The sequence below is a fragment of the Thermus aquaticus genome (assembly GCF_001280255.1).
GTDB lineage: Bacteria > Deinococcota > Deinococci > Deinococcales > Thermaceae > Thermus > Thermus aquaticus.
The window spans coordinates 605,244-650,736 of record NZ_LHCI01000106.1 but is presented as its reverse complement, the minus strand read 5'-3'; the positions used below and the strand labels follow the sequence as shown (position 1 = coordinate 650,736).

The window sequence follows — 45,493 nt, the reverse complement described above, 5'->3', positions numbered from 1 at the left end:
GTTTTGCTGGGGCTGGCGGTGTTCCTTTGGGAAGTTGAGCGGTTGGGGGATCCGTTCAAGGGGTTTCTTTTGCAGCTCGGGGGCAAGCTGGGGCTGCCCAGCGAGAGGGATGGTCCGTACCTGCTCCTGAGGGGCCTGGTTCGCCTGCTCAACTATGAAGTCACCCAAGAACTCTTGAAGCAGGCTAAGGGAGGGCGAGGAAGGAGTTTTGGGTAAAGCCCTGCTTCAGCGCTTGACAACAAGGCCCCTAGAGTGATAAAAACCCCTTGGGTTCCAAAACCCATCTGGCCGAAAGGAGGCAAGCTATGCTTAGAAACCCTAAGGCTTCAAAGGAGGAAGGGTTATGAGAAAAGCCTTTATCCTGGCTCTACTAGCCCTAGGCGCTGTCCTAACCGCATGCTCCAGGCCCCCCGACTTCACCATCTCCCTCAACCCCACGAGCCTCACGGTCCAGCAGGGGTCTAGCGGCACCACCCGGCTGACCATCACCCCCCAGAACGGCTTCGCCGGGACGGTGAACCTGGAGCTGGTGGGCGCTCCCAGCGGTGTAACCCTCTCCCCCAGCAGCGTCAGCGTGACCGGGTCGGGCCCCGTGACCCAGACCCTCACCGTTGACGTGGATAGCACGGTAAACGCCGGTGATTACGACCTGCAGATCAAGGCCACCTCGGGGAACCTGAACAAGACCGCGTCTTTGAGCCTCAAGGTAACTGGCCCGACGGGCACGGAAACCCTCTCCGGAATGGTGGTCAGCGAGAACGCCGGCGGCCCCGTTGCCGGGAGCCAGGTCCGGCTCATGCGGGGCGGCACCCTGGTGGCCACCACCACCACGGACGCCCAAGGGGCGTTCACCTTCGCCAATATCCCCGCGGACACCTACCGCCTCGAGGTCCAGAAGCCGGGCATGGCGGGGAGCTTTGTAGAAGGGGTCCGGGTGCCGGAGATGGGCTTTGTGCGCATCATCCAAAAGCCCGCCTTTGATGCTAGCGCCAGCACCACCCCGCCCACCCTGGTCATCACCCAGGACGGCAGCCAGCCTTTGGAAGGCGGCACCTTCACCAACACCATCCCCTTCCGGGTCCAGGTGGACGCCACAAGGGACTTCGTGAGGCCCATGCGCTTCATCTACGTGGCCTTGGGCCGGACCCCGGGATCCGCCTTCCTCTCTAACACGGCCACCTCTTCGCGGCGCATCTTCAGTGAGGTGGAGGACACGGGTAACCAAACCCTTTCCGGCACCGCCGTAGCCGGGCTGGGTAGCGCCAGCGGCGAGCGGGTGTTCCTGGAAGTGGTAGCCTACGACTTCAACAACAACCGGAGCCACTACATCGTGCCCATAACCTTCGTGAACACCTCCCCCACCCAGAACAACACCGTCTCCGCCCCCACAGGAGTGGCTGCTATGGCCATAACCCTAACCGAGGCCGTGGGCTTCTTCCGGGCAGAGACCCCCCTCAACCTGACCGTGCCTTTGGGTAAGGGCCAGGTGGGGGATATGCCCTTGGACCTCAGCGCCGTGCCCGAGGGCAGCAACCTCTACGTGGAGGTGCGCTGGTGCTACACGGCGACGGCCACTCCTTTTGCCTTTGACATTGAGCGCTCCGAAGACGGGCAGAACTGGACTCGGGTGGGCACGGTGGGCGGCGCCCGCAGCACCAGCTGCCCCACCAACCCCTTTGACCGGCCCTTCTTCTTCCGCGACGCCTCCCCCGACCTCACCCCCGGCCAGACCTACTATTACCGGGTGGTGGCCCGAGGGGCCAACCGGGCCGAAAGCGCGCCTAGCTCCACTACGCCCCTGCCTCCCTTCTTCGCACCCCTCCTGAGCCCTGCCGACGAGACCACGGGCGTCCCCAGAACCCCAGACTTCACCATCGGCCATCCCCAGCTGGCTGCCGGGGCTGATGGAGCCGCCTACAACCTGGTTCTCTGGGACACCCTGACCGGCACTCGGGACCCCTGGGTAGGGGTGGCCTGGCAAACCCTCGGCGGCTTCCTCCTCTTTGTGGAGTTCGGCACCGGGCCTCAGGGGAATGGGGTGCCGCAGGGAGAGGCCTTGGTCTACGGTTTTCCTAACAACACCTTTACCGTGTACACCGACACAGCAGGCCTGATAAATCCCGCCAAGCCCAACGCAGTGCCAGTTGACCTCACCCGGAACACCTTCACCTTGCCCTACAACTTTGACGGCCAGGCGCTCCTTCCCCAGCTCCAAAGCTTCCGCACTTACGCCTGGCAGCTTTGGGTGAGCTACGCCTACAAGTACAACCCCGCCGAGGGTTACCGAGTTTCGGCCTACAGCGTCCAGACCTGGCCCAGCTCCACCTCCTTTATTCGCATAACCCGCCCTGGGACCCAGGTCTTTGACTTCACCACGGGGGAGTGAGATGAGGAAGCTTTGGACCCTTGCTCTTCTAGGCCTTTTGGCGGCGTGCAACCAAAACGCCATCCGGCCTCCCCAAAACCCCAACCCTACCCTGGCTTCGGGCGAGAACCTCACCTACGTCCAAAACGAGGTGGTGGTGGCCTACCAGGACGAGGCCGCCCTGCAGGAGGCCATCCGCAAGCTAGGCGCCACGGAGATCGCCCGCATCCCCGAGCTTCGCGCTGCCCTCCTCCGGGTGCCCGGGGATGCTTTGAAGGCCAGCAAAGCCTTGAAGGGGCTTCCGGGCCTGCGGTACGCCGAGCCCCACCTGGCCATGGCCCTGGCCCCTAAGGACGACCCAGTGGTGCAGAGGCGGGCTGGCGGAGGGGGGCTTGCGCCCCTGGGCAACCCTCCCGACCAGATCTTTGACCAGCTGCCCCAATACGCCCTGGACCCCCGCCACCTGAACGCCAGACCTGCTTGGGACCGCGGCTTCTTTGGGGAAGGGGTGACCGTGGCTATCATTGACGATCCCGCTGACGTTACCCACCCCGACCTAGCCGCCAACTGGGCGGGGCTGGCCTACGACCCAGTCACCAACACCACCTATACCCAGGCCTCCACCTGGACAGCCTTCATCCAAGGGCTTGGCGCAAGCAACATCTCCCACGGCACCTTCGTGGCCTCCACGGTGAGCGCCGCCAAGGACGGCCAGGGCATCGTGGGCCTCGCGCCCAGGACCAAATTCCTCCCGGTAGCCATTTTCCAGCCGAACTACGTGGGGGACTTCTACACCGCCCGGGGCATCGTCTGGGCGGTCAACCGCGGGGCCCAGATCCTCAACAACTCCTGGGGCGGTCTGGGATACGGGAACCTCGTGAAGGAAGCCTTTGACTACGCCCTGGCCAACGGCGTGGTGGTGGTGGCCAGCGCCGGGAACTCCTACAAGGACGAGGTGCGCACCCCGGCGGGCTATCCGGGCATTATCGCCTCTGCGGCCGCCGACGGCAACCGCAACAAGACCAACTTCTCCACTTACGGTCGCCACATCTCCAGCGCTGCCCCCGGCCTGGATGTCCTTCTGGCCAACCCCACTTGGCTCGGCGGCGGATACGGCCTCATCTCCGGCACCTCCTTCTCCGGCCCCTATACCGCCGCCGCCGCCGCTTTAGTGAAAGGGGCCTGCCCAGGCGCCACCCCCTACCAGGTGCGCCGAGCCCTGGAGACCACCACCTGGGAACAGACCTTCACCCGGGAAAAGGGTTGGGGCCACCTGAACGTCGGCAACCTGGCCAACCTCCTGGCCCAAGGGTGCTCCGCCCTACCTCAGAAGGGCTCGGTGGTCAGGATCAAGGTGGAGTACCAGAACGAGCGGGGCGTCTTCACTGGCGTCCTAGCGGACGTAATCCTGCGGGGCCAGGGGCTCCGCCCTGGGGACCCCACCGACCCCACCCCCATCTACTGGGCCAAGACCGATCAAAACGGCGAGGCCTGGTTCTATGAGATCGCCCCGGGCACCTACGAGATCTACGTGGCCGGGCCAGACCTGGCCGTGACCGGGAGCATGCCGGAGGACCGGGGCACCCGCGTAGGCACCATAGTGGCCAGGCCAGGCTCCAGCGCAGGCCAACCCGACTTCATGTACGTACGCCTCCTTGCCCGAGAACCCTAGAGGGAGAGCCGCCACTAGCTGTCCCCCCGGGGTAACCCCGGGGGGAGTTCTTTGGTTAAAAGTGGATGGGCTTCTCCCACGCCGCCAAGGCGGCCTCCTTGAGGATCTCCGAGAGGGAGGGGTGGGCGTGGGGGGCGCGGCCCACGTCCTCGGCGCTGGCCTTGAAGAAGATGGCCAAGGCCGCCTCGGCCAGGACGTCCCCCACCCGGGCCCCGATCCCGTGGACCCCCAGGATGCGGTCGGTCTTGGCGTGGGCCAGGACCTTGATAAACCCTTCCGTATCCCCCATGGCCCGGGCGCGGCCGCTGGCAGAGTAGGGGAACCTCCCCACCTTGTAGGGGATGCCCTTTTCCTTCAGCTCCTCCTCCGTATACCCCACGCCGGCCACCTCGGGGTGGGTGTAGACCACGCTGGGGATGGCCTGGTAGTCCACGTGGCCAAAGCCCTTCGCCATGTGCTCCACCGCGGCGATGCCCTCCTCGCTAGCCTTGTGGGCCAGCATGGGACCCCGGATCACGTCCCCAATGGCGTAGATGTGGGGAAGCTTGGTCCTTAGGTGCTCGTCCACGGGGATCCGGCCCCTTTCGTCGGTGAAAAGCCCGGCGTTTTCCAGGCCAAGCCCCTCGGTGTAGGGCCTCCGGCCCACGGCCAAAAGCACCCGGTCCGCCTCCAGAACCTCCCCGCCTTCCAGCTCCACCCGGGCCCCCTTAGCCTGGGGCAGCACGGCGGTGACCCGCACCCCCGTGCGGATGGTGAGGCCCTCCTTTCTAAAGACCTTTTCCGCCGCCCGGGAAAGCTCGGCGTCCATGGTGGGCAGGATCCGGTCCATGTACTCCAGGACCACCACCTCGGCCCCCAGGCGGTGCCAGACCACGCCGAGCTCGAGGCCGATGACCCCACCCCCCACCACGATGAGCCTCTCCGGCACCTCGGGGAAGGAAAGGGCCTCGGTGGAGGTCACCACCCTTTCCCCGTCCACCTGGGCCCAGGGGGGAATGAGGGGAGCCGAACCGGTGGCGATGAGGAAAAAGCGGGCCGAGAGCTCCTCCCCCGTCTCCTCCACCAGGACCTTCCTCTCGGAGAGGAAGCGGGCCGTGCCCAGGTGGCGGGCGATGCCGTTTTTCTTGAAGAGGAACTCAATCCCCTGGGTGTTGGCCTGGACCACCTTGTCCTTGTGGGCCATGAGGGCCTTCAGGTCCACCTCGAGGCCCTGGACCCTGGCCCCAAGGAGGCCCTTTTTCACCTCGTAGATGCGCTCGGTGGTCTCCAGAAGCGCCTTGGAGGGGATGCACCCCACCCTGAGGCAGGTCCCCCCCAGGGCCTTCTCCTTCTCCACCACCCCCACCCGCATCCCCAGCTGGGCCGCCCGGATGGCGGCCACGTACCCGCCGGGCCCGGCCCCGATCACCAGGAGGTCGTACACGCTACACCTCCAGAAGGAGCCGGGCGGGGTTTTCTATGAGCTCCTTCACCCGGCGCAGGAAGGTGACCGCCTCCCTCCCGTCCACGATGCGGTGGTCGTAGGAGAGGGCCAGGTACATCATGGGGCGGATGACCACCTGGCCCTCCCGGGCCACGGGCCTTTCCTGGATGGCGTGCATGCCCAGAATCCCCACCTGGGGCGGGTTGAGGAGGGGGGTGGAGTTTAAGGAGCCGTAGATCCCCCCGTTGGTGATGGTGAAGGTGCCCCCCATGAGCTCCTCGGGCTTGAGCTTCCTGGCCCTTGCCCGTTCGGCGAAGTCGGCGATCTGCCTCTCTATCTCGGCGAAGGAGAGGCGGTCGGCGTCCCTCAGGACGGGCACCACCAGCCCCTCCCCGCCCCCCACGGCGATGCCGATGTCGTAGTAGCGGTGGTAGACGATGGTATTGTCGCGGATCTCGGCGTTCAGCTCGGGGATCTCCTTCAGGGCCTGGACCACGGCCTTGACGAAGAAGCTCATGAAGCCCAGCTTGACCCCGTGCTTCTTCTGGAAGGCCTCCCCCAGCTCCCGCCTCAGGGCGATGACCGCCGACATGTCGGCCTCGTTGAAGGTGGTCAGCATGGCCGTGGTCTGGCGGGCCTGGAGGAGCCTCTCGGCGATGCGGCGGCGGAGGGGGGTCATGGGCACGGCCTCGTCCACCCGCCAGGGCTTATCGGCGGGGGCCTGAGGGGAAGGGGGCGGCGCAGGCTCGGCGGGCATGGGAGGGGCTTTCCGCGCCTCCAGGTGGCGCTCCACGTCCTCCTTGAGGATGCGGCCGCCCAGGCCGGTGCCCACCACCTCCTTGGGGGAGACCCCCGCCTCCCGCATGAGCCGCTCGGCGGCAGGCATGGCCAGGGGCTCCGGGGAAGCCTCCTCAGGAGCCTGGGTGGGCGCCTGGACCTGCGCCTCCACCTTCCCCTCCTCCAGGAGGGCGATGGCCTCCCCCACCCGGGCCGTCTCGCCCTGGGCCTTCAGGATCTTCTTCAGGGTCCCGGCGAAGGGGGCGGGGAGCTCCAGGGTGGCCTTGTCGGTGATGAGCTCCACCAAGGGCTCGTCGGCCTGGAAGGCCTCGCCCTCCTTCTTCAGCCAGGCGCCGATCTCCACTTCCACGATGGACTCGCCCACAGAGGGGACTTTCAGCTCCTGCACCTTGGACCTCCTTACTTAAAAGCTTCCTCAAGAAGCTCTTCCTGCTCCAGCCTGTGCACCTTGGAGGAGCCCACGGCCGGGCTTGGGGACTCGGGCCGGGCCACCACGCTGAAGGGGTGGCCGTAGATCTCCCCGCAGAAGCGGGCCGAGAGGTACCACCAGGCCCCCTGGTTGATGGGCTCTTCCTGGACGAAGACCACCGGGGTCTTCCTGGGGTAGAAGCCCAGGGCCTCCTTGAGCTCCTCCTCGGGGAAGGGGTAGAGGAGCTCCAGCCGGATGAGGGCCACGTCCTCCGCCGCAAGCTCCCGCCTTTTGGCCAAAAGGTCGTAGTAGACCTTGCCCGAGGTGAGGAGGACCTTCCTGGCCCCCTTGATGCGCTCGGGGATGACCTTCTGGAAGCGGCCCTGGGCCAGCTCCTCCAGGGCGGAGACCACCTCGGGGTGGCGGAGGAGGCTCTTGGGGGTCATGACGACGAGGGGCTTGCGGATTTTGCGCTTCACCTGGCGGCGCAGGAGGTGGAAGAACTGGGCCGGGGTGGTGGGGTAGGCCACCTGGAGGTTGTCCCGGGCCCCAAGCTGCAAAAAGCGCTCCAGCCTGGCGGAGGAGTGCTCGGGGCCCTGGCCCTCGAGGCCGTGGGGCAGGAGGAGCACCAGCCCCGAAAGCCGGTTCCACTTGGCCTCAGCGCTGGCCAGGAACTGGTCAATGTAGACCTGGGCCACGTTGACGAAGTCCCCGAACTGGGCCTCCCAGAGGATGAGGCCCTCGGGGTAGTCCAGGCTGTAGCCGTACTCAAAGCCCAGGACCCCGGCCTCGGAGAGGGGGGAGTTGTAGATCTCCACCTCGGCCTGCCCCTCGGCCAGGTGCTGGAGGGGGATGTAGGGCCTGCCGGTGGCGTAGTCGTAGAGGGCGGCGTGGCGCTGGGTGAAGGTACCCCTTAGGGCATCCTGGCCCGTGAGGCGCACCCTATGCCCCTCCACCGCCAAGGAGGCGAAGGCCAGGGCCTCGGCGGCGGCCCAGTCCAGGGGGCGTTTTTCCTCGGCCATCTCCCGGCGGGCCTCCAGGAAGCGCTTCAGCTTGGGGTGGACCTGGAAGCCCTCGGGAACCGAGGCCAGGCGCAGGAGGAGGTTCCTTAGGGCCTCCTTGGGCACCCCGGTGTCCACCTCCGGCACCAGGCGGTCCTCGCCGCCCACGTACCCCTGCCAGATGCCGGAAAGCCCGTGGAGGACCACCGGGCCCGGCTCGGCCTTGACCCGGGCGAACTCGCTTTCCAGCCGCTCCAGGTAGGCCTCCTGCCAGGCCCCGATCTCCTCCTGGGAGATGGCCCCCTCGGCCAGAAGGCGCTCGGCGTAGACCTTCCAGGGCTCGGGGCGCCGGGCGATCTCGGCGTACATGGTGGGCTGGGTGAAGGAGGGCTCGTCGGTCTCGTTGTGGCCCCGGCGGCGGTAGCCCACCAGGTCTATGACCACGTCCTTGCCGTAGCGCTGGCGGTAGGCCAGGGCCAGCCTCAGGACGAACCAGAGCTCGTCCAAGGCCTCGGCGTTCACGTGGAAGATGGGCGCCCCCAGCATCTTGGCGATATCCGTGGGGTAGCGGCAGGAGGTGTACTCCGAGGGCAGGGTGGTGAAGCCCAGCTGGTTGTTGGCCACCACGTGGAGGGTGCCCCCCACCCCGTAGCCGGGGAGCTGGGACAGGTTCAGGGTCTCCTGGACGATCCCCTCCCCGATGAAGGCCGAGTCCCCGTGGACCAAAACCGCCAGGCCCCGCCGCCTCTCCCGGTCCCCGAAGCGGTCCTGCTTGGCCCGAAGCCGGCCCAAGGTCACGGGGTTCACGAACTCCAGGTGGCTGGGGTTGAAGTTCAAGGAGACGTGGATGGGCCCATAGGCGGTCAGGCGGTCGCTGGAGAAGCCCAGGTGGTACTTGACGTCCCCGGAGTAGCCCTCGGGGAAGATCTCCTCAAACTCGCGGAAGATGCGCTCAAAGGGCTTGCCCACCACGTGGGCCAGGACGTTCAGACGCCCCCGGTGGGCCATGCCCAGGACCACCTCCCGCACCCCGTGCCGGGCCGCCTCCTCCAGGGTCTCCTGGAGAAGGGGGATGAGGCTTTCCAGGCCCTCCACGCTGAAGGTCTTGGCCCCCAGGTACTTCTTCTGCAGGAAGGCCTCAAAGAGGCTGGCCTCCATGAGGCCCCGGAGAAGCCGCTTCCTGGCCTCGAGGGGGGGCTTGGGCCAGGGGGCCTCCACCTGGGCCAGGAGCCAGGCCCGCTCCTCGGGCTCCACGTGGGCGAGCTCAAAGCCCACCGGGCCTAAATAGGTGGCCTTTAGGCGCTCCAGAAGGGCCTCGAGGGTGGGGGCCCCAAAGACGGGGGGAAGGGGTTTTTTGAGGTCCTCGGGGGCGAGGCCATGGGCCTCCAGGGTGAGCGCCTTGGGCCAGGGGCGCTTTCGGCCCAGGGGGTCTATCTGGGCCGCCAGGTGGCCCAGCTCCCGGTAGGCCTGGGCCAGCCTCTCCACCTTCAGGGGAAAGGCCGGGTCAAAGGCCTCGGCCAAAGGCGGGGCCTTGGCCAAGGGTTCTCGTCGGCCGTCCTCCAGGGCCAAAGCGGAGAAGTAGCGCCGCCACTCCTCGGGCAAGGAAAAGGGGTCCTCCAGGTAAGCCCGGTACAGGGCCTCCAGGTAGCCTTGGCTTTCCAGCGTGAGCTCCATCCTACCTCCCGGGGCGGTATACCCCCTTCACTACGCTACACCAAAAAGCGGTGTAGGTGCTCTGGGGCTTTACAATGGGGCCATGATCCTGACGGAGCGCCAGGGAAGCGTCCTGGTCCTGACCCTGAACCGGCCCGAAAGGCTCAACGCCATCACGGGCGAGCTTCTGGAAGCCCTCTTTCAGGCCCTCCAAGCCGCCAACGAGGATAAGGAGGTCCGCGCCCTCCTCCTCACGGGGGCGGGAAAGGCCTTCTCCGCCGGCCAGGACCTCACGGAGTTCGGCGAGGCCAAGCCCGACTACGAGGCCCATCTCCGCCGCTACAACCGGGTGGTGGAGGCCATCAGCGCCCTAGAAAAGCCCCTGGTGGTGGCCGTGAACGGCCCAGCGGCGGGGGCGGGGATGAGCCTGGCCCTCTGGGGGGACTACCGCCTGGCGGCGGCGGGGGCCAGCTTCACCACGGCCTTCGCCCGCATCGGCCTGGTGCCCGACACGGGGATGAGCTTCCTCCTGCCCCGCCTGGTGGGCCTGGCCAAGGCCCAGGAGCTCCTCTACCTCTCCCCCCGCCTCTCGGCGGAGGAGGCGCTGGCGCTAGGCCTGGTGCACCGGGTGGTGCCCGCCGAGCGCCTCATGGAGGAGGCCATGGGGAAGGCCCAGGAGCTGGCCCAGGGCTCCACCCGCGCCCTGGCCCTCACCAAAAAGCTCCTCCTGGAGACCTACCGCCTCTCCCTCACCGAGGCTTTGGCCCTCGAGGCCATCCTCCAGGGGGAGGCGGGGCGCACCCTGGACCACGAGGAGGGGGTCAGGGCCTTCCGGGAGAAGCGCCCGCCCCGCTTCCAAGGGCGATGATGCCACCCCATGCTGGCCCAAGCCAGCATGGGGCCCCGGCAATAGGCCGACGGAAAGGGGAAACAAGGGTATGATTCGCTACTTGAAGGGCGTGGTGGCCAGGAAGGAGGAGGGGAGCTTCCTCCTCCTGGTGGGCGGGGTGGGCTTCCAGGTCCAGGCCCCAAGCCCCTTCCTCCAGGGCCTGAGGGAGGGGGAGGAGGTGGGGGTCCACACCCACCTGGCCCTTCGGGAGGAAGGCCTTTTCCTCTTCGGCTTCCCCGAGGAGGAAAGCCTCAAGCTCTTTGAGCTCCTCCTCTCCGTGAGCGGGGTGGGGCCCAAGGTGGCCCTGGCCCTCCTCTCCGCCCTCCCCCCGAGGCTTCTGGCCCAGGCCCTGGCCGAGGGGGACCTGAGGCTCCTCACCTCGGCCAGCGGGGTGGGCAAGCGCCTGGCCGAGCGCCTGGTCCTGGAGCTCAAGGGCAAGGTGCCCAAGGAACTCCTCACCGGGGAGAAAGTGGAAAGCGGGGAGGCGGAGGAAGCCATCCTGGCCCTGGCCGCCCTGGGCTTCAAGGAGGGGCAGGCCCGGAGCGTGGTCCTGGACCTCCTGGCTAAAAACCCGGGGGCCAGGGCCCAGGAGCTCATCAAGGAGGCCCTGAGGCGCCTCCGCTAAGTACCCCACCGCGGCTTTTGCCGCGGTGGGGGCCCCAGAAAACCCTTTAGCCCCGGCTTGGGCACCCCATGTTGCGAAACCAAAGTGCGGGCGCTCAGCCCAGGTCGTCCAAGGCTTCCCGGAAGCCCCGGGGGAGGGCCAAATACCCCCCCTCCGCCACCGCCAGGGGGAAGAGGAGGGCAAGGGGCCCCTCCAGGAGGACCACCTGCCGCCCCCGGAGGACCTTCGCCCCCTGAGGAGGGGCGCCTTCCAGCCCGTAGGGGAAGAGGGCCACGGGGTCTTCCCCCGGCTCCCCCTCCCCCCGGTCTAGGAAGAGGGCCACGGGCTCCAGGTAGCCCATGAACCGGGTCCGGTTGGCCTCCCGCCGAAGGGCCTGGAAGGCCTTGGGGTCCTCCGCCCCCTGGAAGAGGAGGAGGTCGGCCTCGGCGGAGAGGCCCACCAGGCTGTAGGCCCTGAGGGAGCCCCCCCGCTCGGCATAGCGGCGGAGAAGGAGGGCGAACTCCTCCTTCAGGTGCTCCTGGGCCTCGGCCTCGAGGCGGCGAAACGCCGGGAGGAGCCTAAAAAGCCCCAGGGAAAAGTAGCGCTCCATGCCCCTATCCTACGTCCAGGAGGCGGGCCAGGGCCTTTTCGTCCAGATAGCGGCCCACGTAGAAGGGCCCGAACTCCCCGAAGCGGGCGGAGACCTCGTCAAAGCGCATCTCGTAGACGATCTTCTTGAACTGGATGGGGTCCTCGCTGAAGAGGTCCACCCCCCACTCCCAGTCGTCCAGGCCCTGGGCCCCGCTGATGACCTGGAGGACCTTGCCCTGGTACTTCCGGCCCGTCTCCCCGTGGGCCCGCATGAGGTGGGCCCGCTCCTTGGCGGGGAGCATGTACCAGTTGTCCCCCCCTTCCCGCCTTTTGTTCATGGGGTAAAAGCAGACGTAGCCCCCCTTAGGTACCCTGGGGGTGAGGCGGGGCTTGACGTAGGGGGACTCGGGGTCTAGAGGCTTCTCCTGGCTTCCCAGCTCCACCACGGAGTAAAAGCCGTAGGCGGGCAAAAGGTACTCGGCGAAGAGGCTCTTGTTCAAGGCGCTTTCCAGTTCCAAAAGCTCGTCCAGAGTCTCCCTAAGGTTCAGGAAGAGGAGGTCCGCCTTCTGGGTGATGACCTGGTAGACCCCAAAAGACCCCCGCCCCTCCTCCTCCACCCGCCGCCAGAGGGCGAGGAGGCCCAAAAGCTCCTCCCAGGCCGCCTGCCTCTCCAGGGGGGAGGCCTTGCGCCACCGGGGGAAGTCCAGGCGGCGGAAGTCGTGGAGGATGTGCCAGCCCTCGAGGGTGTGGGTGGGTTCGGGCACGTGGCCTTCCATGCCCCCCACTATAAGGCCCCGGGGCTTGGGTATAGTGGCCCCATGGCACCCTGGCTGGACCTGGCCCTGACCCTCCTTGTGGCCTGGCTCTTGGGCCGCTACGGGGCCCGGGCCCTGAACGCCCTGAGCCGCCTCACCCCCACCAAGGGGGACGACCGCTTCTTCCAGCTTCTGGGCCTCCTCTGGTGGGGGGTGGTGGGCCTCTTGGCCTTCAGCCGCCTGGCCCACGCCCTGGACCTCCCCCTGGAGCCCTGGCGCACCTGGGGCCGGGAGCTCACCCGGTGGCTGGGGAGGCAAGGGGTTTCCGCCCTGGCCGTCCTGGCCCTCACCTTCCTGGGCTACCGCCTGGTTCCCCTTCTGCTGAGGGGCCTCCCCGAACCCGAGGAAGGCCTGAGCCGGGAGGCGGTGCGGCGAAGGACCCTGAGGCGGGCCTCCGAGTCGGCGCTGAAGGCGGTGGTTCTGGTCCTGGGGGGGCTTCTTTTCCTCTCCAACCTGGGCCTCAACGTCACCGCCCTCCTGGCGGGGGCGGGGGTAGCGGGGCTCGCCCTGAGCTTCGCCCTGCAGAACCTCCTCAGGGACTTCATCAACGGCTTCTTCATCCTCCTGGAAGACCAGTACGGCGTGGGGGACATCGTCCAGATCGGCGGTGTGGGGGGGAAGGTGGAGCGCTTCTCCTTGCGCCTCACCGTGCTCCGGGACCTGGAGGGGCGGGTCCACTTCCTCCCCAACTCCGAGGTGCGCCAGGTGACCGTCCTCACCCAGGAGTGGAGCCGGGCGGTGGTGGACGTGAGCGTGGCCTACAGGGAGGACCTGGACCGGGCGCTGGAGGTCTTCCGGGACGAGGTGGCCCGCTTTTACCAAGACCCCGAGTGGCGGGAACGCTTCGCCGATCCACCCGAGGTCCTGGGGGTCCAGAGCCTGGCCGACTCCGGGGTGGTCATCCGCGTCCTCTTCAACACCAAGCCCGCCGAGCAGTGGGCCGTGGCCCGGGAGTTTCGCAGGCGCATCAAAAACCGCCTGGACCGGGAGGGGATAGAGATCCCCTACCCCCACCAGAAGCTCTACTTCGGCGAGCCGCTGCGCCTGGAAAGGGGGTAATGCCACCCCATGCTGGCTTGAGCCAGCATGGGGGCCCCGGCAAAAGAGTCCTCAGGAAGCTACGAGGCATGGTAGGCCGAAGGAAACGGGAAGCAAGGGTATAAGCTAAAGGGGATGCCGGACATCTACGGGCTCATTCTGGAAACCTTGCGGCGCCACCTGGGAACCCGGGCCGAGGCGGTGCTGGAAGAGGGTCTGAAGCGCCTGGGCAAGCGCCAAGAGGAGCTTTCCCCAAAGGACGGGGAGACCCTTTTGAAGGGCCTCGCCTTCCGGGAGCTCCAGGCGAGGCTTCCCGCCAAGGAGGCCAAGCGGGTGGTGGAGGAGGCCTTGCGGAAGCTCTCGGCGCCTTCGGAGCCGGCGGACCTCGAGGCCCTGGAGGCGGGCCTGAAGCGCTTTGGCCTCTATCTGGACTGGCCGGAGGTGGCCCGCTACCGGGCCCTCGTCAACCGCCTCCGCCAGGACCCCGACCCCAGGCTCATGCGGGAGGCCAAGGCCCTTCTGGAGGCCTTGGAGGAGAAGCTGGAGGAGGCCCTTCTGCGCCAGGCCAAGGACCTGGCCCACCTGGAGGAGAGCCTGGAAAGGGTGCGCCACCTGGGGGGGGCCAAGGTGCGCCGGCTGGAGAAGCTGGTGGAGACGGTAAGGGAGGCCCAGAAGGAAGGCCTCCTGGCCCAGGCGGAGGTGGAGCGGGCCCGGAGCCTGGCCCTGGAGCTCCGGAAGCTCCTGGAGTCCAGCGTGGCCCGCCCCCCCACCCTGCCGGAGATCGTCTTTGAAACCCAGGAAGAGCCCCCCGAGGACGTCTTCCTCACCGTGGAGGAGGCGGAGGAGCTGGAAGGGGAGCTCATCGTGGACCTGGAGGCCCTCCCCGAGGAGGCGGCGAGGCGCCTGGAGGCCCTAGAGGTGGAGGAGGAAGGGCGGAGGCTGGAGGAGCTTCTGGCCCGCCACGCCCACCTTCTGCAGGAGCCCACGGTGAGCCCCCTCCTCGCCGAGGTTCAGGCCCTTCTGGAGGCGGGAAAGCCAGCGGGGGAAAAGCTTTCCCTCCTGGAGGCCGCCTTAAAGGAGGCCGAGGCCAACCTGCGGGCGGAAAAGAAGGCCCGCCTCATCCAGCTGGAAGCGCGCCTGCGAAGCCTCCCCCTGCCCGAGGAGGCCAAGGCCTCCCTAGAGGCCGCCTTCGCCCTGGCCGAGGAGACCTTGAGGGAAGGGGGCCTACCCGACCTCAAGCTCCTGGAGGGGGAGCTGGCCCGCCTCGAGGCGGAGGCCAGGCGCCAGGAGGAGGAAAGGAGGAAGCTAGAGGCGGAAATGGAGGCCCTGGCCCGGGAGCTGGCCGCAAAGGGCGAGGCCTTCGCGCCCCTTCTAGAGGAGCTCAGGGCCGTGCCCCTGGAGGCCCTCCCCCAGCGCCTCCCCGAGATCAAGGCCCGCTACGCCGCCCTCCTCATGACCCAGGGGGAGGAGGCGGCCCTGAAGGCCAAGCTCAAGGAGGCGGAGGAGGAGCTAAAGGCCCTAAGGCCCGAGGCCCTGGCCCTGGGCCTATGGGAATCCTTGGAGAAAGCGGAAGAAGCCCTCGCCAAAGGCGAGCTCCCCGACCTCGCCGCCTTGCGCCGGGAGGTGGCCCAGGCCCGGGAAGCGGCCAGGCAGGAGGCCCTGGAGGAGCTTTCCCGGATGGAGGCGCTGGCGGAGCGCTTCCTGGGCTTTGGGGGGGAGGGCGTGTTCCGCCTCATCGCCGAGGAGAAGGCCAAACCCCTCCCCGACCCCACCCCGGTGGCCCGGGCCCTCCAGGCCCTGAAGCGGCGGCTTGAGGCCAAACGGGAGGAGGTCCTGACCCGACTCACCGCCCTCTTCCAGGCCTACGGGGGCCTCGAGGGCTTCCAGAGCGAGACCCACCGCCGCCTCAGACCCCTCCTCCAGTTTCTGCAAAGCGCCAAGGAAAGGCTTCCACGCCTGGGGCCCAAAGGCCTGGCCCAGGTGGAGAAGACCCTGGCCGAGGCCGAGAGCCTTCTGGAAGAGCTCAAAAGGGAGGCCGAGGCCGCCAAGAGCATCCTGAAGGAGATCCAGGGGGCGGACCTCGAGGCCCTCCTGGGGGTTTTTGAGGAGAAGCCCCCCTTAGACCTGGACCGCTTCCGGCTTCCCGGGGTGGAGGCCTTGGGCTTCCTGGAGGAAAGCCCTCCCCTGCCCAAGGAAGCTCTTCAGGAGCTAAAGCGGGCTCTGGAGCCCCTGCGGGGGCTTTTTCAGGAAGAGGGGCCCGTGGCGCTTCTCCTGGGCCAGAAAGCCCTGGTGCTGGCCCCCTTCTCCGGCAGAACCCTGGTGGCCCTCATGGAGCCTGGGGCCCTATCCGCCTTCCTCCTGAAGCTAAGCTCCTAGCGTGCTACACTGAAGGCTGTAGTGGTCGTTCGCGAGGCTCTTTGGGAAAACCTGGAAAGGGTCCTGGCCTACCTCTCCCCGGAAGACCGGGAGAAGGTTCACAAGGCCTACCTCTTCGCCGAGGAGGCCCACCGGGGCCAGCTTAGGAAAAGCGGGGAGCCTTACATCACCCACCCCGTGGCCGTGGCGGAGATCCTGGCCTCCTTGCGCATGGATGCCGACACCGTGGCGGCGGGCCTCCTCCACGACACCATGGAGGACTGCGGGGTAGCGGGGGAGGAGCTGGAAAGGCGCTTCGGCCCCGCCGTGCGCCGCATCGTGGAGGGGGAGACCAAGGTCAGCAAGCTCTACAAGTTCGCCAACCTCGAGGGGGAGGAGAAGCGGGCCGAGGACCTCCGCCAGATGTTCATCGCCATGGCGGAGGACGTGCGCATCATCATCGTCAAGCTGGCAGACCGCCTGCACAACCTCCGCACCCTGGAGCACATGCCCGAGGGAAAGCAAAAGCGCATTGCCCAGGAGACCCTGGAGATCTACGCCCCCCTGGCCCACCGCCTGGGGATGGGGCAGATCAAGTGGGAGCTGGAGGACCTCTCCTTCCGCTACCTCCACCCCGAGGCCTACCAGGCCCTCCTCGCCCGCCTTCAGGAGACCCAGGAGGCCCGGGAAAGGATGGTGAAGCGGGCCATGGAGGTCCTGGAGGAGGCCCTGAAGCAAGACGCGCTCCTGCAAAGCCAGCTCCAGGGTTTTGAGGTCACGGGCAGGCCCAAGCACCTCTACTCCATCTGGAAGAAGATGGAAAGGGAAGGGAAGGCCCTGGAGCAGATCTACGACCTCCTGGCGGTGCGGGTCATCCTGGACCCCAAGCCAAGCCCCACCGAGGAGGCCAAGGGCCTTAGGGAGAAGCAGGTCTGCTACCACGTCCTGGGCCTGGTCCACGCCCTGTGGCAGCCCATCCCGGGAAGGGTCAAGGACTACATCGCCGTGCCCAAGCCCAACGGCTACCAGAGCCTCCACACCACGGTCATCGCCCTGGAGGGCCTCCCCCTGGAGGTGCAGATCCGCACCCGGGAGATGCACCGCATCGCCGAGTACGGTATCGCCGCCCACTGGCTCTACAAGGAGGGCCTCACCGACCCCGAGGAGGTGAAAAGGCGGGTCTCCTGGCTGAAGAACATCCAGGAGTGGCAGCAGGAGTTCAGTAGCTCCCGGGAGTTCGTGGAGGCGGTGACCCGGGACCTCTTGGGCGGGCGGGTCTTCGTCTTTACCCCTAAGGGGCGCATCATCAACCTGCCCAAGGGGGCCACCCCGGTGGACTTCGCCTACCACATCCACACCGAGGTGGGGCACCACATGGTGGGGGCCAAGGTGAACGGCAGGATCGTCCCCCTCTCCTACGAGCTGCAAAACGGGGACATGGTGGAGATCCTCACCGCCAAAAACGCCCACCCCTCCAAGGACTGGCTGGAGTTCGCCAGGACCCGGACCGCCAAGAGCAAGATCCGCCAGTACTTCCGTGCCCAGGAGCGCCAGGAGACCCTGGAGAGGGGGCAGAGCCTCCTGGAGCGCTACCTGAAGCGCAGGGGCCTGCCCAAGCCCACGGACAGCGGGCTGGAGGAGGCCGCCAAGCGGCTTGGCCTCTCCCCCTCCCCCGAGGAGCTCTACCTGGCCCTGGCCCTGAACCGCCTCACCCCCAGGCAGGTGGCGGAAAAGCTCTACCCCAAGGCCCTCCTCAAGCCGGAAAAGCCCAAGGAAGCTCCCAGGAACACCTGGGGCATCCGCCTGGAAGGGAACCTCGAGGCCCCCATCCGCCTGGCCTCCTGCTGCGAGCCCATGAAGGGGGACAGCATCCTGGGCTTCGTCACCCGGGGCCGGGGGGTCACGGTCCACCGGGCCGACTGCCCCAACCTGCGCCGCCTCCTCCAGGGCCCCGAGGCGGATCGGGTCCTAGGGGCCTACTGGGAGGGCGTGGGCGGGAAGGTGGCCACCCTCGAGGTCCTGGCCCAGGACCGGGCCGGCCTCCTCCGGGACGTGATGCAGGTGGTGGCGGAGGCGGGGAAAAGCGCTTTGGGCTCGGAGACCCGCATCCTGGGGCCCGTGGCCCGGATCCGCCTCCGCCTCACCGTGGAGGACGGGGAGCGGGAGGCCCTGACCCGGGCCCTGAAGGGCGTGAAGAGCGTGGAAGCGGTGCGCTGGGTATAGGCCCCATCAGGGGCCAAGGGTTCAGAGAAGCTGGATCCAGACCTCCCTTTCCCGGGGCCCGTCGTACTCGGCCAGAAAGACCTGCTGCCACCGCCCAAGCCTGAGCCTCCCCCCCTCGGCGGGGAGGAGGAGGTGGACCCCGGTGAGGAGGGTCTTGAGGTGGGCGTCGCTGTTCCCCTCCCGGTGGCGGTCCTTGGGGTGGAGGCGGGGGACGAGTTCCGAGAGGCGCGCGAGGAGGTCGTGGGCCACGTCGGGGTCGGCCCCCTCCTGCACGGTGAGGCCGCAGGTGGTGTGGGGGACAAAGAGGTAGACCAGGCCCGTGTGCCCCTTGAGGGCCGCCTCCACCGCCTTGGTGATGTTGACGAACCCTTCCTTGGGGGTGCGCACCCGGATCCCTTCCATGGGTTAAGCCTATCAGGAAAGCCGGGTGGAGCGCAGGAAAAAGCGCTTCTCCACCGAAAAGGGGCGGTCCAGGTCGCCAAGCTCCGCCTCCGCCCAGGCCCAGAGCCTCTCCATGGCCCGGGCGTGGGCCTCCTCGGGCACCCCCTTGGTGAAGGAGTAGAGGCGGTAGGCCAGGGCCTCGAGGGCCTCCCTGGGCGTGCGCTCCTCCCGCCAGGCCACCACCTCCCGGGTCCTGGGCCTGAGGCCAAGGCGCCTTAGGGCCTCCTCCACCTCGGCCATGCGCCTTCCGTGAAGCCCCCGCTCCACCAAGACCCCCTCCTCGGCCACAAGCTCCCGCCACCTCTCCTGCAGGCGGCACTCGGGCTCGGCCTCTACCCTTTCCCAGCCCTCCAGGAGGACCCCGGAGGGCTTTAAGACCCTTAAGGCCTCGGCCAGGGCCTTGGGCCAGTCGGGGAGGAGGTGCCAGAGGTGGACGGCGATGACCCCGTGGACGCTCTCGTCGGGGAGGGGGATTTCCCGGGCATCCGCCAGAAGAAGGCGCACCTTGCGCATAACCCCCGCCGCCTTCTTCTGAAACACCTCCAGCATGGCCGGGTCGCAGTCCAGGGCGAGGTACCGGTACCCCCGGGCGATGAGGGGAAGGGCGATGCGCCCCGTGCCCACGCCCAGCTCCAGGAGGACGGGCTCCTCCCCCCTGGCCGCCACGGCGTGGCCGATGGCGGTGGCGATGCGGCCCGCCACCTCGGGCGGGTAGGCCCGGAGGCGGTCGTAGGCGTAGGCCGCCCTGAGGAGGGCGCTGGCCATCTCCTCCCCCATTCTAAGGGGTATACTCCAAGACCATGAAGGGCCTCATCCTGGCGGCGGGGAGGGGGACCAGGCTCCGCCCCCTCACCCACACAAGGCCCAAGCCCGTGATCCGGGTGGCGGGCCGACCCATCATCCACTACGCCGTGGAAAACCTCCTCCAGGCTGGCGTAAGGGAGATCGGCGTGGTGGTCTCCCCGGAGACGGAAAAGGACTTGCGCCTGGCCCTGGAGGGCTTCCCCGTCCGCTTCGTCCTCCAGGAGGAGCCCCAGGGCCTGGCCCACGCCGTGGCCGTGGCCCGGGACTTCCTGGGGGAAAGCCCCTTCGTCCTCTACCTGGGGGACAACCTCTTCCAGAAGGGCATCGGTCCCTATCTGGAGGCCTTCAGGGAGGGGGTGAGCGCCGTCTTGGCCCTGGTGCGGGTCCAAGACCCCCGGCAGTTCGGGGTGGCGGTGATGGAGGAGGACCGCATCGTCCGCCTTGTGGAAAAGCCCAAGGAGCCCCCCTCGGACCTGGCCGTGGCCGGGGTCTACGTCTTCTCCCCGGAGGTGTGGGAGGTCATCCCGGGCCTCAAGCCCTCCGCCCGGGGGGAGTACGAGATCACCGACGCCATCCAGGCCCTCATTGACCGGAAGAAGCGGGTGGTGGGGGTGGAGGTCCAGGGCTGGTGGAAGGACACGGGCCGCCCCGAGGACCTCCTGGACGCCAACCGCCTCCTTCTGGAAGAGCTCGCCCCCAGGGTGGAAGGCGAGGTGGTGGAGAGCGCCCTCACCGGCCGGGTGGTGGTGGAAAAGGGGGCCAGGGTGGTGAGAAGCAGGGTGATCGGCCCCGCCTTCATCGGGGAGGGCGCGGTGGTGGAGGGGGCCTATGTGGGGCCCTTCACCTCCTTGGGGCCCGGGGTGAGGGTGGCGGGCTCGGAGGTGGAGTACGCCATCCTCGAGGACCACGCCGTCCTGGAAGACGTCCCCGTGCGCCTCCAGGAGAGCATCCTGGGCGTGGGGGCCAGGGTGATGAGCAGGAACGGCCTTCCCCGGGCCCACCGCCTGATCCTGGGCGACCTCTCCCAGGTGGAGCTGGCCTGAGCCGCCGAGCTTTCTCCGGGCAAAAGGGGCATGGGACTCCTGGATCTTTTGGACGAGACCTACCAAAGGGGCGAGACCCTGGCCGACCGCCTCGGGGTGAGCCGGGCCGCGGTCTCCAAGGAAGCAAAGCGGCTTTTGGCCGAGGGCTTTCCCGTGGAGGTGGGTCGGCGAGGCTACCGCATCCGCCCCGGCACCCCCCTGCCCCACCTCTTCCAGCCCGAGGGAAGGCTCGGGAAGCCCTACCGCTACCTGGGCCGGGTGGGGAGCACCCAGGACATCCTCAGGGCCTGGGCCGAGGCGGGGGCCCCCGAGGGGGCCTTGGTCCTGGCCGAGGTCCAGGAAAGGGGGCGGGGCCGCCGGGGAAGGCCCTGGGAAAGCCGCCCCGGGGAGAGCCTCACCTTCTCCCTCCTCTTGAGGCCCGCCCTGCCCCTCTCCGCCCTAAGCCTCCTCCCCCTCCTCGCAGGCCTGGCCCTCTTTGAGGCCGTGGGGCTCGGGGGGCTCAAGTGGCCCAACGACCTCCTGGCCCCAGACGGCAGGAAGCTCGCCGGGGTGCTCCTGGAGGCCAAGGCCGAGGGCGAGGAGGTGGCCTACGCCCTCCTGGGGGTGGGGGTCAACGTGGCCTGGGCCCCGGAAGGGGCGGCCTCCCTCCAGGAGTTCGGCCCCTACTCCAGGCGGGAGGTTCTCCTGGCCTTCCTCCGGCGCCTGGAGGCCCTCCTCCCTCTCCTGGAGGACCCCGAGGCCCTCCTCGCCCGCTACCGCCAGGCCTCCTACACCCTGGGCCGGAGGGTGCGGGTAGAGACCCCCAAGGGCGTGGTGGAGGGCGTGGCCCAGGAGGTCCTCCCCGACGGCAGCCTCCTGGTAGGGGGGGTGCGGGTGGGGGCGGGGGAGGTGGCGCTCCTCCCCCTCCTTGAGTAACCCAGGCTTAGATTTCCCTCGCCTCCTGTGTTAGGATAGGGGTAGGTATGTTCACCCGCATCTTCACCAAGGAAGAGGCCGACGCCCTCCTGCCCGAGCTCAGGCGGGTCCTTAAGGAGATGCGCCAGGCCAAGGCCGAGCTCCTCCTGGCCCAGTCGCGGCTCCCCGAGGCCCGGGGGGTGGAAAGGAGGGCGTTGGAGGAGGAGATCCGCTTCCTCATGGGCACCCTCGAGGCCGACGCCCGCTACCTGGCCTCCCTGGGGGTCCTCCTCAAGGACCTGGACCGGGGCCTTGTGGACTTCCCCGCCCGGGTCGGGGGGGAGATCGTCTTCCTCTGCTGGCAGGAGGGGGAGCCCGAGGTGGCCCACTACCACCCCCTCTCCGGGGGCTTCGCGGAGCGGCGCCCCCTGGAGGAGGCCGCTACCCTCCCGCCGAAGGTGGCCCACCCCGGCGAAACTCGGCCAGGCGCCTGAGGTCCTCCCTTACCAGGTCGTCCCGGCCCGCCAGGGATTCCAGGTGGTGCCTGAGCTCGTGGAGGAGGGTCTCCCAGACCTCCCCTTCCCAGTCAAAGCCTGGCCCGGCCACCTGCAAAAAGGAGCCGTAGTAAAGGGCGATGTGCCGCCCCAGGCCCTCAAAGCCCCGGAAGGCCGAGGGGGGGCCGGGGTCCAGGTACTCCCCAAGCCGCCACACGTCCTTAAGCCCCGGCTCCGGCTTGGCCTCGGGGAAGACGTGCACCCCTTGGAGGCCCCTCTTGAAGGCCTCGGGGATCTCATCCCAGAGCCTTTCCACCAGGTTCACGAACTCGGCGTAGGTCATGGCCGGTGGTAGGGGTGCCCCGCCCTCAGGGTCAGGATGCGGTAAAGCTGTTCCAGGAGGACCAAAAGGGCCAGCTCGTGCTGCAGGGTGAGGGGGGAGAGGGAAAGGAGGAGGTCCGCCTCTTTCCGCAAGGCCTCCGGGTGCCCTTCGGCGCCCCCCACCAGAAAGGCCACCCGCTCCCCCTCCAAGCCCAAAAGAAACCGGTAAAGCCCCTCGGTGGTGAAAAGCCTCCCTCGCTCGTCCAAGACGATCTTCCGGTGTCCCTCCGCCTTGGGCCGAAGCTCCTTGGCCTCACGCACAAAGAGAAGCTCCAGGGGGGCATAGCGGCGGATGCGCTCCCCATAGAGCTCCACCCCCAGCCGGGCGTACTCCAGCCGGGGCCTGCCCACCGCCACCACCCGCAAGCGCACCCCTACAGGTTATACTCGGGGCGAAGGGAAAGTGGGACCTACCCCACCCCGAAAAGCCCCTAGGCCCTTACCCAGGGCGGGGCTTCGGCGCCAAAAGCGCCCCAAGGAGGGTTTATGGTCAAGGACACCCACCGGTTCCGGCCCTTCACCGAGGAGCCCATAAGGCTCATCGGTGAGAAGGGGGAGTGGCTGGGGGACTTCCCCCTGGACCTGGAGGAGGAGAGGCTAAAGAGGTTCTACCGGGACATGCTGGCCGCCCGGATGCTGGACGAGCGCTACACCATCCTGATCCGCACCGGCAAGACCAGCTTCATCGCCCCCGCCGCCGGGCACGAAGCTGCCCAGGTGGCCATCGCCCACGCCGTGAGGCGGGGATTTGACTGGCTCTTCCCCTACTACCGGGACCACGGCCTGGCCCTAGCCCTGGGGGTCCCCCCCAGAGAGCTCTTCGGCCAGATGCTGGCCACCAAGGCCGACCCCAACAAGGGGCGGCAGATGCCCGAGCACCCCGGCTCCAAGGCCCTCAACCTCTTCACCGTGGCCTCCCCCATCGCCTCCCACGTGCCCCCCGCCGCCGGGGCCGCCATCAGCATGAAGCTCCTGCGCACCGGCCAGGTGGCGGTCTGCACCTTCGGGGACGGGGCCACCAGCGAGGGGGACTGGTACGCCGGCATCAACTTCGCCGCCGTGCAGGGGGCCCCCGCCGTCTTCATCTGCGAGAACAACTTCTACGCCATCAGCGTGGACTACCGCCACCAGACCAAAAGCCCCACCATCGCCGACAAGGCCCATGCCTTCGGCATCCCCGGCTACCTGGTGGACGGGATGGACGTCCTGGCCAGCTACTACGTGGTCAAGGAGGCCGTGGAGCGGGCCCGCCTGGGAGAGGGCCCCAGCCTGGTGGAACTCAGGGTCTACCGCTACGGCCCCCATTCCTCCGCCGACGACGACAGCCGCTACCGCCCCCGGGAGGAGGTGGAGGCCTGGCGGAAGCGGGACCCCATCCCCCGCTTCCGGCGGTTCCTCGAGGCCCGAGGCCTCTGGAACGCCGAGTGGGAGGAGGACCTGAAGGAGGAGATCCGCGCCGAGCTGGAGCGGGGCCTAAAGGAGGCGGAGGAGGCGGGGCCCATCCCCCCTGAGTGGATGTTGGACGACGTCCTCGCCGAGAAACCCTGGCACCTCAAGAAGCAGGAGGCCCTCCTCAAAGAGGAGCTTTAGGGGGTGGGTATGGCCCTCATGACCATGGTGCAGGCCCTGAACCGGGCCCTGGACGAGGAGATGGCCCAAGACCCCCGGGTGGTGATTCTGGGGGAGGACGTGGGGAAAAGGGGCGGGGTCTTCCTGGTGACCGAGGGGCTACTGCAGAAGTACGGCCCCGACCGGGTCTTGGACACCCCCCTCTCCGAGGCGGCCATCGTGGGGGCCGCTTTGGGCATGGCGGCCCACGGCCTGAGGCCCGTGGCCGAGATCCAGTTCGCCGACTACATCTTCCCCGGCTTTGACCAGCTGGTGAGCCAGGTGGCCAAGCTCCGCTACCGCTCCGGCGGGCAGTTCACCGCCCCCCTGGTGGTGCGGATGCCCTCCGGGGGTGGAGTACGGGGGGGGCACCACCACTCCCAAAGCCCCGAGGCCCACTTCGTCCACACCGCCGGCCTCAAGGTGGTGGCGGTGTCCACCCCATACGACGCCAAGGGCCTCCTCAAGGCCGCCATCCGCGACGAGGACCCCGTGGTCTTCCTGGAGCCCAAAAGGCTCTACCGCTCGGTGAAGGAGGAGGTGCCGGAGGAGGACTACCTCCTCCCCCTGGGCAAGGCCGCCATCCGGCGGGAGGGGAAGGACCTCTCCCTCATCGCCTACGGAGCGGTGATGCCCGAGGTCTTGCAGGCGGCGGAGGAGCTGGAGAAGGCCGGGGTCTCCGCCGAGGTCCTGGACCTCCGTAGCCTCATGCCCTGGGACTACGAGGCGGTCATGAACTCCGTGGCCAAGACCGGGCGGGCGGTCCTCGTCGCCGACGCCCCCAGGCACGCCAGCTTCATCAGCGAGGTGGCGGCCACCATCGCCGAGGACATCCTGGACATGCTCCTCGCTCCCCCCATCCGGGTCACCGGCTTTGACACCCCTTACCCCTACGCCCAGGACAAGCTCTACATGCCCACGGTGACCCGGATCCTGAACGCCGCCAAGCGGGCGCTAGACTACTAGCAATAAGGAGGCTGTATGCGCCTAAAGGTGGTTCTGGAAAAAAGCGAAGAGGGAGGATATACCGTCTACGTGCCCGCCCTTCCCGGTTGCATCAGCGAGGGGGACACTCTGGAAGAGGCTTTGGCCAACATCCGCGAGGCTATAGCCCTTTACCTGGAGCCCCTGGAGGAGGAGCTTCCGGAGGATGCCCAGCTGGCCGAGGTAGAAGTTTGAAGGTGCCCTCCTTGTCCTACAAGCGGGTGGTCAGAGCACTGGAAAGGGCAGGTTTTCAGGTGGTGCGTCAAAGGGGAAGCCATATCCGGATGGAGAAACGGCTAGGAGAAAAGCGAATCATCGTCATCGTGCCTGCGCATACCCCCATCAAGCGATCTACCCTAGCCCACATCCTTAAGGATGCTCAGCTTTCCCTTGAGCATTTCTTAGATCTAATCTAGGGAGAGTTTATGCCTAAGGAAATCCTCATGCCCGAGCTCGCCGAAAGCGTGGTGGAAGGCGAGATCCTGAAGTGGCTGGTGGAGGAAGGCGACTACCTGAAGAAGGACCAGCCCTTCGTGGAGGTCATGACCGACAAGGTCACCGTGGAGCTCCCCTCCCCCTACGAAGGCGTCCTCCTGAAGAAGCTGGCCAAGGAAGGGGAGGTGGTCAAGGTCCATGCTCCCATCGCCCTCATCGCCGAGCCGGGGGAGGCCGTGGAGGGGGTAAAGGAAGCCCCCCCGGTCCAGGCGGTGGAGGAGCGCTCCATCGTGGAGCCGGGCCTTCCCCCCAAGGAGGATAGGGAGGACCTCTCCCTCTTCCGGCCCGACCCCACGGAGGTGGCGGTGAAAAACCCCTTCCTGGCCGAAAGGCCCAAGGAAGAGCGGGGAAGGGTCCTGGCCGTCCCCGCCGCCAGGAAGCTGGCCCGGGAGCTGGGCATCCCCATTGAGGCGGTCCCGGGCTCGGGGCCCCTGGGCCGGGTGCGGGTGGAGGATGTCCGGGCCTACGCCGAAAAGCTGAAGGCCCCGCCCTCTCCCGCCCCGGCGCCGGCCTCTCCGCCCCCCCAGGAGGCCCCCCCGGTGGGTTTCCCGCCTCCCCCCAGGTACGCCTCCCCCAAAGGGTACGAGCACCTGGAGGAGCGCGTCCCCCTACGGGGCATTCGCCGCACCATCGCCCAGGGCCTCTGGCAGAGCCACCTCTACACCGTCCGCACCCTCAACGTGGACGAGGCCGACCTCACCGAGCTGGTGGCCCTCAGGGAGAGGCTAAAGGGCGAGGCCGAGGCCCAGGGGGTCAAGCTCACCTACCTGCCCTTCATCGTCAAGGCGGTGGTGCGGGCCCTGAAGAAGTACCCCATGCTCAACACCAGCTTGGACGAGGAAAGGGGGGAGGTGGTCTACAAGCGCTACTACCACATCGGCATCGCCGTGGCCACGGAAAGGGGCCTCATCGTCCCCGTGGTCCGGGACGCCGACCGCAAGAGCCTCCTGGAGCTGGCCCAGGAGATCGCCCTTCTCTCGCAAAAGGCCAGGGAGGGCCGCCTGGCTCCGGAAGAGGTTTCCGGTTCCACCTTCACCATCACCAACATCGGCTCCGTAGGGGCCACCCTGAGCTTCCCCATCATCAACGTCCCCGAGGCGGCCATTTTGGGCGTGCACTCCATAAGGAAGCGCCCCTGGGTCATGCCCGACGGCTCCATCCAGGCCCGGGACATCATGTTCCTCTCCCTCTCCTTTGACCACCGTCTCGTTGACGGGGCCGAGGCCGCCATGTTCACCCGGGAGGTCATCCGGCTCCTGGAAAAGCCCGAGACCCTGATGCTGGAGATGTGAGAAGGGCCAACGGAGGACATCATGAACCACGAAAGCCATTACGACCTCATCGTCATCGGCACCGGGCCCGGGGGGTACCACGCCGCCATCCGGGGGGCCCAGCTGGGCCTGAGGGTTCTGGCGGTGGAGGCGGAAAAGGTGGGCGGGGTCTGCCTCAACGTGGGGTGCATCCCCACCAAGGCCCTCCTGCACGCCGCCGAGACCCTCCACGCCCTGAAGGCCGGGGAGGCCTTCGGCCTGAAGGCGGAGGCCGCCCTGGACCACCAAAAGCTCGCCGCCTGGCGCGACGGCGTGGTGAAGAAGCTCACGGGAGGCGTGGCCACCCTGCTTAAGGGCAACAAGGTGGACCTGGTCCAGGGCTTCGCCCGGCTCCTCGGCCCCAAGGAGATAGAGGTGGGTGGGGGCCGCTACCGGGCCCAAAGCCTCATCCTGGCCACGGGGAGCGAGCCCATGCCCCTCGAGGGCTTTCCCTTCGGGGAAGACGTCTGGGACTCCACCCGTGCCCTTAGGGTGGAGGAAGGGGTTCCCAGGCGCCTCCTGGTAATCGGCGGGGGGGCGGGGGGGCTGGAGTTCGGCCAGATCTACCGCCGCCTAGGCGCGGAGGTCACCCTCATTGAGTACATGCCGGAGATCCTGCCCCAAGGGGACCGGGAGACCGCGGGCCTCCTTCGCCGGGCCCTGGAGAAGGAGGGCATCCGGGTCCTCACCGGCACCAAGGCCCTGGGCTACGAGAAGAAGAAGGACGGCCTCCACGTCCTCCTCGCCCCCGCAGAAGGGGGAAAGGAGGAGACCCTGGTGGTGGACAAGGTCCTGGTGGCCGTGGGCCGGAGGCCCCGCACCCAGGGCTTGGGCCTGGAGAAGGCGGGCATCGCCCTGGACGAGAGGGGCTTCGTACGGGTGAACGCCCGCATGGAAACCAACCAGAAAGGGGTCTACGCCATCGGGGACGTGGCCAGGCCGCCCCTCCTGGCCCACAAGGCCATGAAGGAAGGCCTGGTGGCCGCCGAAAACGCCGCCGGGAAGGACGCCCTTTTTGACTACCAGGTCCCCGCCGTGGTCTACACCGCCCCCGAGTGGGCGGGGGTGGGCCTCACCGAGGAGGAAGCCAAGAAGGCCGGGTACAGGGTGCGGGTGGGTAAGTTCCCCCTGTCCGCCTCGGGGCGGGCCTTCACCCTGGGAGCCCCGGAGGGCCTGGTCAAGGCGGTGGGGGACGAGGAGACGGACCTGCTCCTCGGGGTCTTCATCGTGGGGCCCCAGGCGGGGGAGCTCATCGCCGAGGCCACCTTAGCCCTGGAGATGGGGGCCACCCTCACCGACCTGGCCCTCACCGTTCACGCCCACCCCACCCTTTCCGAGGGGCTCATGGAGGCGGCGGAAGCCTTCCACAAGCGGGCTATCCACATCCTGAACCGCTAAGGGCCCGCACATAAACTTGGGAGCGCGGGAGCCCCTTGGGGTGCAGGCGCACCTTCCGGGGCCCCGGCCGTGGCAAGAGCCACGGCGGGGTACTTAGCGGATCTCCGCGTTCGCCCAGCGCTCCAGAAGCTTCAGGGCCTCCACGTGGTCGGCCTCAGGCCCCAGCTCCCGCTTGGCCATCTCGTAGACCTCCCGGGTGAGGCGGAGGAGGGGGCTTGGGGCCTTCTCCCCTTCCAGAACCCTCATGGCGATCCCCAGGTCCTTGACCAGGAGGCCCAGGGCGAAGGTCTTGGGGAAGGCCCGGGTGAGGACCCTCTCGGGAATCAGGTTCTCGGTGGCATTGGAGCGGCCCGAGGAGGCGTTGATGACCTCCAGGGCCTTCTTTGCGGAAACCCCCTGGGCCACCAGGGCCACGAGGCCCTCCCCCGCCGCCCACAGGTTCACCGCCAAAAGGGCGTTGTTGATGGCCTTCACCGCGTGCCCCGCCCCTACCGGCCCCACGTGGACCACCTTCTTGGCGTAGGCCAGGTAGGGCCTCACCCGCTCCACGGCCTCCTCCGGCCCGCCCAGCATCACGGTGAGGGTCCCCTTCTCCGCCCCCGCCGTGCCCCCGGAGACGGGGGCGTCCAGATAGACCACGCCCTTTTCCCGAAGGCACTCGGCGAGCCTCCGGCTCTCCTCGGGGTCGCCGCTGGTGGCGTCCACCCAGTGGGTCCCGGGCCGGAGGTGGGGTAAAAGCCTCTCCGCCACCTGGGCTACCTCCTTGGTGGTGGGCAGGCAGGTGAAGATGACCCCGGCCTCGGCCACCTCCTCGAGGGGAACCGCCCTGGAGCCGAACGCCTCCTGGTGCTTCAGGGCCTTTTGGAAGGTGCGGTTCCAGACCAGGGTGGGGAAGCGCCGGGCCAGGTGGGCCGCCATGGGGTAGCCCATGGCCCCAAGACCGATGAAGGCCACCTTGTCCATACGCCCTTTTTACCAGATGCGGAGGAGCTTGGCGAGACCCCGGAGCAGGAAGAGGAAGAGGAGGCTGAAGGCCATGGCCACGGCGAGGAAGACGAAAAAGCCCGGGCCAAAGCTCCCCCCAAGGACCATCTCCCTGAGCCAAAGCCCCGCCGGGAAGGCCAGGAACCAGGTGAGGAGGAGGTTCCTCCAGCTGGGCCTCCGGTAGGTGCTGAGGAAGGGGCTTAGGAGGAGCCAGACCAAGAGGACGGGAAGCAGGTTTCTGGCAAGGCCCCCCAGGTCCACCGGCCGCCCGTGGGCAAGGAGCCCCACCAGGGCGAAGAGGAACAGGGCCAGCAGGTCCAGGAAGAAGAGCCTCATCGGCCCAAAGCCTCCAAAAACACCCGGTCCGCCCGGTAGGAGCTCCGCACCAGAGGCCCGGCGAAGACCTCCTTAAAGCCCATCTCGTAGCCCCAGGCGGCGTACTTCTGGAAGTCCTCTGGGGGCACGTAGCGGGCCACGGGCAGGTGGGCGGGGGTGGGGCGCAGGTACTGGCCCAGAGTCAGGATGTCCACCCCGGCGGCCCGGAGGTCCGCCATGGCCTCCCGGATCTCCTCTTCCTCCTCCCCTAGGCCCAGCATGAGGCTGGACTTGGTGAGGATCTCGGGCCTCACCCGCTTGGCGTGGGCCAGGACCTTCAGGGTCTGTTCGTAGCCCGCCCGGGGGTCCCGCACCCTGGGGGTGAGGCGGCGCACGGTCTCCAGGTTCTGGGCGTACACCTCGGGGTTCGCCGCCAGGACTGTCTCCACCGCCTTTAGGTCCCCCTGGAAGTCGGGGGTGAGGGCCTCCACCAGGACCCCGGGGGCCCGCTCCTTGATGGCCCGGATGGTGGCGGCGAAGTGGGAGGCGCCGCCGTCGGGGAGGTCGTCCCGGTCCACGCTGGTGAGGACCACGTAGCGCACCCCCATGCGGGCGATGGCCTCGGCCACCCTCTTGGGCTCCTCCGGGTCCACCCAGCCCCTGGGGTTCCCCGTGTCCACGGCGCAGAACTTGCAGGCCCGGGTGCAGACGCTTCCCAGGATCATGACCGTCAGGGTGCCGTGGGTCCAGCACTCGCCCACATTGGGGCAGAGGGCCTCCTGGCAGACGGTGTGGAGCTTGAGGTCCCGCACCATGGCCTTCAGGGCCTGGTACTTGGGCCCGGTGGGGAGGGTGGCCCTGAGCCAGGCGGGCTTGTGGCGGTCCACGGGCTCGGGCCGGGCCTGGGCCAGGCCGCGCTTCACCACCTTGAGGGGGATGACCTCCCCCGTGGGCGAAAGGAGCTCTAAGGTCTCAAACTTGGGCTTCATCCTTCCTCCAAAGGCGGGGCTTCATGCCGAAGACTTGGGCGAAGGCCTCCACCACCCGGGCCTTCACCTCCGCCATGGGCACCTTCCTCCCGAGGAGCCTCTCCAGGGAGGTGACCCCCTTGCCCTTCAGGCCGCAGGGGATGATGACGGAGAAGTCGTTCAGGTCCGTGGACACGTTGAGGGCGAAGCCGTGGAAGCTCACCCCCTCCTTCACCGCCACCCCGATGGCGCAGAGCTTGTCCTCCCCCACCCAGACCCCGGCGTAGCCCGGGGTGGGGTAGGCCTCGAGGCCGTAGTCCGCCGCCACCCTCACGATGACCTCCTCTATCTGCCGGAGGAAGCGGCGCACCTCCCGGTCCACGGGGAAGATGGGGTAGCCCACGAGCTGCCCCGGCCCGTGGTAGGTGACGTCCCCGCCCCGCTCCACCCAGTAAAGCTCAAAACCGTTTTCCCGATACCAGCTCTCGGGGAAGAGGAGGTTTTCCCCGGTGGCCTTCCGCCCCAGGGTGATGACCCGGGGGTGCTCCAGGAGGAGGAGGGTGGGGGGGCGGCTTCCCGCCACCACCTCCCGGTGCACCGCCTTCTGGTACGCCCAGGCCTCCTCGTAGGGTACGAGGCCCAGGTCCTCCACCAGGAACTCCACGCCCTAAGGATACGCCTCCGGGCCTCCCCTGTCCAAAGGGCAGGCACAAAGGCCCTAGGCCCCGAGGAAGCGGGCCACGAGCCGGTCCCGGAGGGGGGCGGGCAGGAGCCGGAGGAGCCGGGTCTCCCGGGCCCGGGCGGGGTGGGCCACCAGGTAGCGGGCCTTGGGCCTAGGCTCGGTGAGGGCCCGGTAGACCGCCTCCGCCACCCGCTCCGGGGGGAGCCCCCGCCTGGCGTTCCCCTCGGCAAGCCTCCGGGCCACCTCCAGGTAGCGGCCGTAGACCCCCTCGGTCCCGGGGGGCGGGGGCTCCAAATACCCCTCGGCCCGCCTCAAGGAGCGCTCCCAGATGGGCGTGGCCACCGAGCCGGGCTCTATCAGGGCCACCTTGACCCCGAAGGGGAGGAGCTCCACCCGGAGGGCGTCCGCCAGGGCCTCGAGGGCGAACTTGCTCGCCGCGTAGGGGCCCATGAGGGGCAGGGCCACGAGGCCGGAGACCGAGCCCATGAGGACCGCCCGGCCCCGGGAGGCCCTAAGGAGGGGGAGGAAGGCCTTCACCGTGGCGAAGGTCCCGAGGACGTTCACCTCCAAGGCCTCCCGGAAGGCCGAAACCGGCACGAGTTCCAAGGGCCCCGCCACGGCAATACCGGCGTTCGCCACCAGGCCGTAAAGGCCTTCCCCCTCTAGGTACTCCCTGGCCCGGAGGAGGTCCTCCTCCCGGGTCACGTCCAGGAAGAGGGGCTTCACCCCCAAGGCCTCCAGGGCCCCGGCGTCCTCCGGCCGACGCACCCCGCCGTAGACGCGGAAGCCGCGGGCGGCCAGGAGCCCCGCCGTGGCCAGGCCGATCCCGCTCCCGGCCCCGGTAATGAGGACGGACCTCGCCATTTGCACCCAGTTTACAGCCCGGACCCCCCGGGGTAGAATCCGGGCAAAGGCGTCAAGGAGGCGCGGGATGCTGGGAAGAAGCGTGCAGCAGCGGATCTACCTGGAGGGCCTCTTGGGGCGGAAGCCCCCGGTTCCCGTCCACCCCGAGGCCCTGGAGAAGGCGGCGAGCAAGCGGATGTCCCCCGAGGCCTTCGCCTACGTGGCGGGGGGGGCGGGGCTGGAAAGGACCATGGCCGCGAACCGCCAGGCCTTTGACCGCTACCGCCTCCTCCCCCGGATGCTCCGGGGGGCCAAGCCCCCCGGCCTCGAGGTGGAGCTTTGGGGGCGCCGGTGGGCCGCCCCCCTCTTCCTCTGCCCCATCGGGGTCCTGGAGCTCGCCCACCCCGAGGCCGACCTGGCCGCAGCCCGGGCGGCGGCCCGCACGGGGGTGCCCTTCATGGTTTCCAACCAGAGCTCCTACCCCTTGGAGCGGGTGGTGGCGGCGGCCCGGGAGGCCAACCCCGAGGCGGTGGTCTTCTTCCAGCTCTACCACTCCACCGACCGGCGAGTGGTGCAAAGCTTCCTGCGCCGGGCGGAGGAGGTGGGGTGCGCCGGGGTGGTCCTCACCGTGGACACGGTCCAGCTGGGCTGGCGTCCCCGGGACCTGGACCTGGCCCACCTCCCCTTCCTCAAGGGGCAGGGCATCGCCCAGTACCTCACCGACCCCGCCTTTTTAGGGGCCCTGGACGAGCCCCTGGAGGGCCCCCCTTTCCGCCCCAAGCCCACCCTGGCCCTCCTCAAGAACCTCCTCGCCCTCAGGCAAACGGGGAAGCGCTATGGGCTGGACCTTTCCCGGATGCAGAAGGCGGTGCGCCGCTTTGTGGCCACCTACTCCTTCCCCGAGCTCTCCTGGGAGGACGTGGAGAGGGTCCGGGAGGCCACCCGCCTGCCCCTCCTCCTCAAGGGCCTCCTCCACCCAGAAGACGCCGTGAGGGCGGTGGACCTGGGGGCGGACGGGGTCTACGTCTCCAACCACGGGGGAAGGCAGGTGGACGGGAGCCTGGCCGCCCTCGAGGCCCTCCCTGCCATCGCCCGGGCGGTGGGGGACAAGGTCCCCGTGCTCATGGACAGCGGCGTCCGCACCGGGGCGGACGCGGTCAAGGCCCTGGCCCTGGGGGCCAGGGCGGTGGGCCTAGGAAGGCCCTACGCCTACGGCCTGGCCCTCGGGGGCGAGGAAGGGGTCAGGGCGGTCCTCGCCCACGTTCTGGCCGAGCTGGAGCTCACCCTCGCCCTCTCGGGGGTAAGAAGCCTGGCGGAGCTCGGCCCCCATCTCCTCGTCAGGGAAAACCCCCCGCCCCAGGAGGGCGGGGGGCCTAAGGGGTCCGCACCTACTCCTGGGCCACTACGTTCACCTTGAGCCGGATGGGCACCTCGGGGTGGGGTTTGTAGGTGAGGACGTACTCCCCCAGCTCCTTGATGGGCTTCTCCAGGCCTAGGCGCTTAGGGTCAATGGTGATGCCGTGCTGGCGGGAAAGGGCCTCGGCGATGTCCTTGGCGGTGACGGAGCCGTAGATCTTGTTCTCCCCGGCCCGCACCGGGATGGTGAGGGTGAGGTTTTCCAGGATCTCCTTGAGCCTCTCCGCCTCGGCCTTCCTCTCCGCCAGGCGCTTGGCCTGGGCGCGGATCTTGGCCTCCAGGGCCTTCAGGTTGCTCTCCGTGGCCAAAACCGCCAGGCCTCGAGGCAGGAGGTAGTTCCTGGCGTAGCCCGGCTTCACGTTGACCACCTGGCCCACGTCGCCCAGGTTCTCCAGGGGTTCCAGCAGGATGACCTTCACCGTTCACCCCCTATTTCCGCACCAGCTTCTCCGTGAAGGGAAGAAGCCCCAGAATCCTGGCCCGCTTGATGGTCTTGGCCAGGATCCGCTGCTCCTTGGCGGAAAGCCCCGTGCGGCGGCGGGGAAGGATCTTCCCCGTCTCCGACAGGAACCGCCTCAACACCTCCACGTTCCGGTAGTCCCTCAGGTCAAACTCCCCCAGAGTGGCCTTGACCTTGGCCTTCCTGGAGGGACGGCGCGCCTGCGCCTCCTTCTTGGGTTTCGCGTTCTTAGCGTTCAAAACGGCAAATCCTCCTCCGGCGGGAAGTCTTCCAGCCCTTCGTCTATGTCCACCCCGCCCGTCTGGACCGTGGGGGGCCTGCTTCCGCCGGCTTGGGCAGGCCCACGGGTGGGGCGCTCCAGCCTGAGGGCTTCCACACGGGTCTGGAAGCGCCTCTCTCCGCTGGAGCTCGTCCAGGAGTCGTTCACCAAACGGCCGATGACCAAAAGCCCGTCGCCCTTCCTAAGCTCCGAAGCCCACTCCGCCAGCTCGCGCCAGGCCTGAACCTCGAGGAAGTGGGTCCTCTCCTCTTCCTGGCCCCGGCGGCGCTCGTTGACCGCCAGGCCCAGGCGCACCACCGCCGTCCCCTGAGGGGTGTAGCGGAGGTCGGGGTCCCGGGTGAGGTTGCCCATGAGGATCACCTGGTTCAGGGCCCGGCGAAGCCTGGGCTGGCCCCGGGCGTCCTCCAGGGTCTCCCGGCCCCTCCCCTCCAGGGGGTCAATGAACTCGGCCCGCACCTGCACTTCGCTCTTCTTCTCCCCGTCCTTCTCCCACTGGCGGTACTCCAGGCGCCCTTCCACGAAGATGAGCTGGCCCTTTTCCAGAAGGTCCCCCCACATCTCCGCCTGGCGGCCCAGAAGCCTAACCCGGTGGTACCAGGGGACTTCCCTCTCTTGGCCGGACTCGTCCGTGAAGGCATCCTGTCCCGCCAGGTTCAGGTCCAAGATGGCCAGGCCTCCCGGGGTGTAGCGCATGTCGGGGCGGGCGGTCAGGGTGCCGATGAGGAATACTTGGTTCAGGCCTCGCGCCATGGGAACAGTTTACCCTTTGGCGAGGAGGGGCTCCGCCTTCTTCACCACCATCACCCGGCGCACGTTGTCGCGGATGCGGAGCTCCCGGGCCAGGGCGTTGACCCGGTCCTCGGGCATCTCCACCTGGTAGAAGAGGAAATACCCCTGGGGGTCCTTGGCGATGGGGTAAGCCAGGCGGCGCGTCCCCCACTCCTCCACCTTCTCCACCCTGGCCCCGTGGGCCTCGAGGGCCTTGCCGATGATCTCCTTCTCCAGGGCGAGCTGGGTCTGGTCCAGGTTGGGGTTCAGGATGACGTTGACCTCGTACTTGCGCATCTTCACCTCCCTTCCGGGCCCGGCAGGCCGCGCGAAGGAGGATTATACCCTTTTTCGCCCCCCAATAAAAGACCCAGGGGGCCCTTAGGCCCCCATCTGGCTCCGCGGGCAGGACTCGAACCTGCGACCAACCGGTTAACAGCCGGCCGCTCTACCAGCTGAGCTACCGCGGACCGACCGCACTAGGCACTATAGCAAGGGCCAGGCCAAAGGTCAAGAAGCCCCGGGCCGAGCCCAGGGCTTCGGGAGGGAAGGGCGTTTAGAGCTTCTTCAGAGCCTGGATGAGCTCGGTGAGGACCTTCTGGGCGTCCCCGTAGAGCATCCGGGTGTTGTCGGCGTAGAAGAGCTCGTTCTCCACCCCGGCGAAGCCTTTGCCTTGTCCCCGCTTAACGACGATCACGTTCTTGGCCTTGTCCACGTCCAGGATGGGCATGCCGTAGAGGGGGCTCCCGGGGCGGCGGGCGGCCGGGTTCACCACGTCGTTGGCCCCGATGACCACGGCCACGTCCACGGTGGGGAACTCGGGGTTGATCTCCTCCAGGTCCTTGAGCTTGTCGTAGTCCACCCCGGCCTCGGCCAGGAGCACGTTCATGTGCCCCGGCATCCGCCCCGCTACCGGGTGGATGGCGAACTTCACGTCCACCCCGCGGGCCTCGAGGAGGTCGGCGAGCTCCTTCACCTTGTGCTGGGCCTGGGAGAGGGCCATGCCGTAGCCGGGGACGAAGACCACCTTGCTGGCATAGGCCAGCATGACGGCGGCGTCCTCCACGTCAATGGGCTTGAGGCTCCCCTTGACCTCGCCCGCCTCCTGCTCCACGCCGAACCCACCCACCAGCACGCTCCAGACCGAGCGGTTCATGGCCCTGGCCATGAGCACGGTGAGCAGGGTGCCCGCCGCCCCCACCAGGGTGCCCGCCACCATAAGGGCCGGGTTGCCCACGGCGAAGCCCTCAAAGCCCACGGCCATGCCGGTGAAGGCGTTGTAGAAGGAGATGGCCACGGGCATGTCCCCGCCGCCGATGGGCAGGGTCATGAGCACGCCGAAAAGAAGGGCCAACAGGAAGAAGAGGACGATGCTCGAGGTGGCGTCGTTGAAGAGGAGGGAGAGGCCGAGAAGCACCGTGACCGCGAGGACTAGGGCATTCAGCACCTTCTGCCCCGGGAAGAGGATGGGCCGGCTCCGCATGAGGCCCTGGAGCTTGGCGAAGGCGATGAGGCTCCCGGTGAAGGCCACGCTGCCGATGAGCCCGCCCAATATGGCCAGGGCCATCAGCCCCTGGCTCTCAAAGGCCCCCTTGAGGAGCTCCACGGCGGCGATGGTGGCGGCGGCGCCGCCGCCCATGCCGTTGTAAATGGCCACCATCTGGGGCATGTCGGTCATGGCCACCTTGACCGCCGCCCACCAGGCCACTACCGACCCCACAAGGAGGGCCAGGAGCATGAGGGCGAAGTTCCCCATCCCCGGCCAGAAGAAGGTGGCCAGCACCGCCAGGACCATACCCCAGCCCGCCCAGACGATGCCGCTTTTGGCCGTGGTGGGATGGGCCATGCGCTTGAGGCCCACGATGAAGAGGATGGCCACCACGAAGTAGGCCGCTTGGATGAGGTCCATCACTGACCACCCCCTTTGGGCTTCTTCTCAAACATCTCCAGCATGCGCACCGTGACCGCGTACCCCCCGGCGGCGTTGGCAGCCCCCAGGATCACGCCCAAAAAGCCGATCAGCTTCTCCAGGCCGGTTTCCGCGTGGCCCAGAACCACCATGGCCCCCACCACCACCACCCCGTGGATGAAGTTGGAGCCCGACATCAGGGGGGTGTGGAGGATCACCGGCACCCGGGTGATGAGCTCGTAGCCCAAAAAGGCGGTGAGCACGAAGATGTAGAGGGCAGACCAGAAGCCAAACTCCATCACGCACCTCCCAGAAGGGCCTTGGTGGGCCCGTGCAGGATCTCGCCCTCCTTCATGAGAAGGGCCCCTTGGACGATCTCGTCCTCCCACTTGGGGACGAACTCCCCCTTCTCTATGAGCAGGGTGGACAAGTTCAGGAGGTTCTTGGCGTACATCTCCGAGGCGTGGACGGCGAGTTCGCTGGGAAGGTTCAAGGGGCCGTAGATCCGTACCCCCTTCACCTCCACCACCTCTCCCGGCTGGGTGAGGACGCAGTTCCCCCCGGACTCAGCCGCCAGATCCACCACCACGGTGCCGGGCTTGAGGCGGTCCATCATGTCCTCGGTGAGGAGGATGGGGGCGCGGCGGCCGGGCACCTGGGCCGTGGTGATGATGGCGTCCATGCCGGCCACGTGCTCCCGCAGGGCCTCGTGCTGGATGCGCTTCTCCTCCTCGGTGAGCTCCCGGGCGTACCCGCCCTCCCCCTCGGCGCTGATGGGGAGCTCAATGGGCTTGGCCCCCAGGGAGAGGGCCTGCTCCAAGGCCGCCCTCCGCACATCGTAGGCGAAGACCTGGGCCCCCAGGCGCTTGGCAGTGGCGATGGCCATGAGCCCCGCCACGCCCACCCCCATGACCATCACCTTGGCGGGGCGGATGGTGCCGGCGGCGGTGGTCAGCATGGGAAAGAAGCGGGGGGAGAGCCTTGCGGCGTGGATGGCGGCCAGGTACCCCGCCACCGTGGCCTGGCTGGAGAGGGCGTCCATGCCCTGGGCCCGGGTGATGCGGGGGATGAGCTCCATGGCCAGGACCGTGGCCTTTTTTGCGGCCAAGGCCTTCACCAGGTCCAGGTTCTTGTGGGCCTGGACGAAGCCCACCACCAGGCATCCGGGCTCCAGGGCCTGGATCAGGTCCTCGCTGGGCGGCTGCACGGTGAAGAGGAGGTTGGCCCCTTTCAGGAGCCCTCCTCGCTCCACCACCTCCGCCCCCGCCTCCTGGTATAGGGGGTCGGGGTAGTAGGCGCCCTCCCCGGCCCCTCGCTCCACCCTGACCCTGGCCCCTCCCTTCACCAGGCGGGCCACCACCTCGGGCACCAGGGCCACCCTTCTCTCCCCTGGGGCCCTCTCTTTGGGAACCGCGATGGTCACCATAGGACCTCCTTCCGCGCCAGTATACCAGCGGGTTCCAGGGCGTTTGCCCCGGGCCTGACCCCCTGGTCAGAGCGGGAGGCGTATGGAAAAATGCGCCCATGCGGCCCCCCGGGCTCCAGGTGGCGGGGGTCCTCCTCCTTGGCATCCTGGCCATCAGCTTCGGGAGCATCCTGGTGCGGCTGGCCCTCGCCGCCTCAGGGGACAGAAGCCTGGCCTTTAGCCTGGTGATGAGCGCGGGGCGGATGGGCTTCGCCGCCCTTCTCCTCCTGCCCGGCTTCAAGAACCCCATCCGGGCCAGGGGGGGTATCCCCTTCGCCCTGGCGGCGGGGGCGGCCTTGGCCCTGCACTTCGCCTTCTGGATCACCTCCCTCTCCTACACCTCGGTGGCCGCCAGCACCGCCCTGGTCACCACCAACCCCGTCTGGGTCACCCTTCTGGGCTGGCTCCTTTTCGGGGAAAGGCCCTCCGGCCTCACCCTCCTGGGGGTGGGGGTGGCCCTGGTGGGCGGGCTTCTGATCGGCCTGGGAGACGCCCAGGGTGGGGGCGCGAACCCCCTTTTGGGGGACCTCCTGGCCCTCCTCGGGGCGCTAGCCGCCTCCTTTTACTTCCTCCTGGGGCGGGAGGCCCAGAGGCGGGGGCTTTCCCTTCTGGAATACGTGAGGGTGGCCTACACCACCGCCTTCCTGATCCTCTTTCCTCTCCCCTACCTCTTCGGGGGAGGGTACGGGGGGTACCCGGGGGCGGTCTACCTCTACATCCTCCTCATGGCCCTTCTGCCCCAGCTCGTGGGCCACACCAGCTTCAACTGGGCCACCCGCCACATCTCCCCGGTCCTGGTGACCCTGGCCATCCTCTTTGAACCGGTGGGGGCCAGCCTCCTGGCCTTCCTCCTCTTTGGCGAGGTCCCCGGGCTTCAGGTCATCCTGGGGGCCCTGGTCCTCCTTCTGGGGGTGGCCTTGGCGGTCCTGGGAGGACGGCGGTGATCTTCGTGGCCCTGGCCGCCCTGCTTTGGGGCCTCGGGGGGGCCCTGGCGGGGCGGTTCATGCGGGAGATCCCCCCCGAGGTCCTCATCCCCTGGCGCTTCCTCTTGAGCTTTCTCCTCCTCCTGCCCCTCCTCCTCCGCCATCCCCCTTCCCAAGAGGAACGGCCCCGCCTCATCCGGGTGGGCCTCGCCCTTTCCGGAGCCCAGGCCTTCTACTACCTGGCCATCCACACCACCACCGTGGCCACCGGCATCTTCCTCCAGTACCTGGCCCCGGCCCTCCTCACCCTCTACGCCCTCCTGAGGATGGAAAGGCTTCCCGCAAGGGCCCTAGCGGGCGTGGCCCTGGCCCTCTGGGGGGCCTATGTGCTGGTGGTGGGCCGGCAAGGGCTCCAAGGAAGCCCCGTGGGCGTGGCCTACGGCCTCCTCTCCGCCCTCTCCTTCGCCCTCTACGCCGCCTTCTCCCACGGCCTCAAGACCCCGCCCCTGGTGGCCCTGGGGGTGGCCACGGGGGTGGGAAGCCTCCTGGCCCTGCCCTTCCTCCTCCTTCACCTGGACCGGTCCCTGACCCTCACCCCCGGGCAGTGGGGGGGCATCCTCTACTTGGTCACCCTGGGCACGGTGGTCCCCTTCGGCCTCTTCCTTCAGGGGGTGCGCACCGTGCCCGCCCGCACCGCCACCCTGGTGGCCATGCTGGAGCCCCTGAGCGGGGCCCTCTTCGCCTGGCCTTTGGCGGGGGAGCCCTTAAGGCCGGAGGCCCTTCTGGGCGGGCTTATGATTCTCCTGGGCGTGGCCCTGAACCGGAGGTGATATGGCCGTCCGCGTCTTTGTCCTCTTTACCCTGGGCTACTTTCTCTCCTACTTCTACCGCTCCGCCAACGCCGTCCTCGCCAAGGACCTCTCCCAGGAGCTGGGCCTGGGGCCGGCGGAGCTGGGCCTCATGACCAGCCTCTTCTACCTGGCCTTCGCCGCGGCCCAGCTCCCTCTGGGTGGCCTTCTGGACCGCTTCGGCCCCCGGGTGGTCACCCCCTCTCTCCTCCTGTTGGCCGCGTTGGGGAGCCTGGTCTTCGGCCTGGCCCAGGGCTTCGGCACGCTGGCCCTGGGCCGGGCCCTGATCGGGGTGGGGATGGCGGCGGCCCTCATGGGAGCCCTGAAGGCCTTCAGCCTCTGGTTCCCCAAGAGCTACGCCACGGTGTCCACCCTCCTCGTGGGCTTAGGGGCCACGGGGGGGCTCATGGCGGCCACGCCCCTGGCCCTCCTCAAGGAGGCGGTGGGCTGGCGGGGGGTCTTCCTCTTCGGGGGGCTGGTGGTGGCCCTGGTGGCCCTGGCCATCTACCTGGGGGTGCGGAACGCCCCGCCCGGGGTGGCCTGGCCCAGGGGCGGGGAAGGGGGGGGCCTTTGGGAGGTGCTCCGCAACGGGAGGCTTCTCCGGGTGGCCTTTCTGGCCCTGGCCTTCGCCGGAAGCTTCCTCGCCCTGCAGACCCTCTGGGCCGGGGCCTACGCCTATCACCTGGGTCTTAAGGCCCTCGAGGTGGGCAACCTCCTCTTCCTCTACTCGGGGATGGCCGTCTTTGGCTTTTTGGTCTCCGGCTACCTGGCGGACCGGCTGGGGACGGCCAGGGTCCTCCTCTTCGCCAGCCTCCTCTTCGCCTTAGGCCTTCTCCTCCTTCTCTTAAGGGTCCTGGCTCCCGCCTACGCCCTCATGGGCTTCTTCGGGGCCTTCAACATCCTCACCCTCACCCAGGCCCGGGAGCTGGTGGCGGGCCACCTGGTGGGGCGGGGGACGACCCTGGTCAACCTCTTCGGCATCGGGGGCACCTTCCTCCTCCAGTGGGGGGTGGGCGGGGTGGTGGCGGCCCTCGGCTACCAGGCGGCCTTTTTGGGTCTTCTCGGCCTTCTCCTTTTGGCGGTGGTCCTCTACCTGCCCCTTCTCCGCAAGTGATAAACTCCCTCCATGCTGGCCCAGGTGCGGAGCTACGCCCTTTACGGCCTGGACGCTGTTCCCGTCACCGTGGAGGTGGACGTGAGCCCCGGGCTTCCCTCCTACGCCCTGGTGGGCCTGCCCGACAAGGCGGTGGAGGAAAGCCGGGAAAGGGTGCGGGCCGCCCTGAAGAACGCCGGCTTCCCCTACCCCCAGGCCCGGGTGGTGGTGAACCTGGCCCCGGCGGAGCTCAAGAAGGAGGGGAGCCAGTTTGACCTGCCCATCGCCCTGGGCCTCCTGGCCGCCCAGGGGGTGGTGCCCCTCGAGGCCCTTTCCCCCCTGGCCGTGGCCGGGGAGCTGGGCCTGGACGGCAGCCTGAGGCCCATCCCCGGAGCGGTGAACCTGGCCCTGGGCGCCCTTGCCGAGGGCAAGACCCTCCTTTTACCCGAGGAGAGCGCCAAGGAGGCGGCCCTGGTGGAAGGGGTGAGGGTCTACGGGGCCAGGACCCTAAGGGAGGTGACGGCCTTTTTGCGGGGCGAGGAGGCCCTGGAGGAGGCCAGGCCCGAGGACCCCCTGGAGGCCTTGGAGGCCCTGGACCTCAGGGACGTGAAGGGGCAGGCCAAGGCCAAAAGGGCCTTGGAGATCGCCGCTAGCGGCTACCACCACCTCCTCATGGTGGGAAGCCCGGGATCGGGGAAGACCATGCTGGCCCGGCGCCTCCCCTTCCTCCTGCCGCCCCTCTCCCGGGAGGCCGCCTTGGAGGTGACCCGGATCCACTCCGCCGCCGGCAAGCCTGTTAGAGGCCTCATCAAGACCCCGCCCTTCCGGGCCCCCCACCACACGGTGAGCTACGCGGGGCTCATCGGGGGCGGGGCCATCCCCAAGCCGGGGGAGGTCTCCCTGGCCCACCGGGGGGTCCTCTTCCTGGACGAGTTTCCCGAGTTCTCCCGGGAGGCCCTCGAGGCCCTCCGCCAGCCCCTGGAAGACGGCGTGGTCACCATCGCCCGGGCCCGGGCCAGCCTCACCTTTCCCGCCCGCTTCCTCCTGGTGGCGGCCATGAACCCCTGCCCCTGCGGCTTTTATGGGGACCCGGAAAGGGGCTGCACCTGCACCCCGGGCGCCCGGAGCCGCTATGTGGGCAAGATCTCCGGGCCGCTTCTGGACCGCTTTGACCTGGTGGTGGAGGTCCCCCGCCTCACGCCGGAGGAGCTGGCCCGGGCCCCCGAGGGGGAGAGCACCGAGGCGGTGCGGGAGCGGGTCCTTAGGGCCAGGGAGAGGATGCTGAAGCGCCAGGGCCGCCCCAACGGAGAGCTTTCTGGAAGGGCCCTGAGGGAACACCTCCGCCTCACCCCCGGGGCCGAGGCCCTCCTGCAGGCCGCCGCCAAAAAACTCCTCCTCTCCGCCCGAAGCTACGACCGCCTCCTCAGGGTGGCCCGAACCGTGGCCGACCTGGCGGGCGCCGAGCGGGTGGAGGAGGCCCACGTGGCCGAGGCCCTGGCCTACCGCAAGACCCTGTGATACCACCCCATGCTGGCTTGGGCCAGCATGGGGGCCCCGGTAGAAGGCTTCTGAGGACTGGTGGGCCGAGGGAAACCGGAAGCGAGGGTATAGGGACCTGGGCCTTTTTGGGGTATTTACGTAGCAGCCTGGTCCCTGAGCCAGGCCATCAGGGCCTCCGCCGCCGCCAGGTTGGTGGCGAGGGGCACCCCATGCACGTTGCAGACCCGCATGAGGGCCTGAACGTCGGGCTCGTGGGGCTTGGCGCTCAAGGGGTCCTGCAGGAAGATGACCGCCAGGACCCGCCCCTCGGCCACCCGGGCCCCGATCTGCTGGTCCCCGCCCAGGGGGCCGGAGAGGACCCTCTCCACGGGAAGCCCCGTGGCCTCCTGGACCCGGGCCCCCGTGGTGCCGGTGGCCAGGAGGGGGAAGCGGGCCAGGAGGTCTCGGTGCCTTTTGGCAAAGGCCACCATCTCCTCCTTCTTGGCGTCGTGGGCGATGAGGGCCAGGTACTTCACGGGGCCATTGTAAGCTTGGAGCATGGACTACGCGCCGGACCTGGCGTTTTTGGAGAGGCTTCTTCTGGCCACCGGGCCTTCCGGCTTTGAGGAGGAGGCGGCCCAGGTCTTCCTGGAAAAGGCCTCCACCTTCGCCGAGACGGAGCGGGACCGCCACGGCAACGTCTACGCCCGCCTCAACCCCGGCCAAAGGCCCAAGGTCCTCCTCATGGGCCACCTGGACGAGATTGGGGTCATCGTGAGCCACGTGGAGGAAAAGGGCTTCCTGCGCTTGAGGCCCCTAGGGGGCTGGGACCCCCAGGTGCTGGTGGGCCAGCGCCTGCGCTTTCTGGGAAAGAAGGGGCCGGTCCTCGGGGTGGTGGGCAGGAAGGCCATCCACGTCCTGAAGGAGGAGGAGAGGAAAAAGGCCGTGGAGATGGCCGAGCTTTTCGCGGACATCGGGGCGGAAAGCCGGGAGGAGGCCCTGGCCTATCTGGAGGTGGGGGCGGTGGGGGTTCTGGACCAGGCCCCGGAGTGGCTTCTGGGGAAGCGCCTGGTCTCCAAGGCCCTGGACAACCGCCTGGGGGCCTTTGTGGTCCTCGAGGCCCTGCGCCTCCTCAAGGACCAGGCCCCCTGCGAGGTGGTGGCCGTGGGCACGGCCCAGGAGGAGATCGGGGCCTACGGGGCCAGGACCGCCGCCTTCCGGGAGGCCCCGGACCTGGCCCTGGTGGTGGACGTCCACCACGACAGCACCACCCCCGGCATGGAAAAGGGCCTGGTGGGGGAGGCGGAGCTGGGCAAAGGGGTGGTGCTGGACGTGGGCCCCTTCGTGGACAAGGAGGTCCTGCGGGGGCTAAAGGCGGCAGCGGAAAGGGAGGGCATCCCCTACGTCCTCCACGCCCACGGGAGCTACTCTGGCACCGACGCCGACGAGGTGGCCAAGGTGCGGGAGGGCATCCCCACGGGGATCGTCTCCATCCCCCTTCGCTACATGCACTCCCCGGTGGAGATGGTGGACTTCCGGGACGTGGAGCGGGCGGTGCGCCTCCTGGCCGCCTTCGTGAAGGGGGTGTAGCCGTGCTCACCTTCAAGGAGGCCCAGAGGGTGGTGGATGCCTGGATCGGGCAGTTCAAGGAGGGCTACTTCCCGCCCCTCCTCATGCTGGCCCGCCTCACCGAGGAGCTGGGGGAGGTGGCCCGGGTGCTGGCCCACCGCCACGGGAAGACCCCCAAGCCCGGCGAGGAGGAGGGGGACCTGGCCATGGAGCTGGCCGACCTCCTCTTCGTCCTCATCTCCCTGGCCAACCGCGAGGGCATTGACCTGGAGGAGGCCTTCCTAAAGGCCATGGAGAAGTACCGCAAGCGGGACAGCGCCCGCTGGACCCCGAAGGAGTTGGAGTAATCCCTCTGGGGCCCACGGTGGCGGGCCTCTTCGCCGAGCGCTTGGGCAAAGGGGAAGGAACCCTCTGGGCGGCCAGCGCCCTTCTTCTCCTGGCCCTTTTCCCCGCCCTTCCCCAAAAGCGCTGAGGGCCGGCCGCTTTGCCAACAAAGGCTCTTGGCACTTTCGGGGCCCCACGGCGGGGTATTCAAGTGCTCGCACTTCGGTTTCGCAACATGGAGTGCCCAAGTCGGGGCTGTGGAGGGGCTTTTCTGGGGCCCCCGCCGCGGCGAAAGCCGCGGTGGGGTACTCAGAAGCCGTAAAGGGCCCCGTACTTGGCCTCCAGGTACCTGAGGAAGGCTTGAGCGCCGGGGGGGCTTCCCGTCACCCTCTCCACCAGGGCCCGGGGGCGGAAGCGGCTCCCCTCGGCGTGGATCTTGCGCCTGGTCCAGTCCAGGAAGGGGGTGAACTCCCCGCGGGCGAAGAGGGGCTCCAAGGGCCCAAGCTCCTCCTGGGCCTTGGCGAAGAACTGGGCAGCGTAGAGGTTGCCCAGGGTGTAGGTGGGGAAGTAGCCGAACATCCCCCCCGACCAGTGGACGTCCTGCATGACCCCGTCCTTGTAGTCCCTTGGGGCCACGCCCAGGTAGGCCCGGTACTTTTCCCGCCAGGCCTCGGGCAGGTCCTCGAGGAAAAGCTCCCCCCGGAATAGGGCCAGCTCCAGCTCCAGGCGCACCAGGATGTGGAGGTTATAGGTAACCTCGTCGGCCTCCACCCGGATCAGGGAGGGCTCCACGGCGTTGACGGCGAAGTGGAAGTCCTCCAGGCGCACGTCGGCCAGACTGGAAAAGACCTCCTTGGCCCGGGGGAAGAAGCGCTCCCAGAAGCCCAAGGAGCGGCCCACCAGGTTCTCCCAGGTGCGGCTTTGGGACTCGTGGACCCCCAAGGAGGCGGCCTCCCCCCGGGGGGTGCCCCAGTGGGCCTCGGGCAGGCCCTGCTCGTAGAGGGCGTGGCCCATCTCGTGGAGGGTGCCGAAGATGCCGGCGTTGAAGAAGTCCTCGTAGTAGCGGGTGGTGATGCGCACGTCCCCGGGGCCGATGGCGATCTCAAAGGGGTGGGCGGTGGGGTCCAGACGGCCGGCCTCGAGGTCGTACCCGCAGGCCTGAAGGAGCTCTAAGGCGAAGGCCCTCTGGGCCTCCTTAGGGTAGTGGCGGTGGAGGACGCCGACGTCGGGCCTCCGCCCGCTTCCCAGGATGCGGTCCAGAAGACCCTTGAGGCCCGAGGAGAGCTCCCGGAAGAGGGGCTCGAGGTCCCTCGCCCTGGCCCCGGGCTCGTAGCCGTCCAGGAGGGCGTCGTAAAGCTCCCCGTAGGGGGGGTCCAGGGGGTCTGGCCCCACGGCCATGAGGATCTCCGCCTCCTCCTTGGCCAGGGCGAAAAGGCGCTTGAGGTAGGGCAGGAAGCCCTGCCAGTCGTCCCTGGGGCG

Annotated in this window: 47 protein-coding genes and 1 tRNA gene (1 of these 48 running past the window's edge); 24 read left to right on the top strand and 24 right to left on the bottom strand. The window is 68.4% G+C overall.

All coding sequences use genetic code 11. The features are described from left to right. The 3 genes from BVI061214_RS13415 to BVI061214_RS04500 all read left to right on the top strand — a co-directional run. On the top strand, nt 1-216 hold a 216-nt coding region (locus tag BVI061214_RS13415; RefSeq protein ID WP_082333096.1), incomplete at its 5' end, for a hypothetical protein. 127 nt (nt 217-343) lie between these two features. Next, nucleotides 344-2,386, top strand: coding sequence for a carboxypeptidase-like regulatory domain-containing protein (locus BVI061214_RS04505; protein WP_053767452.1), 2,043 nt, complete (start codon nt 344-346; stop codon nt 2,384-2,386). 1 nt (nt 2,387) lies between these two features. Next, nucleotides 2,388-4,037, top strand: a complete 1,650-nt coding sequence (locus BVI061214_RS04500; RefSeq protein ID WP_053767451.1) for a S8 family serine peptidase — start codon at nt 2,388-2,390, stop codon at nt 4,035-4,037. 55 nt (nt 4,038-4,092) lie between these two features. On the opposite strand, the gene lpdA (BVI061214_RS04495) is transcribed toward BVI061214_RS04500, so the two are convergent. From lpdA (BVI061214_RS04495) to BVI061214_RS04485, 3 genes are read right to left on the bottom strand one after another with little or no spacing between them, the layout of a single operon-like run. Then, entirely contained in the window at nt 4,093-5,460 is a 1,368-nt protein-coding gene (lpdA, locus tag BVI061214_RS04495) for a dihydrolipoyl dehydrogenase (RefSeq protein WP_053767450.1), read from the bottom strand. A gap of 1 nt (nt 5,461) precedes the next feature. Further along, nucleotides 5,462-6,646 carry a 2-oxoglutarate dehydrogenase complex dihydrolipoyllysine-residue succinyltransferase gene (odhB, locus tag BVI061214_RS04490; RefSeq protein ID WP_053767449.1) on the bottom strand — a complete coding sequence of 395 codons (1,185 nt, stop codon included), beginning with the start codon at nt 6,644-6,646 and terminating at the stop codon, nt 5,462-5,464. 11 nt (nt 6,647-6,657) lie between these two features. After that, a complete protein-coding gene (locus BVI061214_RS04485) occupies nt 6,658-9,342 on the bottom strand; it encodes a 2-oxoglutarate dehydrogenase E1 component (protein ID WP_053767448.1) in 2,685 nt (894 codons plus the stop codon). An 82-nt stretch (nt 9,343-9,424) separates the two neighbouring features. On the opposite strand from BVI061214_RS04485, the gene BVI061214_RS04480 reads away from it, so the two are divergent. After that, entirely contained in the window at nt 9,425-10,189 is a 765-nt protein-coding gene (locus tag BVI061214_RS04480) for an enoyl-CoA hydratase/isomerase family protein (protein ID WP_053767447.1), read from the top strand. Nucleotides 10,190-10,259: 70 nt separating this feature from the next. Then, entirely contained in the window at nt 10,260-10,835 is a 576-nt protein-coding gene (gene ruvA, locus BVI061214_RS04475; protein WP_053767446.1) for a Holliday junction branch migration protein RuvA, read from the top strand. A gap of 94 nt (nt 10,836-10,929) precedes the next feature. Here ruvA and BVI061214_RS04470 read toward each other — a convergent pair whose 3' ends face one another. Together BVI061214_RS04470 and hemQ are read right to left on the bottom strand one after the other, a co-directional pair. After that, complete coding sequence (locus tag BVI061214_RS04470; protein ID WP_003047084.1) at nt 10,930-11,424, bottom strand: chlorite dismutase family protein; 495 nt, start codon at nt 11,422-11,424, stop codon at nt 10,930-10,932. 4 nt (nt 11,425-11,428) lie between these two features. Next, complete coding sequence (hemQ, locus tag BVI061214_RS04465; RefSeq protein WP_003047079.1) at nt 11,429-12,181, bottom strand: hydrogen peroxide-dependent heme synthase; 753 nt, start codon at nt 12,179-12,181, stop codon at nt 11,429-11,431. A 42-nt stretch (nt 12,182-12,223) separates the two neighbouring features. Here hemQ and BVI061214_RS04460 point away from each other — a divergent pair, with 42 nt between their 5' ends. The 3 genes from BVI061214_RS04460 (at nt 12,224) to BVI061214_RS04450 (ending at nt 17,836) form a co-directional block, all read left to right on the top strand. Beyond that, on the top strand, nt 12,224-13,279 hold the full coding sequence (locus tag BVI061214_RS04460) for a mechanosensitive ion channel family protein (protein ID WP_053767445.1): 1,056 nt from the start codon (nt 12,224-12,226) through the stop codon (nt 13,277-13,279). A 114-nt stretch (nt 13,280-13,393) separates the two neighbouring features. Beyond that, nucleotides 13,394-15,634, top strand: coding sequence for a coiled-coil domain-containing protein (locus BVI061214_RS04455; protein WP_053767444.1), 2,241 nt, complete (start codon nt 13,394-13,396; stop codon nt 15,632-15,634). 21 nt (nt 15,635-15,655) lie between these two features. Next, entirely contained in the window at nt 15,656-17,836 is a 2,181-nt protein-coding gene (locus BVI061214_RS04450; protein ID WP_053767443.1) for a RelA/SpoT family protein, read from the top strand. A gap of 21 nt (nt 17,837-17,857) precedes the next feature. Here BVI061214_RS04450 and BVI061214_RS04445 read toward each other — a convergent pair whose 3' ends face one another. Together BVI061214_RS04445 and BVI061214_RS04440 are read right to left on the bottom strand one after the other, a co-directional pair. Beyond that, the gene (locus BVI061214_RS04445) at nt 17,858-18,238 is read right to left on the bottom strand and encodes a secondary thiamine-phosphate synthase enzyme YjbQ (RefSeq protein WP_053767442.1); all 381 of its coding nucleotides are present in this window, start codon (nt 18,236-18,238) and stop codon (nt 17,858-17,860) included. Between the two features lie 12 nt (nt 18,239-18,250). Further along, complete coding sequence (locus tag BVI061214_RS04440; protein ID WP_053768585.1) at nt 18,251-19,042, bottom strand: class I SAM-dependent methyltransferase; 792 nt, start codon at nt 19,040-19,042, stop codon at nt 18,251-18,253. Between the two features lie 35 nt (nt 19,043-19,077). Between BVI061214_RS04440 and BVI061214_RS04435 the strand changes: the two genes are divergently transcribed. From BVI061214_RS04435 to BVI061214_RS04425, 3 genes are read left to right on the top strand one after another with little or no spacing between them, the layout of a single operon-like run. Next, a complete protein-coding gene (locus BVI061214_RS04435; RefSeq protein ID WP_053767441.1) occupies nt 19,078-20,124 on the top strand; it encodes a glucose-1-phosphate thymidylyltransferase in 1,047 nt (348 codons plus the stop codon). Between the two features lie 30 nt (nt 20,125-20,154). Beyond that, nucleotides 20,155-21,039: a biotin--[acetyl-CoA-carboxylase] ligase gene (locus BVI061214_RS04430; protein WP_053767440.1), complete on the top strand. Its 885-nt coding sequence runs from the start codon at nt 20,155-20,157 to the stop codon at nt 21,037-21,039. A gap of 47 nt (nt 21,040-21,086) precedes the next feature. Beyond that, the gene (locus tag BVI061214_RS04425) at nt 21,087-21,512 is read left to right on the top strand and encodes a DUF2203 domain-containing protein (protein WP_053767439.1); all 426 of its coding nucleotides are present in this window, start codon (nt 21,087-21,089) and stop codon (nt 21,510-21,512) included. Here the strand turns inward: BVI061214_RS04425 and BVI061214_RS04420 are convergent. Together BVI061214_RS04420 and BVI061214_RS04415 are read right to left on the bottom strand one after the other, a co-directional pair. Next, a complete protein-coding gene (locus BVI061214_RS04420; protein WP_053767438.1) occupies nt 21,460-21,855 on the bottom strand; it encodes a metallopeptidase family protein in 396 nt (131 codons plus the stop codon). The two genes, BVI061214_RS04425 and BVI061214_RS04420, sit on opposite strands and share 53 nt — an antisense overlap. Continuing rightward, on the bottom strand, nt 21,852-22,265 hold the full coding sequence (locus BVI061214_RS04415; protein WP_053767437.1) for a 23S rRNA (pseudouridine(1915)-N(3))-methyltransferase RlmH: 414 nt from the start codon (nt 22,263-22,265) through the stop codon (nt 21,852-21,854). Before BVI061214_RS04415 ends, BVI061214_RS04420 begins: the two co-directional genes overlap by 4 nt. A gap of 114 nt (nt 22,266-22,379) precedes the next feature. Here BVI061214_RS04415 and BVI061214_RS04410 point away from each other — a divergent pair, with 114 nt between their 5' ends. The 6 genes from BVI061214_RS04410 to lpdA (BVI061214_RS04390) are packed head-to-tail and all read left to right on the top strand — an operon-like array spanning nt 22,380 to nt 27,688. Next, nucleotides 22,380-23,483 (top strand): thiamine pyrophosphate-dependent dehydrogenase E1 component subunit alpha, encoded by a 1,104-nt coding sequence (locus BVI061214_RS04410; RefSeq protein ID WP_053767436.1) that lies wholly within the window; start codon nt 22,380-22,382, stop codon nt 23,481-23,483. Nucleotides 23,484-23,492: 9 nt separating this feature from the next. Next, entirely contained in the window at nt 23,493-24,467 is a 975-nt protein-coding gene (locus BVI061214_RS04405) for an alpha-ketoacid dehydrogenase subunit beta (protein ID WP_053767435.1), read from the top strand. A gap of 15 nt (nt 24,468-24,482) precedes the next feature. After that, the gene (locus tag BVI061214_RS04400) at nt 24,483-24,680 is read left to right on the top strand and encodes a type II toxin-antitoxin system HicB family antitoxin (protein ID WP_003047043.1); all 198 of its coding nucleotides are present in this window, start codon (nt 24,483-24,485) and stop codon (nt 24,678-24,680) included. 2 nt (nt 24,681-24,682) lie between these two features. Beyond that, nucleotides 24,683-24,901, top strand: coding sequence for a type II toxin-antitoxin system HicA family toxin (locus BVI061214_RS12485; protein WP_346179660.1), 219 nt, complete (start codon nt 24,683-24,685; stop codon nt 24,899-24,901). Nucleotides 24,902-24,910: 9 nt separating this feature from the next. After that, on the top strand, nt 24,911-26,272 hold the full coding sequence (locus BVI061214_RS04395) for a dihydrolipoamide acetyltransferase family protein (protein ID WP_053767434.1): 1,362 nt from the start codon (nt 24,911-24,913) through the stop codon (nt 26,270-26,272). A gap of 21 nt (nt 26,273-26,293) precedes the next feature. Beyond that, a complete protein-coding gene (gene lpdA / locus BVI061214_RS04390) occupies nt 26,294-27,688 on the top strand; it encodes a dihydrolipoyl dehydrogenase (protein WP_053767433.1) in 1,395 nt (464 codons plus the stop codon). A 93-nt stretch (nt 27,689-27,781) separates the two neighbouring features. On the opposite strand, the gene BVI061214_RS04385 is transcribed toward lpdA (BVI061214_RS04390), so the two are convergent. From BVI061214_RS04385 to BVI061214_RS04365, 5 genes are read right to left on the bottom strand one after another with little or no spacing between them, the layout of a single operon-like run. Continuing rightward, a complete protein-coding gene (locus tag BVI061214_RS04385; protein WP_053767432.1) occupies nt 27,782-28,651 on the bottom strand; it encodes an NAD(P)-dependent oxidoreductase in 870 nt (289 codons plus the stop codon). A 9-nt stretch (nt 28,652-28,660) separates the two neighbouring features. Beyond that, complete coding sequence (locus tag BVI061214_RS04380) at nt 28,661-29,008, bottom strand: DUF3054 family protein (protein WP_003047031.1); 348 nt, start codon at nt 29,006-29,008, stop codon at nt 28,661-28,663. Next, nucleotides 29,005-29,976: a lipoyl synthase gene (gene lipA, locus BVI061214_RS04375; RefSeq protein ID WP_053767431.1), complete on the bottom strand. Its 972-nt coding sequence runs from the start codon at nt 29,974-29,976 to the stop codon at nt 29,005-29,007. The genes BVI061214_RS04380 and lipA overlap by 4 nt, the downstream gene beginning before the upstream one ends. Then, a complete protein-coding gene (lipB, locus tag BVI061214_RS04370; RefSeq protein ID WP_003047026.1) occupies nt 29,960-30,619 on the bottom strand; it encodes a lipoyl(octanoyl) transferase LipB in 660 nt (219 codons plus the stop codon). Before lipB ends, lipA begins: the two co-directional genes overlap by 17 nt. Nucleotides 30,620-30,673: 54 nt before the next feature. Then, nucleotides 30,674-31,501: an SDR family oxidoreductase gene (locus tag BVI061214_RS04365; protein ID WP_053767430.1), complete on the bottom strand. Its 828-nt coding sequence runs from the start codon at nt 31,499-31,501 to the stop codon at nt 30,674-30,676. 67 nt (nt 31,502-31,568) lie between these two features. On the opposite strand from BVI061214_RS04365, the gene BVI061214_RS04360 reads away from it, so the two are divergent. Continuing rightward, nucleotides 31,569-32,897, top strand: coding sequence for an alpha-hydroxy-acid oxidizing protein (locus BVI061214_RS04360; protein ID WP_053767429.1), 1,329 nt, complete (start codon nt 31,569-31,571; stop codon nt 32,895-32,897). Here BVI061214_RS04360 and rplI read toward each other — a convergent pair. The 8 genes from rplI to BVI061214_RS04320 all read right to left on the bottom strand — a co-directional run bounded on the left by rplI (nt 32,869) and on the right by BVI061214_RS04320 (nt 37,739). Next, complete coding sequence (gene rplI / locus BVI061214_RS04355; RefSeq protein ID WP_053767428.1) at nt 32,869-33,315, bottom strand: 50S ribosomal protein L9; 447 nt, start codon at nt 33,313-33,315, stop codon at nt 32,869-32,871. The genes BVI061214_RS04360 and rplI overlap by 29 nt on opposite strands. 10 nt (nt 33,316-33,325) lie before the next feature. Then, on the bottom strand, nt 33,326-33,595 hold the full coding sequence (gene rpsR / locus BVI061214_RS04350) for a 30S ribosomal protein S18 (protein ID WP_003047015.1): 270 nt from the start codon (nt 33,593-33,595) through the stop codon (nt 33,326-33,328). After that, nucleotides 33,592-34,386 carry a single-stranded DNA-binding protein gene (locus tag BVI061214_RS04345; protein WP_053767427.1) on the bottom strand — a complete coding sequence of 265 codons (795 nt, stop codon included), beginning with the start codon at nt 34,384-34,386 and terminating at the stop codon, nt 33,592-33,594. The genes rpsR and BVI061214_RS04345 overlap by 4 nt, the downstream gene beginning before the upstream one ends. A gap of 9 nt (nt 34,387-34,395) precedes the next feature. Beyond that, nucleotides 34,396-34,701, bottom strand: coding sequence for a 30S ribosomal protein S6 (gene rpsF, locus BVI061214_RS04340; RefSeq protein ID WP_053767426.1), 306 nt, complete (start codon nt 34,699-34,701; stop codon nt 34,396-34,398). A gap of 97 nt (nt 34,702-34,798) precedes the next feature. Next, nucleotides 34,799-34,874, bottom strand: a tRNA-Asn gene (locus BVI061214_RS04335). A gap of 86 nt (nt 34,875-34,960) precedes the next feature. Further along, nucleotides 34,961-36,313 (bottom strand): NAD(P)(+) transhydrogenase (Re/Si-specific) subunit beta, encoded by a 1,353-nt coding sequence (locus BVI061214_RS04330; protein ID WP_053768584.1) that lies wholly within the window; start codon nt 36,311-36,313, stop codon nt 34,961-34,963. Next, a complete protein-coding gene (locus BVI061214_RS04325) occupies nt 36,313-36,612 on the bottom strand; it encodes a proton-translocating transhydrogenase family protein (RefSeq protein WP_003047003.1) in 300 nt (99 codons plus the stop codon). The genes BVI061214_RS04330 and BVI061214_RS04325 overlap by 1 nt, the downstream gene beginning before the upstream one ends. Further along, entirely contained in the window at nt 36,612-37,739 is a 1,128-nt protein-coding gene (locus BVI061214_RS04320; RefSeq protein WP_053767425.1) for an NAD(P) transhydrogenase subunit alpha, read from the bottom strand. The genes BVI061214_RS04325 and BVI061214_RS04320 overlap by 1 nt, the downstream gene beginning before the upstream one ends. A 98-nt stretch (nt 37,740-37,837) precedes the next feature. On the opposite strand from BVI061214_RS04320, the gene BVI061214_RS04315 reads away from it, so the two are divergent. The 4 genes from BVI061214_RS04315 to BVI061214_RS04300 are packed head-to-tail and all read left to right on the top strand — an operon-like array spanning nt 37,838 to nt 42,160. After that, nucleotides 37,838-38,722, top strand: coding sequence for a DMT family transporter (locus BVI061214_RS04315; RefSeq protein ID WP_053767424.1), 885 nt, complete (start codon nt 37,838-37,840; stop codon nt 38,720-38,722). Further along, nucleotides 38,719-39,531, top strand: a complete 813-nt coding sequence (locus BVI061214_RS04310; protein WP_053767423.1) for an EamA family transporter — start codon at nt 38,719-38,721, stop codon at nt 39,529-39,531. Before BVI061214_RS04315 ends, BVI061214_RS04310 begins: the two co-directional genes overlap by 4 nt. Before the next feature lies 1 nt (nt 39,532). After that, complete coding sequence (locus BVI061214_RS04305; protein WP_053767422.1) at nt 39,533-40,663, top strand: MFS transporter; 1,131 nt, start codon at nt 39,533-39,535, stop codon at nt 40,661-40,663. Nucleotides 40,664-40,675: 12 nt separating this feature from the next. Further along, nucleotides 40,676-42,160: a YifB family Mg chelatase-like AAA ATPase gene (locus BVI061214_RS04300; RefSeq protein WP_053767421.1), complete on the top strand. Its 1,485-nt coding sequence runs from the start codon at nt 40,676-40,678 to the stop codon at nt 42,158-42,160. A gap of 116 nt (nt 42,161-42,276) precedes the next feature. Here BVI061214_RS04300 and mgsA read toward each other — a convergent pair whose 3' ends face one another. After that, entirely contained in the window at nt 42,277-42,657 is a 381-nt protein-coding gene (gene mgsA / locus BVI061214_RS04295; protein ID WP_156303217.1) for a methylglyoxal synthase, read from the bottom strand. A gap of 22 nt (nt 42,658-42,679) precedes the next feature. On the opposite strand from mgsA, the gene BVI061214_RS04290 reads away from it, so the two are divergent. After that, entirely contained in the window at nt 42,680-43,711 is a 1,032-nt protein-coding gene (locus BVI061214_RS04290; protein ID WP_053767419.1) for a M42 family metallopeptidase, read from the top strand. A gap of 2 nt (nt 43,712-43,713) precedes the next feature. Continuing rightward, nucleotides 43,714-44,037, top strand: a complete 324-nt coding sequence (locus tag BVI061214_RS04285) for a nucleotide pyrophosphohydrolase (protein WP_053767418.1) — start codon at nt 43,714-43,716, stop codon at nt 44,035-44,037. A gap of 286 nt (nt 44,038-44,323) precedes the next feature. Here BVI061214_RS04285 and BVI061214_RS04280 read toward each other — a convergent pair whose 3' ends face one another. Next, nucleotides 44,324-45,493: the 3' portion of a carboxypeptidase M32 gene (locus BVI061214_RS04280; RefSeq protein WP_053767417.1), read on the bottom strand. It continues 366 nt past the right edge of the window; 1,170 of the gene's 1,536 nt are visible here — the last part of the coding sequence; its start codon lies beyond the right edge, outside the window; it ends in the stop codon at nt 44,324-44,326.

Bases quoted from the DNA above. Each gene is read 5' to 3' on its own strand.
- BVI061214_RS04315 (WP_053767424.1), top strand. From the start codon at position 37,838: ATGCGGCCCCCCGGGCTCCAGGTGGCGGGGGTCCTCCTCCTTGGCATC.
- BVI061214_RS04325 (WP_003047003.1), bottom strand. From the start codon at position 36,612: ATGGAGTTTGGCTTCTGGTCTGCCCTCTACATCTTCGTGCTCACCGCC.
- BVI061214_RS04405 (WP_053767435.1), top strand. From the start codon at position 23,493: ATGGCCCTCATGACCATGGTGCAGGCCCTGAACCGGGCCCTGGACGAG.
- BVI061214_RS04485 (WP_053767448.1), bottom strand. From the start codon at position 9,342: ATGGAGCTCACGCTGGAAAGCCAAGGCTACCTGGAGGCCCTGTACCGG.
- BVI061214_RS04330 (WP_053768584.1), bottom strand. From the start codon at position 36,313: ATGGACCTCATCCAAGCGGCCTACTTCGTGGTGGCCATCCTCTTCATC.
- BVI061214_RS04400 (WP_003047043.1), top strand. From the start codon at position 24,483: ATGCGCCTAAAGGTGGTTCTGGAAAAAAGCGAAGAGGGAGGATATACC.
- BVI061214_RS04425 (WP_053767439.1), top strand. From the start codon at position 21,087: ATGTTCACCCGCATCTTCACCAAGGAAGAGGCCGACGCCCTCCTGCCC.
- BVI061214_RS04455 (WP_053767444.1), top strand. From the start codon at position 13,394: ATGCCGGACATCTACGGGCTCATTCTGGAAACCTTGCGGCGCCACCTG.
- BVI061214_RS04460 (WP_053767445.1), top strand. From the start codon at position 12,224: ATGGCACCCTGGCTGGACCTGGCCCTGACCCTCCTTGTGGCCTGGCTC.
- ruvA (WP_053767446.1), top strand. From the start codon at position 10,260: ATGATTCGCTACTTGAAGGGCGTGGTGGCCAGGAAGGAGGAGGGGAGC.
- BVI061214_RS04480 (WP_053767447.1), top strand. From the start codon at position 9,425: ATGATCCTGACGGAGCGCCAGGGAAGCGTCCTGGTCCTGACCCTGAAC.
- BVI061214_RS04500 (WP_053767451.1), top strand. From the start codon at position 2,388: ATGAGGAAGCTTTGGACCCTTGCTCTTCTAGGCCTTTTGGCGGCGTGC.
- lipA (WP_053767431.1), bottom strand. From the start codon at position 29,976: ATGAAGCCCAAGTTTGAGACCTTAGAGCTCCTTTCGCCCACGGGGGAG.
- BVI061214_RS04470 (WP_003047084.1), bottom strand. From the start codon at position 11,424: ATGGAGCGCTACTTTTCCCTGGGGCTTTTTAGGCTCCTCCCGGCGTTT.
- BVI061214_RS04430 (WP_053767440.1), top strand. From the start codon at position 20,155: ATGGGACTCCTGGATCTTTTGGACGAGACCTACCAAAGGGGCGAGACC.
- BVI061214_RS04300 (WP_053767421.1), top strand. From the start codon at position 40,676: ATGCTGGCCCAGGTGCGGAGCTACGCCCTTTACGGCCTGGACGCTGTT.
- BVI061214_RS04435 (WP_053767441.1), top strand. From the start codon at position 19,078: ATGAAGGGCCTCATCCTGGCGGCGGGGAGGGGGACCAGGCTCCGCCCC.
- BVI061214_RS04395 (WP_053767434.1), top strand. From the start codon at position 24,911: ATGCCTAAGGAAATCCTCATGCCCGAGCTCGCCGAAAGCGTGGTGGAA.
- BVI061214_RS04380 (WP_003047031.1), bottom strand. From the start codon at position 29,008: ATGAGGCTCTTCTTCCTGGACCTGCTGGCCCTGTTCCTCTTCGCCCTG.
- BVI061214_RS04420 (WP_053767438.1), bottom strand. From the start codon at position 21,855: ATGACCTACGCCGAGTTCGTGAACCTGGTGGAAAGGCTCTGGGATGAG.
- BVI061214_RS04440 (WP_053768585.1), bottom strand. From the start codon at position 19,042: ATGGCCAGCGCCCTCCTCAGGGCGGCCTACGCCTACGACCGCCTCCGG.
- BVI061214_RS04305 (WP_053767422.1), top strand. From the start codon at position 39,533: ATGGCCGTCCGCGTCTTTGTCCTCTTTACCCTGGGCTACTTTCTCTCC.
- BVI061214_RS04345 (WP_053767427.1), bottom strand. From the start codon at position 34,386: ATGGCGCGAGGCCTGAACCAAGTATTCCTCATCGGCACCCTGACCGCC.
- BVI061214_RS04360 (WP_053767429.1), top strand. From the start codon at position 31,569: ATGCTGGGAAGAAGCGTGCAGCAGCGGATCTACCTGGAGGGCCTCTTG.
- BVI061214_RS04385 (WP_053767432.1), bottom strand. From the start codon at position 28,651: ATGGACAAGGTGGCCTTCATCGGTCTTGGGGCCATGGGCTACCCCATG.
- rpsF (WP_053767426.1), bottom strand. From the start codon at position 34,701: ATGCGCAAGTACGAGGTCAACGTCATCCTGAACCCCAACCTGGACCAG.
- BVI061214_RS04365 (WP_053767430.1), bottom strand. From the start codon at position 31,501: ATGGCGAGGTCCGTCCTCATTACCGGGGCCGGGAGCGGGATCGGCCTG.
- BVI061214_RS04505 (WP_053767452.1), top strand. From the start codon at position 344: ATGAGAAAAGCCTTTATCCTGGCTCTACTAGCCCTAGGCGCTGTCCTA.
- BVI061214_RS04445 (WP_053767442.1), bottom strand. From the start codon at position 18,238: ATGGAAGGGATCCGGGTGCGCACCCCCAAGGAAGGGTTCGTCAACATC.
- BVI061214_RS04320 (WP_053767425.1), bottom strand. From the start codon at position 37,739: ATGGTGACCATCGCGGTTCCCAAAGAGAGGGCCCCAGGGGAGAGAAGG.
- BVI061214_RS04290 (WP_053767419.1), top strand. From the start codon at position 42,680: ATGGACTACGCGCCGGACCTGGCGTTTTTGGAGAGGCTTCTTCTGGCC.
- hemQ (WP_003047079.1), bottom strand. From the start codon at position 12,181: ATGGAAGGCCACGTGCCCGAACCCACCCACACCCTCGAGGGCTGGCAC.
- BVI061214_RS04410 (WP_053767436.1), top strand. From the start codon at position 22,380: ATGGTCAAGGACACCCACCGGTTCCGGCCCTTCACCGAGGAGCCCATA.
- lpdA (WP_053767433.1), top strand. From the start codon at position 26,294: ATGAACCACGAAAGCCATTACGACCTCATCGTCATCGGCACCGGGCCC.